A 55,155-nucleotide genomic window follows, 5' to 3' on the forward strand; every position below is an offset into this window, starting at 1 on the left:
AATTGAGCTACACCCCTGTGCGGCAATGCTCATCCCGCCCGGTCATGCACGACCGTGCAGGGGTTACTTGCCCCACGGCGGACCAGTGTACGGGTAGCGGCACCACTTTCCCAACCGGTCTGCCCCTCGCGCGTCGGATGCCTGGTCAGCGGGCCGTCCGGACGGTCGCGCGAGCCTGCGAGAGTACCTTCTCCCCCCGGCAGACGGCGGTCACGTCGAGCCTGGTCAGGCCGTCCTCGGTGACCTCCCGGACCACGGCCGTGACCTCGATCTCGGTGCCCTCGTCGTCGTCCGGGACGACCACCGGCCGGGTGAAGCGGACGTTGTAGTCGACGATCGCGTCGGGCGCCCCGGCCCACTCCGCCACCGCGCGGCCGACCAGCGCCATGGTGAACATGCCGTGGGCGATCACGCCGGGCAGACCCACCTTCGTGGCGGTCCGGTCGTTCCAGTGGATCGGGTTGAAGTCCCCCGAGGCGCCGGCGTAGCGGACCAGGTCCGCGCGCGTCACCCGGAACGTCCTGGCTGGCAGTTCCATCTCAGCCCTCCCCGCGTACGACGAGCTTCGACCAGACGGTCACGACCGGCTCACCGGCCGGGGTGGCGACCTCGGTGCGGGTGGTCAGGAAGCCGTGCCCGCCACGGCTGCTGACGTCGTCGATGACGCTGACGCAGACCAGCTCGTCCCCCGCCACCACCGGCCGGGCGTAGGCGAAGCGCTGGTCGCCGTGGACGACGCGGCTGTAGTCGACGCCGAGGGCCGGGTCGTCGATGATCTGCTGGTTGGCCGCCATGGTGAGCACGATGGGGAAGGTCGGCGGGGCGACCACGTCCGGGTGGCCGAGCGCGCGGGCGGCCTCCGGATCGTGGTGGGCCGGATCGGCGGCGCCGATCGCCGTGGCGAACTCGCGGATCTTTTCTCGGCCCACCTGGTAGGGGGCGGTCGGCGGATACGTCCGGCCGACGAAGGACGGGTCCAGGGACATGCCGCGAACCTACACGCAAACGCCGATCGCCGATCCGTACGGTCGGCGGCGGCCGGAGCCGCGCCGTCCCTACGGACCGGCGATCGGGAAGTGCCTGAGGACCGGGCCGGCGGTGCCGGCCGTGGGTCAGCGGGTCTCGCGGTGGACCGTGTGCTTGCCGTCCCGCGGGCAGAACTTCTTCAGCTCGATGCGGTCGGGGTCGTTACGACGGTTCTTGCGCGTGATGTAGTTGCGCTCCTTGCACTCCACACACGCCAAAGTGATCTTCGGCCGGACATCGGTCGCCTTCGCCACGGCGGAGTGCCTTCCTCGCTACGGGTAACAACTACGGCGCATCAGCCTACGCGCTGACGGCGCGGACATGCAAAGTGGGCGCCAGTGGCGCCCATCCCACCGACCGCCGGGAGCTGGCCCGGTGGACGAGAGTAGCGGTGGCCGGACTTGAACCGGCGACACAGCGATTATGAGCCGCTTGCTCTACCATCTGAGCTACACCGCCGTGGCGGGTCCAGCCGGACCCTCTGAGCCCCCTTACGGAATCGAACCGTAGACCTTCTCCTTACCATGGAGACGCTCTGCCGACTGAGCTAAGGGGGCCTGCGCGATCTCCCCGGGGGGTGACGCGCAGGGGATACATTACACGGCCGTGCGGCGGAGATGAAATCGGATCCCCCACAGGCGCGTCTCCGCAGTTCAGGGCACGGCCCGCAGCCGGGGCAGCTCCCCCGGGGAGATCGTCTCCGGGTCCACCTGGGCGCCGAACCAGGCCTCCAGCCGCTCGTACGGCAACGGGCGGCTGAACAGGAAGCCCTGGCCGATCTCGCAGCCGATGTCCTGGAGCAGCTCCAGGGTCAGCTCGCTCTCCACGCCCTCGGCGACCACGGCCAGGCCGAACTGCTGGGAGAGCGTGACCACCGCGTTGACGATCGCCAGGTCGCCCGGGTCCGTCGCCATGCCCTGCACGAAGGAGCGGTCGACCTTCACCTCGTGCACCGGCAGGCGGCGCAGGTGGGCCAGGGACGAGTCGCCGGTGCCGAAGTCGTCCACCGACAGCCGTACGCCGAGGTCCCGCAGTCGCCGCAGGGTCGGGATGGGCCGGTCGGTGCCGTCCAGCACCCCGGCCTCCTTGATCTCCAGCGTGAGCAGCTGCGGCGGCACGCCGTACTCGTCGAGCAGCTCCTTGACGCGGGCCGGGAAGTGCTGGTCGGTGAGCGTACGCGCGGAGAGGTTGACCGCGACGGCGAGCGGCTGGCCGGCGTGCGTCCAGTCCCGGCTGCGCCGCAGCCCCTCGCGGAGCACGAACTCGGTGAACCGGCCGAGCTGGCCGGTGTGCTCGGCCACCGCGACGAAGTCCTCCGGGGCGACCGTGCCGTGCGCCGGGTGCTCCCAGCGGGCCAGGCACTCCACGCCGACCAGCCGGCGGTCGCGCAGCGTCACCTTGGGCTGGAAGTAGACCTCCAGCTCGTCGGCGTCCAGCGCGCGCCGCAGGTCGCCGGCGAGGCCGAGCCGCCGCAGCGACCGCGACTCCAGCGTCGGGCTGAACAGCTGCACGCTGCCCGGCACGGACTTGGCCGCCGTCGCCGCCAGATCCACCCGTTGCAGCAGGGCGACGGCGTCGCTGCCGTGGTCGGGGTGCACGGCGACACCGACGGCCGTGTCCACGTCGAGGGTGAGCGCGTCGAAGACCATCTCGTCGCGGATCTGCTCGCGCAGCTGCGCGGCCAGCTCCATCGCCGCCTCGGCGCTCTCCAGGCGCAGCGTCACCAGGAACTCGTCCCCGCCGGCCCGCCCGACCAGGGCCGCCGAGGGTACGCAGGAGCGCAGCCGGTTGGCGACCTCCACCAGGACCTTGTCGCCGGCGGCGTGCCCGAGCGACTCGTTGACCTGGCGCAGCCGGTCGACGTCGAACAGCAGCAGGGCCACCACCTCGCCGGGCGCCCGGATCTTGACGGCCTCCTCCAGCGCGCCCGTGATCCGTCGCCGGTTCGGCAGCCTGGTCAGCGTGTCGTGGCTGGCGTCGTGCCGGAGCCGGTCGACCAGCCGCGAGTTTTCCAACGCCACCGCCGCGTGCGCCGCCACCGTCTCGAAGAGCGGCACGTCGGTGCGGACGAAGTAGTTGCTGTCCCCCAGCCGGTTGGCCACCTCCAGCGTCCCGATGACCGCCTGGCCGGACCGCAGTGGAAGGACGATCACGTCCTTGACCCGGTGCGTCGAGAGGGGGGCGCGCAGGTCGCCGTCGGTCGTCAGTCCTCGACCGACGGCCACGGTGCGGCCCTCGTCCCGGGCCCGTTCCCGCAGGGCGGCCGGGGTCTTGGCGAAGTCGAGCAGACCGGGGGCGTCGTTGCGCGCGGTCAGCAGCACCTCGGGGTGCCGGCCCTGGGCGGGCAGCCAGAGCGTCGCGTACTCGGCCTGCATGAGCGCCCGTACGCGGCCCAGGAGGGCGTCGGGCAGCGTGCCGTACTCACCGCTCTCGCTGACCGCGCGGCTCAGCTCGTACATGTCGGTGAGGGTGCGGTGCTGCCGGAAGAACTGCGCGTACGCCCGGTAGACGAAGGCCAGCGCGACGAGGAGCGCCCCCAGCAGCAGCAACGACCACCAGGTGGCCGCGATGAGGATGAGGACGATGATGCCGATGGCAATATTGATCATCGCTGCCAGGAGCCCCGGCATCGACTGCCGGAACGCGCCCCGGCCCGCCTGCCAGCCCTGCAACAGTGTGTGCACGCCGGCGACCGAGGCCATGCTCAGCAGGTTCACCATGCTGGCCGCAAAGAACAGCTTGAGCCAGGTGGCCGGGCCGACATCCTCGACGGGCGGCAGGGCCTGGAGCACGAGGACGGCCAGGGACGAACCCGCGGCCGCGCGGCCCACGTTGAACCAGAACTTCGTCGGGCCGAACCGGTGCCTGAGGTGCGACACGGCCGACGCGACCGTGTAGATCATGACAACCGTCAGCGGTTCGACGAGATAGAACGCCAGGACCAGTGGGATCTCGGTCAGGGTCACGCCGAGGGACTGCCGCCGAACGGTGAAGTTCAGTACCGGGATCCCGGCGGCCACCATGGCCACGAGAAGTGGCAGCGCGAGCGACCACCCGCCGAACGGCTGCGGCGCGACCAAGCCGACCGCCGTCGTGCAGACGATGGCGATCAGGGCCAACGGCCCGGTGATCAGCCACGCGTATTCAGTCGAGCGGGGGCCGGTGGGGCCACGACCCGCCATCCCGTGCCCCCTTACCGGCCCGCCGGTGTCACGTCATCGAGCGGTGGTCACTCAACGAGGCGCGGGCATGTTCCAGATGATGTCGGCGGTCTGGAGATCTCCGAATCCCTGGAGGTCACCGACCAGGACGCCGCTCGCGAGAACGGCGAGCGCGAAAAGCGAGCCAAGCAGCTGGCCGAGCTTTCGACGAGACATGGTTGCTCCTGCAGGGGAAGTGTCACGGGGATGGTGGAGGTTCCACGATCGTGCCACAAGGCAGGTACCCAGAAAAGCGGTGCGTGTACCGCCGGGCCGAGCGTCGGCGACGTTCCGCCGTTCGGCCCACGGGCCGCCCCGACCGAGCCCTGATCACGGGGGCTGAGTGGGCATCATGCACTTCGCACATTGCGGATTGCGACCTTCCGCGCAATTCGGGGAAGGTCCGGGAGTCCGGGCGTACCCACCTTCACCGTGGGTGACCCCCTGCCCGGGAGGAGGCCCGGCCGGACATCGACCACCATACTCGTTCTGCGCCAGCGCGCCAGGGCTGAGACGACGGACCGACAAAGCTCCGCCACGAACCCGGGTAGGAGCATTCAGGACGGCGGTCCCGTGGCTGCTATCTGCCGCAGGCTGGGCACCGCTCGCGCACCGGTACCGCCGGGGTGTCGGCCGTCGCGCCGGAACGTGCCCGGACTGCGAGCGCCCCGGTCAGAGCCGCCACGCCCGCGATGAGGACGGCGACGGCGGTTCCGGCGCCGACGCGGAAGTCCGCATGGCCGGCGCCGACCACGGGCGCTACGTTCTCGGTCAGGGGCCCCAGGGCGAGCAGTCCGACGGGGGTGAGCAGGACGAGAAGAGCCCAGATGCCCCGGGCGTCGCCGCGCAGGGACAGCACGGCCGCGGCGAGCATGGCGGCCAGCAGAAGGACCGCGCCGGTTTCCGGGAGGAACGCGCCCCCGTAGCTGAACCGGTAGAACCACGCGCCCTTCCCGGCCAGGACCCCCGCTGCGACGAGAGCCGCCCCCAGTGCGATCGGCAAGGGTGCGAGCCGGTGGCGTAGCACCGTGTGGGAGGGAAGTGCCAGTGCCAACACGCCCAAAGCCGCCTGAGGAAGCAGAACGAACAGGTACGGGCGGGGCAACTCGAACAGGGCGGCGACGGGCACCACGGCGACGGTGGACACCAACGCCAGTCCGATCGCGGCGCGGGCCCACCGGGCCGGCCCGAGAACATGAACGACGGCGGCCAGCAGCCAGCAGGCCCAGACGACGATGCCCGTGGTGGCGAACGGCCCGAAGGCCGGCGAGCCCCACACACCCGGCGTGGTGACCACTTCGGCGGCGGCCCAGAAGCCAGCGAGGGCGGTCGCGGTCAGGTGGCTCAGAACAGCGGCGAGGCGTACGCCGGGTATGAGGTCGGCAGCGCCGGCGGCGCGCAGGCGCTCACGCCCACCCCCGGCCAGCACGTCCCCCACGTCGAGGATCGACGGCCAGCGGCGGTCGGGCGCGGCCAGGTCGAGATACGTGCCGACGATCTCGCCGCCCCGTGCCTGGCGGTACGCGGCGGGATACGCCCGCAGCAGTTGCCGGTAACGGCGTTCCAGGTCCCTCACGCCGGCCCTCCGGGGGCAGGCCGGGCGGCGGTACGGGCCCAGAAGGTGGGTTCCCCCGGTGGTGTGTCCACGACTCGGAATGTATCGGCTACGAAGGCATTTGACGGCGGAACCGCCACAGCCACGCATTGGGGCGTGCGCCCGCACCCCTCAGACCGGCGCCGGGCCACAGGGAGCGCAGGGTCACCTGTTCCCGCCATGGTCCCGGGTGCTCAGCCGTGTTGCCCGATGCTGACCAGCAGCTGCGTAACCCGAGTCCTGATGTCGTCGCGGACCTGGCGGACGATGTCGAGGGGTTGGCCGGCGGGGTCGGTGAGCTTCCAGTCCTCGTAGCGCTTGCCGGGGAAGACGGGGCAGGCGTCGCCGCAGCCCATGGTGATGATGACGTCGCTGGCTTCGGCCGTGTCCCAGGTGAGTTGGGCCGGCGTCTGGTCGACGATGTCGATGCCGACCTCCCGCATGGCGTCGACGGCGACGGGGTTGATCTGGCCGGCGGGTGCGCTGCCAGCGGAGCGGACCTCGATGGTGTCTCCGGCGAGGTGGCGCAGCCAGGCGGCGGCCATCTGGGAGCGGCCGGCGTTGTGGACGCAGACGAACAGGACGCTGGGTTTGTGGCTCATCGGTGATGTCCTTCCCATCAGATGACGTTCGGGCTGCGGCGCTCGATGAGGGTGACGTCGCGCCAGGTTCCGTGGTGACGGCCGACGCGTTCGCGGGTGCCGACGGTGCGGAAGCCGCAGGCGGCATGCAGGGCGAGGCTGGCGGAGTTCTCGGGAAAGACGCCGGATTGGATGGTCCAGATGCCGGCCTGCTCGGTGGAGGCGATCAGGGCGTCGAGCAGGAGGCGGCCGATTCCCTGGCCGCGGGCGTCGGGATGGACGTAGACGGAGTGCTCGACGACCCCGGCGTAGACGCACCGGTCGGAGACGGCGGAGCAGGCGACCCAGCCGAGGACCCGGCCGGTGGGGTCGATGGCCACCCAGCGGTGACCAGGTAGCCGACTGGCGGTGAACTGCTCCCAGGTGGGCGGCTCGGTCTCGAAGGTGGCGTTGCCGGTGGCGATGCCGAGCCGGTAGATGTCCAGCACGGCGTCGGCGTGCTGATCGCCCATGGCGGCGATGGTGATGCCGGTGGCGCTGGCGAAGGCGGTCATCGGTTCTCCCGGGCGAGGTGCGGCACGACGACGGCGTCGGCGGAGTCTGCGGCGTGGGGATACCAGGCGGCGAGGGCCGCGACGGCGACCAGGCCGCCGACGAACTGGGCGGCGACGAAGCCGGGCACCGACGCCGGGGCGATGCCGGCGAAGGTGTCGGTGAACGCGCGACCGATGGTGACGGCGGGGTTGGCGAACGAGGTCGACGAGGTGAACCAGTAGGCCGCGCCGATGTAGGCGCCGACGGCGGCAGGGGCAGCGGAGGTGCGGCCGGTGTGGGCGAGGGCGAAGACCAGGACGACGAGACCGGCGGTGGCGACCACCTCGGCCAGCCACAGGTTCCCGCCGGTCCGCTCGGTACGCGACCAGGCCACGGCCGGCAGGTCGAACATCAGGCCAGCCAGCACCGCCCCGGTGATGGCTCCGCCGGTCTGGGCGGTGGTATAGGCGGCGAGGTCGCGGGCGGTCAGGCCGGTGCCGGCGCGGCGGCCGAGCCACCAGTCGACGGCGGAGACGACCGGGTTGAAGTGCGCCCCGGACACCGGCCCGAACATGAGGATCAGCGCGCCCAGGGCGAGGGCGGTGGCGATCGCGTTCTCCAGGAGCTGGAGCCCGACGTCGTCGGGAGAGAGCCGGGAGGCGGCGATCCCGGAGCCGACGACGGCGGCGACCAGCAGGGCCGTACCGGTGAACTCAGCCGATGCCCGGCGGGCCAGGGTGAGGGTCACGCGGTGGCCTGCGCGGACCCGGCGGGGAGGTCCAGCAGCGCGCCGAGCTGCCGAAATGCTTCCGGGCGGGCCCGGTACCACACCCAGGTGCCGCGACGGTCGGAGTCGACCAGGCCGGCCTCGCGCAGCACCTTGAGGTGGTGGGAGATGGTCGGCCCGGACAGGTCGAACGCCGGGGTCAGGTCGCAGACGCAGATCTCCGGCACGGAGGCGATCATCGACATCAGCCGCAGCCGGATCGGGTCGCCCAGCGCCTTGAACATCGGCGCGACCACCGCCGCCTGCTCGGCCTCCAGCGGACGGACCGCGATCGGGGAGCAGCAGGCCACGGCTTTGAGGTCCACCACCGGAAGCGCTTGTTTCGACATGCCTCTAGGTTGACAGATCTCGAAACAGGGTGCAACGTAGGTCCTGCTTCGAAGAACATCTAGGCAAGGGCGAAGTGATGCTCAAGCTGTTCACCCGTCGTCGCAACACCCGCGTTCGAGACGTGACGCTCTGCGAGTCGTGCGGGCAGGTCTGCACCGCGGACTGCCACGCCGACGCCCGTTACGAGCGCGCCCGCACCACCGCTCTCACCAGCCACCACATCCGCTGAATCCGTCAGGAGGGGAACCATGTCCCGCGTCCAGCTCGCCCTGCGTGTATCCGACCTCGAAGGCTCCATCGCCTTCTACTCGAAGCTGTTCGACACCGAGCCGGCCAAACGTCGCCCCGGCTACGCCAACTTCGCCATCGAAAACCCGCCGCTGAAGCTCGTGCTCCTGGAGGGCGAGGCCGGCCAGCCCACCGTGATGGACCACCTGGGCGTCGAGGTGTTCAGCACCGACGAGGTCAACGCCGCCACCAGGCGCCTCACCGACTCCGGCCTGATCACTCTGGAGGAGAACAGCACCGAATGCTGCTACGCCCTCCAGGACAAGGTCTGGGTACGCGGCCCCGGCAACGAGCCCTGGGAGGTCTACACCGTCAAGGCCGACTCCGACCAACTGGACAAGGTCAGCGAGAGCGCGTGCTGCACCCCCGCCACCGACAAGGAAACGGTCACCGCCGGAGCCCAGGCAAACTGCTGCTGACCGCTGCGAATCCGCGCCCGCCCTCGATTCAGAGGGTGGGCGCGATTGCTCGGGTGGGCACAACTCCACGGACAGCATCGGCCAGTGGTTGCGGGCGAGAGAGCGTCTATCGCAGCCCTCTCCCAAGATCACCTGTTCCCGCGGTCCCTGCGGAGAGACTGATCAAGTTGGACTCCGCCGGTCTGAACGAGAACGGCCCCGGAGTGCGTTTCGCGGTTCCCTGGGGCCGCCCGTGATTCTGCTTGGGCGGGTAGCGGATTCGAACCTCTGTAGCTTTCGCGACGCATTTACAGGGGTGTCCGTGATCCTGGCTCGGGCAATATTCACTGAGCTGCCGTTCCTGCCTTCCAATCGCCCGTCCGGGGGAGGGCCGCTCACCAAGTGCCCACGGATGGAACCTTGCCCCCAGGACGCCGCTCGTGGCTACAGCGTCATCCGAACCGACTCGATGAGATGCCAACTCGCGATGCTCGCTACCGTCGCCACCGCGGCGGCCATCAAGAAGACCCGCAGTGAGATCGGTGGCCGACGGAGCCGTAACGCAACGAGCGCGGCTGCTGCCGTAAGGAGAAGTTGCACCGCTGCCGTCCCCAGCCTCGTCCAGACGAAGGAATCCATGGGACCGACCCAGACGAACGCGATGAAGAGGACGGTGTAGGCCGCCTCCCCGGCAAGCAGCCCGAGCGCTACGCCGAGAGCAATGCCGGCGTTGCGGGTAGTGCCCGTCCTTAAGACGTGTGCGAGGTAGCCAAGCACCAATCCGCCAAACGACGAACCAACCAGCCAGAAGGCCGACGCGCGCATGATGGAGCCGAGCCCGTCCGGTGGTGGCGTCGAACCGCTGAGCCACTGCCGACTCAGCGAGGCAACGAGGCCGTAGTAGGTCAGAGTCGCCACGGCGAGTGTGCCGACCCCAGCGACCAGAGCTGATCTCAAAGTCGGGGCGTAGTAGGTCACGGCGAGGGCCACCACGCCCCAGGCGAATCCCGAGCTGAAGGCTGGCACGAGGACCCTGCCCACAGCTTCCGGCACGAGGTCGGCAGCGAACGCCCCCATCCCCAAGGCGACTCCCGCAAAGACCGGGGGAAGTACCTCTCGCCACGCCCTTCGTCTACCGAGGGTCTTCGAATCCGTCACCTGAACACCGCCGGGACAATCAAGGTTCACTGTTGCGCTCTCATCCGCGCTGCCACGGGCGGTCGATCGCGTACATCACCTGACGCGCGGCGAACTCCTCGAACGCGTCGACCCGGACCATGCCAAGGGCTTCCAAGAGGCGGACCGATCGGGTGTTCGCCTCCTGAGTGACAGCGATCAGCCGGGCGGCGTCCGCGAACCGGTCGAAGGCCAACCCGATGGCCGCCGCGCATGCCTCCCGGGCGTACCCCCTCCCCCACCACTCCGGTAGGAAGACGTACGACAACTCAAGATCACCTGTGCGGTACCGGCCCAGGTGGCACCTACCGACGGCCTCCCCGGAGTGCGTCGCCACCATCAGTCCGCCCGCCTGGTCATACCTCCGACGCTCGGCCAATTCCACATCAGACACCGGACCACCGAGGTATCGCCGCATCACCGGGTCACGCCACATCCGTTCAATGACAGCCATGTCGGACGAGTGAACCTCTCGCAGTACGAGCCTGCCCGTCACTGCCAGTGGCGAACCCACTTCACTAGTCATCGCCTCAGTCTGCACTTGTCCCGCGCCCATCCGGGGGCGTCGCCGATCTTGTCGTTCATGATCACGGCCGTGTGTGAGGTGGTGCCCCACCACGGCCCGCAGTGCGTGCTGGTCCCGACTTTCGGGTGCACCCACAGGACTCGCGCCCAGCTTCGAGCGACGAACGTCAACTACTCCGTAGCCGCCGTCGCGCTCATCGAGCCTTGACTCATACGTCGATCATCTGCTTATGTTGATGACATGACTGGTTCCTTCGCGGCGATGCGCGAACCCACCTACTTCATCTTGGCCGCGTTGCAGGACGAACCCTTGCACGGCTACGCGATCGTCAAGCGGGCGCAGGAGTTGTCCGACGGGCGGGTGCGCCTCACGACGGGCACCCTCTACGCCGCTCTGGACCGGCTCACCCGTGAAGAGATGGTGCGGGTGGCCGAGGAAGCGGTGGTCAACGGCCGCGCCCGCCGCACCTACGAGCTCACCCAGCTAGGTATGTCCGCACTGCGTGCGGAAGCAGAGCGGATGGCTGCGGCGGCCAGCGTCGTTCGTGACCGTTCCGTCCGCTCGACGTCTGCGGCTTGGGTGGTGCCGGCATGACTGAACTGGAGCGCCGCTACCGTTGGCTACTGCGGGCCTACCCCCGCGCCTACCAGCAGTATCGCGCCGACGAGATGCTCGAAACCCTGCTCGCCACGGCTGACGACGAGCGGCAGCGGCCGCACCTTCGAGAAGCGGCGGCGCTCGTGGTCGGAGGGCTACGCGCCCGCACCGGTGTCGACCGTCTCGGCTCGCGATCAGCGCTGGGATACTCCGCGCTGCGACTGTCCGCGCTGTCCCTGCTCGTGTACGGCATGACGCTCTGGGCCGGGGGTCCGATCTCATTCTTGGTGACGACGCTGTCGGATGGCCCATACAAACCCGACACGTGGTGGTTCATGCTCATCGTCATTCCGACGGTGCTGGCCATCGCGCTTTTCGCTACGGCGTGGGGCAGCTACCGACTGGCATTCGCTGCGACAATATTGACCGTGGCCGCGCAACTCTGGTCGGCAAATTGGTTTACCCAATCGCTTTGGTCGGTTGCTAGCCTCCAGGGTGCGATTGTTCCCAGGTTTTGGCCAGTGCTGCTGGCTTCGCTGGCCTTGCTGCCACTGCTCCGCGCACCCCGAACGCCCGTGACCAAACCATGGGCCTGGCCCGTCCTCGGGGCACTGGCAGTCGTCGCTTTGACGCCGAGCCCGATCAACGGCTGGTCGGACGCACCGCTTATGTCCCTGTACGCGTTCGCCGCACTGGCCGTCATCGCCGCGCCCATCGATGCACGGATGCCCATCGTCGCCTCGGTGCTCCTCCTGGCGCCAGCCTTGGCGCAAGCCACCTACCAGCTCTATTTCAAACAAGCAGGGTGGGAACTGGACATCTCCATCACCACGATCCTTATCCTCACGGCGGTCATGGTGATCACGCTTGCAGCCGGCACAATCGCGGGCCGCCGCCAAGCCCGCATGTAGACACGGAAGCTCCCCCGCCACCCACTTCTCGTGGATAGCCGGAAGCCGAGCCGGCTGCGCGACTGCTCGTCCAGATCGTGCAGCCAGTCGGTGATCGCGGCGAACGACGACGCGTCGCCAGGACCGCCCGACCGGTCACGTACGCCCTCAGCGCCATGATCGACCTGCCCGCGATCTGCCTACAACGAGTCGCAACGGGCTGGATTCAGCCGGACGACAACGGCCCCCGATCAGCATTCCTGCTGGTCGGGGGCCGTTGGTGCTCCTGGTGGCGGGTAGAGGATTCGAACCTCTGTAGCTTTCGCGACGGATTTACAGTCCGCTCCCATTGGCCGCTCGGGCAACCCGCCAGGGCACCCCACCGCGTCGTAACGCGGCAGCGGAAGCAAGGATAGCGGCTCACCCCGGCATCGGCGCAACCGGGTACCGTCAGGGGGTCGTACCGCTGGTCAGCGGGGGACGAAGGACCACAGACCGCCGGACAGCAGGAGCATGAGCATGGCAGCGAACCCGTCGTTCGACATCGTGAGCAAGGTCGACCGCCAGGAGGTCGACAACGCTCTCCGTCAGGCGGAGAAGGAGCTCGCGACGCGGTTCGACTTCCGGGGCACCGGCGCCGAGATCTCCTGGTCGGGCGAGGAGGCGATCAGCCTCCAGGCGGAGACCGAGGAGCGGGTGCGGGCGGCACTGGAGGTCTTCAAGGAGAAGGTGATCAAGCGGAACATCTCGCTGAAGTCGCTGGACGCCGGTGACCCGCGCTCGTCCGGCAAGATCTTCAAGATCGACTGCAAGGTGATCCAGGGCATCGACTCGGACAAGGCCAAGGCGATCAGCAAGAAGATCCGCGACGAGGGCCCGAAGGGCGTCCAGGCCCAGATCCAGGGCGACCAGCTCCGCGTCACCGGCAAGAAGAGGGACGACCTCCAGGCCGTCATCGCGCTGCTCAAGGGCGAGGACTTCGGCGTCGCCCTCCAGTTCACCAACTACCGCTGACGATGACCGGTCGGCCCCGCCGCGGTGGGGCCGACCGGGTCAGAACCCGTAGGCGTCAGGCCGGCAGCAGCTCCTCGGTGCGTACCGCCGTGGTCTCCGCGCGGGAGATGGGCCCGGCGGGCAGGGCCGCGACCCCGGCCCCGACGGCGACCGCGGCCCCGGCGAAGACGAACGCCCAGGGCACGCCGCCGCCGTGGTCGACGATCAGGCCAGCCCCCGCGCCGCCGGCGGCGCTGGCCCCCACCGACATGGTCACCACCCAGGTGTACGCCTCGTTCAGCATGCTGGTCGGGGAGATCCGGCCGACCAGGGTGTTCTCCAGGGTGAGCGCGGGCGCGATCATGGCGCCCCCGATCACCAGGGCGGTGCCCAGCGCCACCGGCGTGGGCATCACCGCGAAGACGGCGAAGCTGGCGGCCACGCCGCCGAGCAGCAGCGAGAACTGCCGGGTCATGTTCCGGGCCGGCTTGCGGACGCCGAACCAGAAACCGCCCACTGCGCTGCCGACGCCCCAGACGGCCAGCAGCACCCCGGCGAGGCTGTCGGGGTCGTCGGACGTGTAGGCGGTGGCGAACGCCGGCACGGTCACGCCGGCCGCGCCGAAGGCGATGCCCAGGCTGGCGACGCAGAGCAGCAGTGCCGGGAAGCCGGGCACGCGCAGCGGGCCGAGCCCTCTGGTCTGGTGCTCGCGCGGGTGCGGCTGCCAGCCGCGCATGACCCGGCCGAGGGCCACCGCCATGGTGCCGACCAGGGTCACCACGGCTGAGCCGACCAGGGCGGCACCGGCGTCGGCGAACAGGATGAAGCCGGCGACCAGCAGCGGACCGAGCACGAAGACGATCTCGAAGAGCGTGGTCTCGGCGGCGAGGGCGGTGTTGCGGAGGTGCCACCGGCCGGACGACGGCGAGGTCAGCTCGTTCCAGGCGCCCCGGATCGCTGCGGTCAGCGGCGGGTAGGTGGCGCCGGCGATTCCGGAGGCCACGAAGACCAGCGTCAGGCTGCCGGCGTCGGAGCGGGCGGACCAGAGCAGGCCGAGCAGGGCGAACGGGTGGGCGATCGCGGTGCCGACGAGCACCGGGGTGGGACCGATCCGATCGGCGATCCGGCCGGCCACGGGGCTGAGCGCGGCGCCGGAGAGGGCGTAGATGCCCCCGGCGACGGCCGCCAGCGAGTAGCGGCCGGTGACCTGCTCGACGACCAGCAGCAGCGCCAGCGGCGTCATGCCGATCCCGAGCCTGCCGACGATGCCGGTGAGCAGCAGCATCGGCGCTCCGGGGATCCGCCAGACGCCCAGGTACTGGCGCAGTGCGGCCACGGTCGACCTCCAGGGGATGTAACGAGCGGGGAACCTTTCGACCCTAACGCCGCCGGAGGCGTGGAAGGAACGGTTAACGCGCTCACACGGCGTTCCGCCCGTGTCCGGCTGACCGGACACGGGCGGAAAGGTGATCAGCGCCTCAGCGCTGGAACTGCACGGGGCCGCTGTTCGCGGCCATCCGCTCCAGCCGGGTGACCCGCTCCTCCATCTTGGGGTGGGTGGAGAAGAGCGCCGCCACGCCGCCGCCCTTGAACGGGTTGGCGATCATCAGGTGAGCGGTGCTGGTGAGCTGCCCCTGGGCCGGCAGCGGCCGACGCTGGGCACCCATGTGGATCTTCCGTAGGGCGCTGGCCAGGGCCAGCGGGTCCTTCGTGAGCCTGGCCCCGGAGGCGTCCGCCTGGAACTCCCGGCTGCGGCTGATCGCCAGCTGGATGACGGTGGCCGCGATCGGCCCCAGGATGATGGTGAGCAGCAGCACGGCCGGGTTCGGGGAGTCCTCGTCGTCGCCCCCGCCCAGCGGGATGAACCAGGCGATGTTCGCCAGCATGGTGATGATGCCGGCCAGACCTGCCGCCACGCTGGAGATGAGGATGTCCCGGTTGTATACGTGCGACAGCTCGTGCCCGATCACGCCCCGCAGCTCCCGGTAGTCGAGGATCTCGGTGATCCCCTGGGTGACGCAGACGGCCGCGTGCTGCGGGTTCCGCCCGGTGGCGAACGCGTTGGGCTGCGACGTCGGGCTCACGTAGAGGCGCGGCATCGGCTGCCCGGCCTCGGTGGCCAGTTCACGGACCATCCGGTACAGCTCGGGGAACTGTGCCTCGCTGACCGGTTGCGCCCGCATCGAGCGCAGCGCGAGCTTGTCGGAGTAGAAGTAGGTGACGCCGTTCATGAGCAACGAGACGACGACGGCGATGACCAGGCCGCCACTGCCGCCGAACCAGTAGCCCACCGCCAGGATCAGCGAGGTGAGCAGGCCGAGCAGCGCGGCGGTCTTCAGACGGTTGTGGTGCACGATCACTCCTTCGGTGCAGCACGGATCGCTCGGGATCCGCTGACCGGTTCAACAACCCGGTACCCGCCAACCATCCGTCTCATGGCTGTGAGTTGCCTGAGATGTCCGAAGTGCCCGTCGGGACTGAAGCCCCCGAAGACGGGAAGACCGTCCGACGCGAACCGCCGCGTCAGCGGGCGGCGACGTCGAGCACGAGCTGCGGGGCGAAGCCGAGCACCAGCGCCGCCGCCGTCGCCACGGCCAGCACCACGCCGACCGTCCGGGCCCGCACGGGGGCCACGTGGGCCACGGTCGAGATGCCGTCAGCGGCGGCGCCCACCGCAATGGCCGAGCCCTCGGCCGGCGCGGCCCACAGGGCGGCGGTGAGACGCAGGTAGTAGGCCAGGCCGATCACCGCGTTCACGGCCACCACCACGGCCAGCCAGCCCGCGCCGCCGTCCAGCAGCGAACGGACCACGGTCACCTTCGCGAAGAGACCGGCCAGGCCCGGCGGCAGGCCGGCGAGCCCGATCAGCGCCAGCCCGAGCGCCGCCGCCCGCCACGGGTGGCGCCGGGCCGCCCCGCGCAGGTCGTCGACCGTGCCGCCGTCCGCGCCCGCCGGGCGCAACGCCACCACGGCCGCGAAGGCCGCCAGTTCCAGCAGCACGAAGAAGACGGCGTACGCCACGGCGGCCGCGTACGCGGCGGTGCGGGCGTCGGCGGTGCGCCCGGCGGTCAGCGCCAGCGCGCCGAGCGGGGCGAGGATGTAGCCGGCCTGGGCGACCGAGGACCAGGCGAGCAGCCGGACCGTACGCCGCTGGCGCAGCGCCACCAGGTTGCCGACGGTCATCGTCAGCACCGCGAGCAGGGCGAGCACCGGACCGGTCACGTCGGCGGGCAGCGCGTGCTGCACCACGGCGAGCAGCGCCACCACGCCGCCCAGCTTGGAGGCGGTGGACAGGTACGCCGCCACCGGCAGCGGCGCGCCGTCGTAGGCGGCCGGCGCCCATGCGTGGAACGGCACCGCCGCCACCTTGAACGCCAGCCCCAGCACCACCAGCGCCACGGCGGCGGTGGTCAGGGGCAGGTCGAGCAGGTCCGTGCGGTCGGCGAGGATCGCGCCGATCCGGCCAAGGTGCAGCCCGCCGGTGGCCGCGTAGAGCAGCGCCGCCCCGAGCAGCGTCAGCGTGGTGGCGACCACGCTGACCACGAAGAAGGTGACGGCCGCCTCGGCGCTGGCCAGGCTGTCCCGGCGCAGCCCCACGAGGACGTAGAGCGGGAGGGTGAGCGTCTCCAGCGCCACGATCAGGGTGATCAGGTCGCCGGCCGCGCCGAGCACCACGCCGCCCGTCATCGAGCAGGCGAGCAGGAAGCAGTACTCCCCCGCCGGCGACTGCCCCGCCCGCAGCAGCGGGCCGGACAGCGCGAGCACGCCGAGGGTCAGCAGGGCGACGACGACGGCGACCAGGGCGGCCCGGCCGCCGAAGACGTACGAGCAGTCGGGGCCCACGCAGAACGTCCGCCGCTCGCTCCCGGCGCCGACCAGGGCCGCGCCGAGCGCCGTGGCCGCCGCGCCGACGGCGGCCGTGGCCAGCGTGACCCGGGCGCGGGCGACCAGCAGGTCGGCGAGCAGCACCAGCACGGCCGTGCCGGCGGCCAGGTAGGCCGGGAGCAGCGCCACGTTGTCGACGCTCTGCACCACGCTCATGCCGGCACTCCGCTCCGCTGCGTGCCGTCATGAGACATCAGCGCACAAAGCCCGATGATTCGCTCGCTCCGCTCGCTCATGCCGATATCCCGTCACGTCCGTACCGCCGACCCGGATCGCTCACCGCAGCACCTCCACGAGGGCGTCGACGGGGGCCTCGGCGACGCCGAGCACCAGGGTCGGGGCCAGGCCGACCGCGAGGGCGAGCAGCACCAGCGGCGCCCACGCGAGCAGTTCCGCGCCGGCCAGGCCGGGGGTCAGCCGCCCGACCGCCGGGCTGGGCCGCCCGTGCGTCACCCGCCGCAACAGCCGCAGCAGGTACGCGGCGGTGAGCGCCCCGCCGATCGCCGCCAGCACGCCCAGGGTGGTCCAGAGCGTCCCGCCGACCTCGACGGCGGCGACCACGGCGAACGCCTCGCCCCAGAAGCCGGCCAGCCCGGGCAGGCCGAGCGAGGCGACGGCGGCGAAGCCGAGCAGCCCGGCGAGCCGGGGGGCGGTCTCCCGCAGCCCGGACAGCTCGTCCAGCGACCCGGTGTGCGTACGGTCCTTGACCGCGCCGGCGAGGAAGAAGAGCAGGCCGGTGATCACCCCGTGCGCGACGTTGCCGATCAGGGCCGCCTGGATGCCGGTGGTGGTGAGCGTGGCGACCCCGAGCAGCACGAAGCCCATGTGCCCGACGCTGGAGTACGCGATCAGCCGCTTCAGCTCCCGCTGCGCCAGGCAGACCAGCGACCCGACGAGGATCGCCGCGACCGCCAGCACGCCGAGCACCGGGGCGGCCCAGCGGGCGCCCTCGGGGGCCACCCCGACCGCGATCCGGACCAGCCCGTACGTGCCCATCTTGAGCAGCACCCCGGCGAGGACGACGCTGCCGACGGTGGGCGCCTGCGTGTGCGCGTCGGGCAGCCAGGAGTGCAGCGGCCAGAGCGGGCTCTTCACCGCGAAGGCCAGCGCCAGCAGCGTGAACGCCGCGAGCTGGGTGCCCCGGGACAGGCCCGTGCCGCCCGTGAGCGCCACCACGTCAGCCGTCCCGGCGGCGGCCACCACCACGAACACGCCGACCAGCAGCAGCACCGAGCCGAACAGCGTGTAGAGGGCGAACTTGCGGGCCGCCCGCCGCCGGTCCGCGCCGCCCCAGCCGGCGATGATCGCGTACATGGGGAGCAGGACGACCTCGAAGAAGACGAAGAAGAGCACGAGGTCGAGGGCGAGGAAGGTGCCGAGGATGCCGACCTCGACGACCAGCAGCAGGGCCACCAGGGCCCGCCCGCTGCCGCCGTCGGGCACCTTCCACAGGGTGTAGGCGCAGCAGAGCAGGGTGAGCAGGGCGGTCAGCACGACCAGCGGCCAGGAGATGCCGTCCACGCCGAGGTGGAAGCGCAGGTCGAGGCCGGGCACCCAGGGCAGGTCGATCCGGTGCCAGGGGCGCACGGCGGGGGTGTCGGCCGCGTAGCTGGTCCAGCCGCGGTCGCCGAGGAAGAGCAGCGCGGCGGCCACCAGGGTCAGCGCGGCGACGACCGTGCCGACCGCCCGGGCCGCCCGGTCCCGGGGCGTCGCCGCCACCGCGAGCGCACCGAGCGCCGGCAGCGCCAGCACCGCCACCAGCAGGAACTCCCCCAACCTCATGCGGCCACTCCGATCACGACGGCCGCCAGGCCGATCAGCAGCGCCCCGGCGAGCACGCCGGCCGCCGCGCGCGGCAGCGCCGCGCGGTGCAGCGACGCCAGGCCGCCGCCGAGGCCGAGCGCGGCCCGGCCGCTGCCCTCGACCGCGCCGTCCACCACCACCTCGTCGGCGGTACGCGTGGCGCGGGCCAGCGCCTTCGCCGGGCGTACGACCAGGGCACGCTGGACGTCGTCGAGCCGGAACGCGGCGGCGAAGACCGGCCGCAGCGGACCCAGCGCGGTCGCCGGGTCGGCGGCCGGGTCCCGCCGCCAGCGCAGCCAGGCCAGCCCCGCCCCGACGACCAGCAGCGCCAGCGGCAGCAGCAACTCCGGGCCGACGTGGATCAGCAGATGCTCCGGCGCGCTGGCGGTGGGCGTGAGCAGCAGCCGGCGGGCGAATGCCCAGTCGAAGCCGGCGAGGCCGAGCAGGGCGGCCGGCACGGCGAGCAGCAGCACCGGCCAGCGCATCACCGCGGGCGGGTCGTGCGGGTGCGCCAGCGGCATCCGCGTCTCGCCGAAGAAGGTGCGCAGCAGCAGTCGGGTGGCGTACCAGGCGGTGACCGCGACGCCGACCAGCCCGGCCAGCCAGACCAGCCAGCCGACCCAGGCCGGGGCCGGACCGGTGCCGTGCAGGGCGGCGTCCTGGGCGACGGTGAGCACGCCGTCCTTGCTCCAGAAGCCCGACAGCGGCGGCACCCCGGCCAGCGCCCCGAGCCCGATCACCGTGCACCAGAAGGTGACCGGCATGCTGCGGCGCAGCCCGCCCATGCGGGACATCAGCGTGGTGCCGACGGCGTGGATCACCGCGCCGGCGGCGAGGAACAGCAGCGCCTTGAACGCGGCGTGGGTGAGCAGATGGAACAGGGCGGCCGGAGTGGAGCCGACCGCCAGCGCGCCCGTCATGTAGCCGATCTGCGAGACCGTCGACCAGGCCAGCACGCGCTTGAGGTCGTCCTGGGCGGTGGCGGCGAACGCGCCGAGCAGCAGGGTGACCGAGGCCATGACGCCGAGCACGGCCAGCGCGGTCGGCGTCACCTCGAACAGCGGGTAGAGCCGGGTGACGGCGTACACGCCGGCGGCGACCATGGTTGCGGCGTGGATCAGCGCCGAGATCGGCGTCGGACCGGCCATCGCGTCCGGCAGCCAGGTGTGCAGCGGGAACTGGGCGCTCTTGCCGGCCACCCCGGCGAGCAGCAGCAGGCAGGCGGCGGTCAGCGTACCGGTGGCGTGGTCGTGGGCGAGCACGTCGGCGATCCGGAAGCTGCCGGCCGAGACGCCGAGCAGCGCGATGCCGAGCAGGAAGCCGACGTCGCCGACCCGGGTCACCAGGAACGCCTTCATGGCGGCGGCCGGCGCCTCGGGCAGCCGGCGGTCGTGGGCGATGAGCAGGTAGGAGCAGATGCCCATCACCTCCCAGCCGACCAGCAGCAGGATCAGGTCCCCGGCGACCACCACCAGCAGCATGGCGGCGGTGAAGAGGCTGATCTGCGCCGCGTACGGCGGGTAGCGGTGGTCGGTGTCGACGTCGTCGTGCGGGCCCCGGCGCAGGTAGCCGACCGAGTAGACCTGCACGGCCAGGGCCACCGCGGCGACCGCGACGGCGACCAGCGCGGCGGCGGAGTCCAGCCGCACCCCGAGGCTCACGGTCAACCCGCCCAGGTCCACCCAGGTGGTGGACGCCTCGGCGGGCCGGTCGAGGGTGACCAGCAGGGCGACGGCGAGCGCCAGCGCACCGGCCGCCCCGGCCACGCCGAGCGCGATCGCCGCCCGCCGGGCCGGGCCCCCGGCCGTCCCCGCGTCGCGCGGCGCCGGCGGCAGCAGCAGGCCGAGCAGTCCCGCCACCAGCGGTACGGCCGGCAGCAGCGCGCCGAGCAGGGTGGTCGTGCTCACCGCTCCCCCTCCGGGCGCTCGGCGGACCCGGGCCGGGCATCCGTCCCGGCAGCGGCGCCCGGGTCGGCCCCGGCAGTGGCGCCGACCGTGACCGGCCCGGCCAGAGGCGCGCCGGGCAGAGGCTCGGTCAGCGGCACCTCGTCGACGGCGACGGTGGCCCGCAGCCGGTAGAGCTGGAGCACGATCGCCAGGCCCACCCCGATCTCGGCGGCGGCCAGCACGATCACGAAGAGCGCGAAGACCTGCCCGCCGTGCGGCAGTTGCGTGCGCACGGTGGTGTCGGCGGTGACCAGGATCAGGTTGACCGCGTTCAGCATCAGCTCGACGGCCATCAGCACCAGCACCGCGTTGCGCCGGCGCAGCACGCCGTAGACGCCGAGGCCGAACAGCAGCGCGGCGGTGACGTACGGGATGACGGGTCTCACCGCGACCGCCCGCCGTCGTCGTGCGGCTCCGCGCCTGCGACGGCCGTGCCCGACCGGTCGGCGCGGGACCTGTCCGCGGCGGGCCGGTCGGCGGGTGGGTCCCCGGCCCTCGGCCGGCCGATGTCGGGTCGGGAGATCACGATGGCGCCGACCAGGGCGGACAGCAGCAGCACCGAGAGCACCTCGAAGGGCAGCACCCAGCTACGGAAGATCTGGTCGCCCAGGCGTTCCGCGGTGCCCGCGTCGGGCAGCTCCACGGCCGTCCAGCGGTACGCGTCGACCAGCAGGGCGGCCAGCCCGAGCCCGGTGCCGCCGCCGATCAGCGCCGCCGCCCAGCCCGGCCGGTCCAGGTCGTCGGAGGCGCCGATCGGGGCGCGGGTGAGCATCACCGCGAAGAGCAGCAGCACGACCACCGCGCCGACGTAGATCAGCACCTGCACCCAGGCCACCAGCTCGGCGGTGAGCACCAGGTACATGCCGGCCAGCGCACCGAGGCAGAGCACCAGGTAGAGGCCGGCGCGCACCAGGTGCCGGGTCGCCACCACCAGCACCCCCGAACCGACCGCCAGCGCGCCGAGGGCGAGCAGCAGCACGTCCGCACCGGTCATGCGCCGGCCTCGGGCTCGGGGCGTACGGCCGGGGCGGCGGGACGGGCGGCGGGCGCGGCGGGGACCGCGGCCTTGCGCGCGGCGGCGGTCTCCTCCTTCGCCGGCTCACCGTTCGGGTCGTGCGCGGGCGGCGGCGGCACGGTGGCCATCCACTGCCCGAGGTGGTCCTTGTCGTGCAGCAGGTCCTTGATGTCGTACTCGGAGTATTCGAACTCCGGCGACCAGTAGAGGGCGTCGAAGGGGCAGACCTCCACGCAGATGCCGCAGTACATGCAGAGCGAGAAGTCGATGTCGAACTTGTCGAGCACGTTGCGCTGGCGGGGGCGGGCGGCGCCGGGCACCGCCACCTCCTCCTTGTGCGAGTCGATGTAGATGCACCAGTCCGGACACTCCCGGGCGCACAGCATGCAGACCGTGCAGTTCTCCTCCAGCAGCGCGATCACCCCGCGCGAGCGGGGCGGCAGCTCGGGGGCGACGTCCGGGTACTGCTGGGTGGTCGAGCGGCGGGTCATCGTCTTCAACGTGACCGCGAGCCCCTTCACCAGGCCCGCGCCGGGCAGGCCACGGTCTCCGCCGGCGCCGCCCGGCTCGCTGCGCTCGCTGCGGTCGGTCATGCCGACCATCCTGCCCTGTGGCCGCGGCGCGCGCGACCACCCCCCGAGGTCTGCCGGCGGTACGGTGAGGCGGGGAGAACGACGCATCGGAAAGGGCTCGCCATGACCGCCGCGCTGCACGACGAGTTTCCGCCGCCGGGCGAGTGGACGGCCGGCGACCTCGACCGCCTGCCCGACGACGGCCGCCGCCACGAACTCCTGGACGGAAACCTCATCATGTCGCTCTCCCCCACGCGACTCCACCAGTCGATCGCACTGATGCTCGGTGCGGCTCTTCAGGAGACCTGCCCGCCCGACCTCGACGTCACGCAGGGCGTCGAGGTGCGGCTCTCCCGCACCCGGGCGTTCATCCCCGACGTGCTGGTCACGGAGCTGGACTCGGCCTCGCGCAACGCGTCGCACTACCGGCCCCACGAGGTGATGCTGGTGGTCGAGATCGTCTCCGAGGGGTCGCGGAGCATCGACCGGGTGCTCAAGCCCGCGCTCTACGCCGAGGCCGACATCCCCTACTTCTGGCGAATCGAGACCGAGGCCGGGATCGTGGTGCACGCCCACAAGCTCGACCCGGCGAAGCGCGTCTACGTCGAGCAGGCCCGGATGACCGACGGGATCCTCGTCCCGGAGCCGTGGGAGATCGACATCCCGCTCGCCAGGATCACGCCCCGGTCCCGCTGATCCCACCCGCCGCCGGCGGCAGCATCTCGACGCCGAGCTGCTGGAGGAGCTGGAACAGCTCGTTGCAGCTCCACACGTCGATGATCCGGCCCGCGTCGTCGAAGCGCAGGAAGCTCGCCCCCGAGTAGCTGACCACCTGCCCGGTCGGCGGCACCGGCCCGAACGGCCCGGCCTGGGTGCCCGCCGCCCGCCAGTGCACCGCCACCCGGTCCCCGGCGGCCACCACGTCCACGAGCTTGTAGCGCAGGTCGGGGAAGGCCGCCCGGCGCTCCCGGTGCCACGCCAGCGTCGCCTCCGGCCCCTCGCCGCCCAGCCCCGGGCACTCCGGCGACACCAGTTCGTACGCCGACTCCTCCCGCGCGCCGTTCCACACGTCGGCGATGAAGCGTCGGGCCGCCGCCTCCACATCGGTCATCGCGGCAGCCTAACCGGCCACCGGGGCCGACCGACCGGTCCCGGCGCGCCACCTCCGGCCTCGACCCGCCGCCTTCGGACTCGGCGCGCCCGGCAGCGGAGGCCAGCACACCGCGCGGAGGTCGGCACTCGGCGCGCCCGGGAGCGGTGTAGCCGCCATGATGGGACGAGCGACGGACGACGGCGGAGGGGGCGGGCATGGGCGGGACGACCGAGGGCGGCGCGGCGACCAACGCGGACGAGGTGCTGATGCGGGCCGGCGGCCGGTACGTCGAGCCGGGCGGCGAGTTCACCCGGGACCAGCGCTACATCGCCACCCGGATCACCGCCGACGCCCGCGACGGCTGGCCCGTGGAGCCCGGCCGGTACCGGCTGGCGGTCAGTCGCGCCTGCCCCTGGGCGAACCGGTTGATCATCGTCCGGCGGCTGCTCGGGTTGGAGGACGCGATCTCGCTGGCGGTGGCCGGCCCGACCCACGACAAGCGGAGCTGGACGTTCGACCTCGATCCGGGCGGGCGCGACCCGGTGCTCGGCATCGAGCGGCTGGCCGAGGCGTACTTCGCCCGGTTCCCCGGCTACGAGCGGGGCATCACCGTGCCGGCGATCGTGGACGTGCCCACCGGGCAGGTGGTCACCAACGACTTCGGGCCGATGAGCCTCGACCTGTCCACCGAGTGGACGGCGTACCACCGCGAGGGGGCGCCCGACCTCTACCCGGAGCGGCTGCGCGACGAGATCGACGAGGTGAGCACGCTGCTCTTCCGGGACGTCAACAACGGCGTCTACCGGTGCGGCTTCGCCGGCGACCAAGCGGCGTACGAGAAGGCGTACCACCGGCTGTTCGACCGGCTGGACTGGCTGGGCGAGCGGCTGGCCGGGCAGCGCTACCTGGTGGGGGACACCATCACCGAGGCGGACGTGCGGCTGTTCACCACGCTGGTCCGCTTCGACCCGGTCTACCACGGGCACTTCAAGTGCAACCGGAGCAAGCTGACCGAGATGCCGGTGCTCTGGGCGTACGCCCGGGACCTGTTCCAGACGCCGGGCTTCGGCGACACGGTCGACTTCGACCACATCAAGCGGCACTACTACGAGGTACACCGCGACATCAACCCGACCGGGGTGGTGCCGCTCGGCCCCGACCTGGCGAACTGGCTGACCCCGCACGGCCGCGAGGCCCTCGGCGGCCGTCCCTTCGGCGACGGCACCCCGCCCCCGCCGCCCCCGCCCGCCGAGCGCGTCGACCCCGCCCACACCCCGCTGCCCTGACGGCGCGCCCCACCGCGCGACGCGCCCTACAGCGCGACGCGGACGGCACGCCTCACAGCGCGACGCGGACGGCGCACCTCACAGCGCGACGCGGACGGCGGCGGTGAGGACCAGTTGGCCCAGGGAGACGGGGACCAGGACGAGCCAGCAGAGGCGCTGGAGCTGGTCCTCACGCAGGCGGGGGTAGGACACCCGGATCCAGATGATCAGGAACGAGACGGCGAAGACCTTCAGCAGGGTCCACAGCCAGCCGAGCTGCGCGTCGGCGAACGGGCCCTGCCAACCCCCGAGGAAGAGCACGGTGGTGAGGGCGGCGATCACCACGATGCCGACGTACTCGGCGAGCAGGAAGAACGCGAACCGCAGGCCCGTGTACTCCGTCATGTAGCCGAAGACCAGCTCCGAGTCGGCGACCGGCATGTCGAACGGCGGGCGGCGGATCTCGGCGAGCCCGGCGAGGAAGAAGACGACCATGGCGGGGGCCTGCCAGAGCAGCCACCACGGCTGCCACGCCTCGACGATGCCGGAGAGGCTGAGCGTGCCGGCCGCCATGGCCACCGACGCGGCGGCCAGCACCAGCGGCAGCTCGTAGCCGAGCAGCTGGGCCGCGCCGCGCAGGCCGCCGAGGAGGCTGTACTTGTTTGCCGACGCCCACGCCGACATCAGCACCGCCACGACGCCCACGCCCACCACGGCCAGCACGAAGAACAGGCCGATGTCCAGCGGCTGCCCGACCAGGTCGTCCGGGCCGAGCGGGATCACCAGCAGGACCAGCAGGTAGGGCACGAGGGCGACCGCCGGGGCGAGCCGGAAGACCGCCCGGTCCGCCTCCCGGGGCGTGACGTCCTCCTTCTGCACGAACTTCACGCCGTCGGCGACCAGCTGGGCCCAGCCGTGGAAGCCGCCCGCGTACATCGGGCCGAGCCGGCCCTGCATGTGCGCCATCACCTTGTGCTCGGCCTGCCCGACCAGCAACGGCAGGGTGAGGAAGGCGACGAGCACGCCCCCCACCCGGATGACCAGCTCCAACCACAGTGGCATCAGGGCGTACCTCCGTCGTCGCCGGAACGCTCCGACGCTGCCGGGCCCTCGGGCGCGGGCCGATCCGCCGTTGGGCCGGAGCGGGCGGTCCGGCCGCCGGGCGCGCCGGGCGGCGGTCCGGCGTCGGCCCCCGGGTCGGCGGGACCGGTGACCGCCGGGCCGGCGGGTGCCGGGCCGTCGGCAGGTGCGGCGGGCGGCGGACCGGCGTCGCCCGCCGGGTCGGCGGGACGGGTGACCGCCGGGTCGGCGGGTGCCGGGCCGTCGGCAGGTGCCGGGCCGTCGGCGGTGGCGGCGGGCCGGGCGGTACGGGGTGGACGGGCCCCCGGGGCCGGTCGGGCGGGCCGCTCCCGGGCCGGGCGGGCCGGGGTGCCGCCGCGCGGCCCCTCGCCGACCCCGCCCGCGCCGGCAGGTGTCGGTGTCGTTCCCCACTCCCCCGGCGCGGGCACGCCCGGCGGGCGGATCGGGCGACGCCCGCCGCCGGCCTCGGACTCGCCCGGTTCCTTCGCGCCCGGCCAGGGCTTCGCCACCCGGGAGGCGAGCACGAACTCCTTGCGCAGCGGATGCCCCTCGAACTCGGGCGGCAGCAGCAGCGGCGCCAGCCCGGTATGGCCGGGAAAGTCGATGCCGAACATCTCGTGCGTCTCCCGCTCGTGCCATGCGGCACCCGGGTAGACGTCGACGACCGAGGCGACCGCCGGGGCGTCCCGGGGCACCCGGGTCCGCAGCAGGATCCCGTGCCGGCGGGTGGTGGACCAGAGGTGCGCCACCACGTCGAAGCCGCCGGCGAGTTCGTCGACGGCGGAGAGCCAGTCGAAGTAGTCGCAGGCCAGCTCGGCGTCGTCGCGGGCCGCGCGGAGCGCGTCCGGCCAGTTCGCCGGCGGTACGTCGACGGTGGCGCGGGCGTGCGCCTGGCCGCCGGAGACCGACGGGGTCACCTCGGCGGGCGCGAGCAGCGCCACCATCCGCTGGCCGACCTCTTCCGGAGTCATGCCGCTGATCCTAGGTCCTCCCCCGCACCCCCCACCCAACCGAACGCCCCACGCCCCACGCCCACCCCGCCCCCGATCCCCCGCCCCTCCTCAGCCCCTCCGCCGCCCCTCCGCCGCCCCTCCGCCGAGACGATCATGCAGTTGTGGTGCCCGGTTCGGCAGGGAAAGCGACCTTCATCCCCCACCACAACTGCATGATCGAGCGGGGTCCGGGCGGGCGCGGGGCGCGGAGGTGCGGGCGCAGGGCGCGGACGTGCGGGATGCGGGGCGCGGGGCGCGGGGGCGGGCGCGGGTGCGGGGTGCGGGCGCGAAGTGCGGGGCGCGGGAGTGCGGGATGCGGGGTGGATGTCGGGCTTTGGCGGCGGGCGGGCGGGGGGCGGGGAAGGATGAGGGCGTGCGCGCTGTGACTGTCAACCCGGGTGTCGCCGACTCGCTGCGGCTGGTCGACGATCATCCGGAGCCGCCGCCCGAGGAGGGCGCGATCCTGGTCGAGGCACTGGCGGTGGGGATCTGCGGCACCGACCACGAGATCATCGCCGGCGACTACGGCGAGGCGCCGCCCGGCGCGGACCGGCTTGTGCTGGGGCACGAGTCGCTGGGCCGGGTGCTGGAGGACCCGTCGGGAACGCTGCAACCCGGCGACCTGGTGGCGGGCGTCGTCCGGCACCCCGACCCGGTGCCCTGCCCGAACTGCGCGGTCGGCGAGTGGGACATGTGCCGCAACGGTCGGTTCACCGAGCACGGCATCAAGGCCCTGCCCGGCTTCGCCCGGGACCGCTGGCGGCTGCAACCCCGGTTCGCCGTGGGGCTGGATCGGGCCCTCGCCTCGGTCGGCATGCTGCTGGAGCCGACCAGCGTGGTGGCGAAGGCGTGGGAGCACATCGAGCGCATCGGTGCCCGCGCCGAGTGGCAGCCGCAGACCGTACTGGTCACCGGGGCCGGGCCGATCGGCCTGCTGGCCGCGCTGCTCGCCACGCAGCGCGGGCTCGCCGTGCACGTGCTGGACCGCAACACCACCGGGCCGAAGCCGGATCTGGTCCGGGCGCTCGGGGCGACCTACCACACCGTGCCCGTCAGCGAGCTGGACTTCGAGCCGGACGTGGTGCTGGAGTGCACCGGGGCGCCGGTCGTCGTCCTCGACGTGATGTACAAGGCCGCGCCGACCGGCATCGTCTGCCTGACCGGCGTCTCCAGCGGCGGGCGGACCATCGACCTCGACGCTGGGGCGCTCAACCGCGCGCTCGTGCTGGAGAACAACGTGGTGTTCGGCTCGGTGAACGCCAACCGCCGGCACTGGGACCTCGCCGCCGCGGCGCTGGCCCGCGCCGACCGGTCGTGGCTCGACGCGCTGATCACCCGCCGGGTGCCGGTGGAGGCGTACACCGGGGCGTACACCTCCGAGCCGGACGACATCAAGGTGGTGCTGGAGTTCGGTTCCTGACGCCGCTCAGAGGCCTGGCAGCCGGCCGTTGCGGAACAGGTCGACGAAGAGCTGGTGGTCCTGCCGGGCGCGGACGCCGTACGCGTGGGCGAAGTCGACCAGGTGCGTCACGAAGCCCGCCTCGTCGGCGTCCACCGCCGCCACGATCGCCTCCTCCGTGGAGTAGTCGACCAGGTCGTGACTGGATTCGTCGTCGGCCACCGAGTGCATCCGGGCGACCGCCCGGCCCAGGTCGGTCAGCACGCCGGCCAGGTCCTCCGGCTCGTTCACGTCCGCCCAGTCGAGGTCGGCCGCGTACGGGGACACCTCGGCGACGAGCTGCCCGGCCCCGTCCAGCTCGGTGAAGCCCAGCCACGGGTCGGCGTGCGCCTGAAGTGCCCGCTGCGACTCGGCGGTGCGGTGCCCCTGGTGCTGGAAGTAGCCCGCGACCGCCTCGTCGGCGATGTGCCGGGCCACCGCCGGCACCTGGGCCTGCTTCATGTAGATGACGACGTCGTTCTCCAGCGCCTGGGTGTGCCCCTCCAGCAGCAGGTTGTACGACGGCAGCCCGGCCGAGCCGATACCCACCCCCTTGCGCAGCACCACGTCCTTGATCTGGGTGGCCACGGGACGGAGCTGGGCGGAGGAGGCGGGCAGCGTGCCGAGGTAGTCCTCGAACGCGGCGCAGACCCGCTCCCGGGTCTCGGCGTCGATCTCGAAGACGCCGTCGCCCAGCGAGAACCGGCGCTCGTAGTTGTCGATGGTGGTCTGCGTGGCGAGCAGGTCGACCCGGGTGTTGAGCCGCGCCTGCTGGAGCACCCGGCGGAGCACCCCGTCGGCGTTGTCCAGGGTGATCGAGCCGATCGCGTCGTCGCCCCCCTCGGCGATGGCGCGCAGCTCGGTCAGGTACGACCGCGCGAAGCCGGTGACCAGGTCGCTGATCGCCCGATCGGAGAGCGCCTTGGCGTAGCCGATCAGCGCCACGCTGGCCGCCAGCCGCTTCAGGTCCCAGCTGAACGGCCCCACGTACGCCTCGTCGAAGTCGTTGACGTTGAACACGAGCTGCCCGGACGCGTTCATGTACGTGCCGAAGTTCTCCGCGTGCAGGTCGCCGTGGATCCACACCCGGCTGGTCCGGTCGTCGAGGAACCGGTCGTCGGCGAAGTCGCCGACCTGGTCGGCGTAGAAGAGCGAGGCGCTGCCCCGGTAGAAGGCGAACGGGGACGCGGCCATCTTGCGGAACTTGCGCCGGAAGGCTGCCGGGTCGAGAGCCATCGACGCGCCGAACTCCTCGGTGAGCACGTCGACGATGTGGGCGGAACGCTGGTCGGCGGAGTGGTTCATGGTGCGCAGGCTAGCCCCCGCCGGCCAGCCGGGGCCCTCGTCCGACCGGACGGTACGGCTCAGGGGGTGGGCGGGCGGACCGGCGGGGCGGTCAGCGACTCCGCCGAGCGTGGGAGCACCCCGGTCGAGCCGGCGTCGGCGGGCGGGGCGTCGACCGGCGGGGCGAGCGCGTCCGGCCGGGGCACGCCGCCGATCCCGGACTGTTCGGCGGCGATCTTCTCCTGGAGGCGCAGGATGCCGTGCAGCAGCGCCTCGGGCCGGGGCGGGCAGCCGGGCACGTAGACGTCGACGGGGATGAGCTGGTCGACGCCCTTGGTCACCGAGTACGAATCCCAGTAGGGGCCGCCGCAGTTGGAGCACGCGCCGAACGAGATGACGTACTTCGGCTCGGGCATCTGGTCGTAGAGCCGCTTGATCGCGGGGGCCATCTTGTCGGTGACCGTCCCGGAGACGACCATGAGGTCGGCCTGCCGGGGCCCGTGCGCGAACGGGATCACGCCGAGGCGCATGAAGTCGTGCCGGCCCATGCTGGTGGCGATGAACTCGATCGCGCAGCAGGCCAGGCCGAAGTTGAAGACCCAGAGCGAGTAGCGGCGGCCCCAGTTCAGCACGAACCGGATCGGCTCACCGAGCACTCCCGGTACCTGCACGACCGCCCCCTTCCCGAGCACCGCCACCAGTCAACCACAGCCGCCGTCGACGCCGACCGGTCGCTCGGTCCGCGCCGTCCCGGGCGCAGCGCTGTCGGGTGAGCGACACCGGTTCATGTTCATCGGTCGCAACCGCTCCCGGCGATGAGGGGTGTCCTACCCGTGACACCGCCCGCCGGCGCGAAGGCTGCGGGCGGAACCACGGGGATCTGGAGGACACGCACAATGGCACGTACCATCGCCCGCCGGCTCGCTGCCGGCGTCCTGGGCGCGGGGCTCGCCCTGCTCGGCATGGCGGCGCCCGCCGCGCAGGCCGCCGCTCCGGCCGACACGTCGGTGTCCGTCGGCCGGCTGGTGCTCAACCCGACCGACCGGGGGTACGTCGGCAGCCTGCCGGTGACCGTCGACTACCGAGGGGAGCAGCCGGCGTACCTCAACCTGACCGTGACCGAGCCGGTGCCGGGTTCCAACACGGGCATGACCCCGTCGGCACCCTGCGCGTACGGTCGCGAGCAGCCGCTGCGGAACGTCTACTGCGCGGTCCCGGGTGACGCCCTGCAACCGGGTGAGCGGCGTCGGTTCACGATCGAATTCCAGGTGCTGACCACTCCGCAGGCCCACGCTATGTCCACCCCCGGCGGCCGGGTGACGGTCGAGACCGGGGACGCGAACCCGGCCAACGACAGCCGGGCGTTCGACACCCTGTTCCGTTCCACCTCCGGCTCGCTGCGCCACCCACGGTCGTACGTCTGGGACACGCGGACCGACGCGTCGCTGACGGTCGGGCCGGCGGCCGTCCTCGCCAGACAGGGGGACGGAAGCTGGCTGGGCCGGCTGCCGGTGACCGTGCGGGTCGCGGGCGACGCCGCGCACGACGGGTACTCGCTGGACCCGACGCTGCCGGCCGGGGTGCACGTCGCCGGCATCGAGCCGGTGGACGTCTGCACCGGCACCTGCTCGGTGCCGGGCGGGCGGTTCATGCCGGGTGAGGAGCGCTCGGTCTCGCTGCTGCTCCGCGCGCCCGCCGAGGTCACCCCGGGCGACCTGGGCGCGGGCTCGTTGCGGCTGTCCGCGATGTTCGGCTGGAACAACGAACTGGTCGACGTCGACCCGGCCGACAACACCGCCGCGTTCACCGTCAGCGCCGCCGGCTGACGACGGTGGACTAGGCAGGCGCGCGGCCGTGGGCGACCCCCACGGCCGCGCGCCGTTTCCCGCTCGACCCGTCGGCGGCCGTCGGATCCACGACCGCGCCAGCCCGCAACCGGCCGCAGCCCGGCGGAGTGTTACCGCCGCCAGACACCCACGGCGGCCCGAACGGGGAGGGACAGTGACAGTGACGATGGGGGCCCGCGCCAACGAACCACCTCCGACGGTCGACGCGCGGGCCGGCGAGGGCGCGGCGACGATCACCTTCGACGACTTCTACCACGCGCACTTCCGCAGCGTGACCGCGCAGCTCTGCGCGTACACCGGAGACCTGGGCCAGGCCCAGGACCTGGCGCAGGAGGCGTTCTGCCGGGCGCTCGCCCGGTGGGACCGGCTGGCCCGCTACGACGACCCGGTGGCCTGGATCCGGCGGGTGGCCTGGAACCTCGCCCGCAGCCGGTGGCGTCGGCTGCGTACCGCCCGCGGCCACCTGCTGCGGCAGCGGCGGGTGGAGACGCAGGTGCCGGGCCCGACGCCGGACCGGGTGGACATCGACAGGGCGCTCGCGGCGCTGCCCGAGAAACACCGGCGGGCCGTGGTCCTGCACTACCTCGCCGACATGTCCGTCGCCCAGATCGCCGTCCAGGAGGGGGTGGCCGAGGGGACGGTCAAGTCGTGGCTGCACCGGGGCCGAGCCGTCCTGGCCACCCTGCTCGACGAGAACCCGGAGGGAGTCGGTCATGCCTGAGCAGGACCCGCTGCGGGCGCGCTTCGCCGCGTACCGCGGAGACCTGACGGACCGGATCGACGGTCCGGGCCCGGACGCGGCCCGGCGCACGCTGCGGCGTCGCCGCCGCGCCGCCGTCGCGACCGGGGCGGTCGCCGTCGCGCTGGTGGTGGCCCCGATCGCCGCCGTCGCGGCGCTGCGGGACGCCCCGTCGCCGGCACCGCCAGCGGCGACGCCGACGGCCGACCCCACCTGGTCCCCGTCGCCCCGGCCCTCACCCGACGCGTCGCGGTCGCCGTCGTCGTCGCCGTCGTCACCGGCCGCGCCGGACGGCCGGATCACCGAGCGGCAGCTGCGCGCCGCCCGACCCGACCTGCCGGCCTGGGCCGGCCGCAACTGCGCCGACACCACGCGGGTCACCCTGCTGCCGGCCACCACACCGGAGGTGGACCGGCCGTACCTGATCAGCGTCACGCACGGCGACGTCGACGCCGACGGCGCCACCGAGACGCTGGCCCTGCTCGGCTGCCGCATCGGCGAGGCGTCGGCGAAGCAGGTGGTCGCCTTCGACCGGGACGCCGCCGGGCGGATCGTCACGCTGGGGCGGGTGACCCGGACCCACGAGGAGGGTGACGGCGGCTTCGAGGACGTCCGCGCCGTCGCCGTGGCCGACGGGAAGGTCCGCGTCCAGGTCGCCGACATCCAGCCCTGTTGCAGCATTCCGGCGTACTGGGCGCGCCAGCAGTGGCGGACGTACGGCTGGGACGGCGAACGGTTCGCCCAGACCGGCGGTCCGACCACCTTCGGCCGGGACTCCCGCCTCACCGACCTCGCGATCTCTGCCGGGCCGTTCGTCCTCGGACCGGCGGACGAGCACGGCCGGTTCCAGGGCACGGTGACGGTGACCGTGACCAACCGGGGACCCCTCGACGCGAACCGCGTCGCCTTCCGGCACCTGGAGGCCTTCGGCACGCCCGACGGCGGCGACTGGGACCGGTGCGAGCCGGCCCGCGAACAGCCGGAGTGGCCGTCGTGCCTGACCGAGGGGGTGCCGGCCGGGGAGCGCCGGAGCTGGACCTTCCGCTTCCGCCTCGGGCCGGAGCGCCTTGAGGCGGGCCCGTCAATCTGGCTGGTCCACTACGGCGCCGACCACCGCTACTGGCCGGACCTGACCCCCGGCGACAACCACGTCGTCGTCCGGGTGGACAGGTGATCCGGCGGCGGCGTCCACCCGGCGGGGTGGGCGCCGCCGCTCACCACGTGGGGCGTTGCAGCAGACCGACGAACTCCACCAGCAGCCGTTCCCGCAGCGCCGGCGGCGCGGCGTCGAGCAGGGTGTTCACCACCGCCATCCGCCCCGCCAACGAACCGCCGGTGCCGGCGGCGTCTGCGGAACCGGCGGCGTCGTCGGGACCAGCGGCGGCGTCGGGACCAGCGGCGGCGTCGGAACCGGCGGCGGCGTCGGGACCAGCGTCGTCGGGACCGGCGGAGCGGCCTGGACCGGCCGCGTCGGCGGGGGCGGTCAGGCCCAGGCCGGCGGCCAGGCCCGCGACCAGGTCGGGGGTGAGCGCGTCGGGGGTGAGCGTGGTCGCGAGGGCGAGCAGCTCGGCGGGGAGCGTCACCGGTCCGGCGGCCCGGGCGGCGGCCACGGCGTCGGCCAGGTCCGGGCCGAACTCCGCCACCCGGGGCGCCACCGCGGCGGTCACCGTCAGGTGCACGCTCGGCGGCAGGTCGGCGTACGACAGCTGGGGCTGGGTGTGCCAGCCGCGGGCGGCCAGCTCGTCGACCAGGACGAAGAGGTCGAGGCCCGCATCGGTGGCGGTGAAGCAGACGACTGTCGACTCCGGCTCGGCCATCAGCCGCAGCCCGTCGACCGCGCGGACGGCGTCGGCCAGGCCGGCGACGGCGTCCCGGGTGGCCGCCGCGAGCCGCAGGTACCCGTCGTCGCCGAGGTGCCGCAGGGTGGCGTACGCGGCGGCGATCGGTCCGCCGGAGCGGGTGGAGGCGATGACCGGGTTGACCATCGTGTAGCCGGGCCAGTCCGCGTACGCGAAGTACTGCGGGGCACGCAGCGCCGGATCACGGTGCAGCAGGACCGACACGCCCTTCGGGGCGTACGCGTACTTGTGCAGGTCCACCGAGATCGAGGTGACCCCCGCGAGCGCGAAGTCGAACGGCGGCACGTCCGCCCCGAGCCGACGCAGGTACGGCAGGGTCCAGCCCCCGAAGCAGGCGTCCACGTGGCAGCGCACCCCGGCGGCGGCAGCAGCTTCGGCGATCGGGGCGACGGGATCGACGACGCCGTGCGCGTACGAGGGGGCGGAGCAGGCCACCAGCACGGTCTCCGGGCCGATGGCGGCGGCCATGTCGGCGGCGGCGGGCCGCAGCGTGGACGCCGACACGGGCACCGTGTCCACGGCGACCCGCAGGTAGTGCGCCGCCTTGGCGAACGCGGCGTGCGCGCTGGCCGGCACCACGATCCGGGGTGCCGCGATCTCCGGGTGGGCGTCCCGGGCGGCCTTGACGGCGAGGATCAGCGACTCGGTGCCGCCGCTGGTGACGCTGCCGACGACGTCCGGCGCGGCGCTGCCGGGGCCCCCGCCGAGCAGCCGGGCGGCAGCGCCGACCAGCGCGTTCTCCATCGCCAGCAGCGACGGGAAGGCGGTCGGGTCGAGCCCGTTGACGTGGGCGCTGCCGGCGTACGCGGCGGCGGCCAGCTCGTCCAGCCCCGGCACGGCCGGGTCGTAGACGTACGCGAACAGCCGCCCCCCGTGCGTCGGCCGGTCGGCGCTGCGCAGCGCCGACACTTCCGCCAGCACCCGCTCGGCGGGCAGCCCGTTCCCGGGCAGCGCCCGCCGCTCGGTTCCCTCGTCGATCATGGAGTCGTGGTGCCCTTTCCGTGGGGGTCAGCGGCTTTCCTCCCCCACCACAACCGCATGATCGGCGGGGTGGGTGCGGGGGTGCGGGGTGGGGGTGGCGGCGGCCAGGCGGGCCGGGGTCAGGTCGTAGGGGCGGAGGGCCAGGACGGCCAGGCCGACCAGGAGGGCGGGGAGGACCGTGAAGCCGAGCAGGATGCCGAGGCGGGCGGTGCCGGACTGGGTGGCCGCCGTGCCGGTGTCGGAGGAGACGTAGCCGCTGAGCTGGAGCACCAGGCCGAAGATGCCCGGCCCGAGGGCCAGCCCGAAGGTCTCCCCGGCCGTCCAGAGCCCGGTGAAGACACCGGCCTGCCGCCGGCCGGTGCGCGCCGTGTCGTACGCGATGCAGTCCGGGAGCATGGCGAGGGCGAACACCTGCTGCCCGGCGTAGCCGACGCCGATCAGCGCGACCAGCAGGTAGACCACGAGCGGAGGCAGCACCGGGGCGGCGACCAGGGCCAGCGCGCCCACCGCGAAGATCAACGAGGCGGCGACCAGCGCGGCGAGCTTGCCGACCCGCGCCCCGACCCGGGTCCAGAGCGGCATCACCAGCAGCGCCGGCCCGACGAAGCAGGCGAACAGGACCGTCGGCCCGCCCTTGGGATCGCGCAGGATCTGGTCGGCGAAGTAGTTGACCCCGGCGAGGACGGTGGCCACCCCGGCGGACTGCACCACGAAGCAGACCAGCAGCGCCCGGAACGGTCGGTTGCGGGCGGCGACGGCGAGCTGCGCGCGCAGCGTCGGCTCGCTCTCCCCCACCGTGCCGCCGGGCGCGGAGCGGGTGCCGAGGAACGCGCCGACCGCCCCGAGCACGATCAGGCCGGCGACGAAGAGCCCCATCCAGCGGTGCCCGGGCACGCCTCCGCCACCGGCGTCGCGCACCAGCGGGGCCACCGCGCCGGAGACCAGGATGGCCAGCGCCAGCACCGCGATCCGCCAGGTCATCAGCCGGGTACGTTCGGCGTAGTCGCCGGTCAGCTCCGCCGGCATCGCCACGTACGGCACCTGGAAGAAGGCAAACGCGGTGGCGGTGGCGAGGAAGGCGAACGCCACGTACGCCCCGGCGGCCGGCCCGGCCCCGAACGGCGCGGCGAAGATGGCGGCGAAGAGCACGCCGAGGGCGAGCCCGGCGACCAGCAGGTACGGCCGGCGGGCGCCCCAGCGCGACCGGGTGCGGTCGGAGATCCGGCCGGCGACTGGGTTGACCAGCACGTCCCACGCCTTCGGCAGGAGCACCAGCAGGGCCGCCGCGCCCGCCGCGACGCCGAGGGTGTCAGTCAGGTACGGCAGCAGGAGCAGGCCGGGCACGGTGCCGAACGCGCCGGTCGCCAGCGAACCGAGCGCATAGCCGGCGTGCACCCGGCGCGGCAGCACGCCCGAGGCGGACGTCGGGCCGGCGCCGGCCGGTGCGGTGGGCGTTGGGCCGGCGGGCGGCGGCGCGGCGGGCGGGGAGCCGGCTCCACCCGGCGGCGCGTCCATGACGCCGAATGTTACTCACGTTATGGCACGGGTCACATCCCCTCCTCGGGCGACCAGCTCGCCCTCATGTCCACCCCGTCGCCGCGTAGCGGCGTTCCCTCGGCGCGCAGCCGGGCCCGCGCCTCCCGCTCGTGCCCGGGTGGCAGGCGGCCGGCCGCGTTCACGACCCGGTGCCAGGGCACTCCCCCGCCGTGCCGGGCCATGATCGAGCCGACCAGCCTGGCCGACGCCCGCCCCGAACGTTCGGCCAGCGCGTCGGCCACCGCCCCGTACGACATCACCCGGCCCGGCGGGATCCGCTCGACGAGCTCCAGCACCGCCTCGACGTACTCGTCAGGTCTCACGACCGGCCACGATATGAGAACGCGCCGGGGCGTGCCGGGACCGACCACGCAGAATGGGCGGGTGCGTGACATGGTCACGGCGGCCCGGCGGGTCGTCGTCAAGATCGGATCCTCCTCGTTGACCACCGCCGAAGGCGGGCTGGACGACGGGCGGGTCGGCGCGCTCGTCGGCACCCTGGGCGCGCTCGCCGCCGAGGGCCGGGAGGTCGTGCTGGTCAGCTCCGGCGCGATCGCCGCCGGCCTCGCGCCGCTGGGGCTGTCCCGGCGCCCGCGCGACCTGGCCACCCAGCAGGCCGCCGCCAGCGTCGGGCAGGGCCTGCTGATCGGCCGGTACGCGGCCGCCTTCGCCCGGCACGGGCTGACCGTCGGGCAGGTGCTGCTCACCGTCGACGACGTGACCCGGCGGGCGCACTACCGCAACGCGTACCGCACGCTGCGCAAGCTGCTCGACCTGCGGGCGGTGCCGATCGTCAACGAGAACGACACGGTCGCCACCGAGGAGATCCGCTTCGGCGACAACGACCGGTTGGCCGCCCTCGTCGCCGCCCTGGTCCACGCCGACCTGCTGGTGCTCCTCTCCGACGTGGACGCCCTCTGGACCGGCGACCCCACCCGCCCGGGCTCCAGCCGGATCAGCGAGGTGCACGACGAGCGGGACCTCACCGGGGTCGACATCGGCGGCGCCGGCCGGGCCGGCGTGGGCACCGGCGGCATGGTGACGAAGGTGGAGGCGGCCCGGATCGCGACCGGGTTCGGCATCCCGGTGGTGCTGACCGCCGCGCCGCTGGCCGCCCCCGTGCTGGCCGGCGAGCCCGTCGGCACCCTGTTCCACCCGAGCCGCCGACGCCCGACGGCCCGGCTCTTCTGGCTGGCCCACGCCACCACTCCCCGGGGGCGGCTGCACCTCGACCCGGGCGCGGTCGCGGCGGTGGTGGGCCGCCGCAAGTCGCTGCTGCCCGCCGGGATCACGGCCGTGGACGGGGCGTTCACCGCCGGCGACCCGGTCGACCTGGTGGACGTCGAGGGCGCGCCGGTCGCCCGGGGACTGGTCAACTACGACGCGGTCGAGCTGCCCGGGCTGCTCGGCCGCTCCACCACGGAACTCGCCGCGGCGCTCGGCCCGGCGTACGAACGGGAGGTCGTCCACCGCGACGACCTCGTACTGCTGTGAGGAGTGCGGCGATGAGCGTGAGCGAACAGGCCCGGCGGGCGCGTACGGCGGCGGAGGCGCTGGCCGTCGCCACGCGTACGGCCAAGGACACCGCGCTGGTGGCGATGGCCGACGCGCTGGTGGCGCGTACGCCGGAGATCCTGGCCGCGAACGCGACGGACCTGGCGGCCGGGCGCGGGGCCGGGCTGAGCGCGGCCGTGCTGGACCGGCTCGCCCTCGACGCGGGGCGGGTGGCCGGCATCGCCGACGCGCTGCGGCAGATGGCCGCCCTGCCGGACCCGGTGGGCGAGGTGGTCCGGGGCTCGACCCTGCCCAACGGGCTGGAGCTGCGCCAGATCCGGGTGCCGTTCGGCGTGGTGGGCATCATCTACGAGGCCCGGCCGAACGTGACGGTCGACGCCGCCGGCATCTGCCTGAAGTCCGGCAACGCGGCGCTGCTGCGCGGCTCCTCGTCGGCGGCCCACTCCAACGCCGCCCTGGTCGCCGTGCTGCGGGACGCGGTGACCGACGCCGGCCTGCCGGCGGACGCGGTACAGCTCCTCGACGCCGGCAGCCGCGACTCGGTCAAGGAGCTGATGCGCGCCCGGGGCCTGGTCGACGTGCTGATCCCGCGCGGCGGCGCGTCCCTGATCCGCACGGTGGTGGAGGAGTCCACCGTGCCGGTCATCGAGACCGGCGTGGGCAACTGCCACGTCTACGTCGACGCCACCGCCGACCTGGCCAAGGCCGTCGCGATCGCGCTGAACGCGAAGACCCAGCGGCTCTCCACCTGCAACACCGCCGAGTCGCTGCTCGTGCACGCGGCGGTCGCCGACGCCTTCCTGCCGCCGGTGCTGGCCGCCTTCGCCGAGGCCGGCGTCACCGTGCACGGCGACGAGCGGGTCGCCGCCCACTCGGCCGCCGTGCGGCCGGCCACCGACGAGGACTTCGCCACCGAGTACCTCTCCGCCGACATCGCGGTCGCCGTCGTCGACTCGCTCGACGCGGCGGTCGCGCACATCCGGCGGTACGGCACCGGGCACACCGAGGCGATCGTCACCGACTCGACCACCGCCGCCCGGGAGTTCGTGGCCCGGGTGGACGCGGCGGCGGTGATGGTCAACGCCTCGACCCGGTTCACCGACGGCGGCGAGTTCGGCTTCGGCGCCGAGATCGGCATCTCCACCCAGAAGCTGCACGCGCGCGGCCCGATGGGCCTGCCCGAGCTGACCTCCACCAAGTACGTGGTGACCGGGGACGGCCACCTGCGCGGCTGAACCATCGCCGACGCTCGCGAGTGCCCGGACGGCCGTGGGCGGGGCCACCGTCGGATTGCGGGTGACCGCTAGTCTGGGTCGGGTTCGGCACGGCTTGTCTTGGGGAGGCGGCATGCTGGGCGAGAGTGCCCTGGAACAGCAACTGGCGCAGGCGCGGGCCGCGCTGCGCGAGGTGGGCGGCGGCGCCGCGCCCCGGGAGCGGGTGGAGTCGGTGGCCGAGGCCGCCGAGGGCCGCATCCGGGTCACGCTCGGCACCGACGGCCGGGTGAGCGCCGTCGACATCGACCCCCGGGTGCTCCGGGAGGGCTCGGAATACCTCGCCGCCGAGCTGCGCCAGGCGGTCAACGCCGCGCTCGACGGCCAGGACGACGGGGTCGCCGCCACCGAGCCGATGCCCGACCTCGCCGCGATGACCGCCACCATCGAACGCCTCCAGGACCAGGGCCTGCGGCAGATGCGGGAGATCAGCCAGGCCGTCAGCGAGACAATGCGGAAACTGCACGGGAGCTGAGCGTGGAGAGCCTCGACGTCGACCTCGACGCGCTGGGTCGCGGCGCGGACGAGTTGGAACGAGCCAAGGAGTCCGTCCGCCAGGTCTTCGAGGGCTTCCAGGCGGCGGCCGGCGGCTACGCCGCGGCCTTCGGCGGCGACGACATCGGCTCGCTGCTCGGCGTCGCCCACCAGGCGTGCGTGGACGCGCTGGCCGAGTGCCTCGGCACCAACATCACCGAGCTGGAGAGCTACGTCGACGGCCTGCGCGGGATGGCCGACGGCTACCGCGCCGCCGAGGAGAACGCGGCCGCGTCCTTCCGCTCGATCCTCGGCTCGCTGGGTGCCTGAACCGCCGGGCCTCGGCTCGCCCCGGGTGGCTGAGCCGCCCGCCCTCGGCTCGCCCCGGTGGCTGAGTCGCCCGATCTAGGAAAGGAGTCGCGGTGGGACTGACGCTCCCGGGTGAGCTCGCCTCCCTGCTCTCGATGCTCGGCTACGAGTGGCCACAGTCGGACGAGACGGCGATCTTCCAGCTCGCCGGGGAGTGGACCGGCATGGCCGGTCAGATCTCCGGATCGGTCGCGCAGCTGGAGGCGGCGGCGCGGACGGTGCTCGACAACAACCGGGGCCAGAGCTTCACCGCCTTCGCGGGCGAGTGGAACGACGGCGAGTCGGCCGCGCGCAACATCGCCGACGTCGCCCGCCCGGCCACCGTCATCGGCGTCGGGCTGATGGTCGCGGCGGGCGTGGTGCTGGCCCTGAAGATCCAGGTGATCATCCAACTGGTCCTGCTGGCGATCCAGATCGCGCAGGCCATCGTGACGGCGGCGGTCACCTTCGGGGCGTCCCTCCTCCAGATCCCGATCTTCAAGATGATCACCGGTTTCATCATCGACCAGCTCATCGGCATGGCCGTGGAGACGGTGCTCAATGGCTAGGAAGCGGACCAGCCCGCCCCGGCAGACGCAGGCCAAGGGCGCCCGCGTCGTCTCGGCCTACCTGGAGAACGCCGACGTCTTCCGCACCGCCAAGTCGGCCGGCACGAAGCCGAAGGGCCCGGCGGTGCTGGTGCTGAAGAACCGGCCGGACTTCGACCGGCGGGACTTCGACCGCAAGGCCCGCGACCTGCAACGGCTCGGCCAGGACGGGGCGCTGAAGAAGGCGCCGTCGGACCGGGACAGCAACAAGGTCTACGACCCCTCGACCGGCAAGCGCCGCACCCGTACGAACATCTACCGGGACCGGATGATCCGCAGCCTCACCAAGGACGGCCGCCTCACCCAGGACATGGGCACCCCGGAGACGAACAAATACCTGGCCAACAAGAACGTGGTCGAGCGCCTCTACGCGGGCAAGGGGCCGATCACCGCCCGGGGCCAGGGCTACGACCCCGACCACATCCAGGAGCTGCAACTGGACGGAACGGACACGTACGATAACCTCAGGCCGATGGACGCCTGGACGAATCGCCAGCTCGGCAGCGACATCTCCGTCGCGCTGCGGGACGTTCCCGAGGGCACCCCGGTCATCGTGAAGGTGATCCCGTGACCGCCCCCCAGGACCCGGCGCGCCTGGACCGGATCCGGGAGAAGCTCACGCTGCTGCGGCGCCTGGAGGCCGAGCACGGCTTCGGCGTGGTCATCGGCGAGCCGAGCCCGCTGGAGCCGATCCCCGACCTGCCCGGCGTGGCCGAGGTCTACGGTCTCTTCGGCCGGCTGGCCGGCGACAACTTCCGGTTCGACCCGCCCGAGGAGATCCGCAGCCCGGCGGCCTGGGCGGCCCGCACGGTGGACGAGGACGACCCGATGGGCAGCCCGCTCGCGGTCGGCCACGAGGTGCACAGCATCCCGCCCCGGCTGCGCGGCGAGATCGGGGCGGGGGCGCCGATCCGCCTCGACACCGAGGATCTCGACGTCTACTGGATGGAGCCCGACGACTACGTCTTCCAGTACGAGCACCCCGACGAGGACGTGGAGTTCACCGTCCTCGCGCCCGACGTGGCCACGTTCTTCGACGAGCACGTGCTCGGCCCCGGCTACCCGGAGCTGGTCGCCGTCGTTCTCGGGCCCGGCGTCCGGGACCAGCGGCTCCGCAAGGGCCGGCACGCCGGCGAGTACGCCGACAACTGGCGGCGCCTGCTGATCGCCGCCGACCTGGCGTCCTGACGCCGCTGCGCACCCGGCGTCCCGGCCCCGCCACGTGCGGCGCCCGCACCCCCTCCACATCCGAGACGCAAAGGACCACCGATGGCCGCTGACCCCCGGTTCCGCTCACTGTGGAACGAGGACGAGCTCATCCCGTACCCGCGCGAGGCGTGGCTGGAGGGGGGATTCGACCCCGACCTGCTGCCCGCCGGCGACGAGATCCCGCTCGACGTGGCGGTCGTCTACACCGCGTTCCTCGAAGGCGACATCGAGCTGTTCGACACGATCCAGCTGAGCACCGAGGACGGCTCCCTGGACATCCGGTTGATCGTGGTCGGCGCGGTCGCCGACCACCCGGAGCTGCTCTACGTGCTCGACCCGCGGACGGGCGAGATCCTCCAGTTCGACCTGGAGCAGCAGGACATCCAGGCCGTCAACAGCACCTTCCGCACCTTCGTCGAGTTCCTCTACCAGTTCGCGCTCTTCGTGGAGGCCGACGAGGGCAAGCCGGGCCGGGCCGAGCGGGCGGAGACGCTGCGTACCGTCCTGGAGAGCATCGACCGCGCCGCCTTCGCCCCGGACGCCTGGTGGCCACTGGTGATCAGCCAGCTCAAGTGAGGCCGGCAGGTGGAGCTCAGCGGCAGGCTCGGATCGCGCTCAGCGTGGTGTGCACGTCGAACTGGGGCCCGTCGTCGCTCTCCCACCCGCCGTCGCTGCGCTGGGTCTCGGCCAGCCGCCGCCGCGCCCGCCCCAGCAGCCAGTCCTGCCCGTCGATGCCGACGCGGCGCAGCGTCGCGGCCAGCCAGGCCACGTCGCCCGGGGACAGCTCCGGCACCCGCTCGGCGAGGATCACCTGGATCCGCGCCGCCTCGTGGAACATCTCCTGCCGGTGCAGGACCGCCGCGCTCAGCCAGCCGGCGGGCAGGAAGGACGGCCAGCCGCCGTCCGGGCGCAGCCGGGCGACGAGCGACTGGGCGGCGGCCTGCACGACGCCCGCGTACGCGCCGCCGACCCGGTGGTCGAGCGGCCCCGCCGCCCGCGCGTCCAGGCCGGCGACGGTCAGCCAGAACCCGGCGTTCGCGGTCAGGTGGAACGCCGCCTCGGGGTCGCCCGGCCGGGCCCACTCGGGGGCCACGTCGGCCAGCGCCGGGTCCTCCTCCCAGCCGCCGTCGGGCGACTGCCGCGCGGCCAGCCAGTCCAGGGCCCGGCGGGCGGCCGGACGACCGAGCGCGCCGAGGTCGTCCAACTCGGACAGGCGGAAACAGGTGGCGTCCACGGAGGAGACTGCCCCGCCCAGCGTCGCCGGCCAGCCGCCGTCGGGCGCCTGGCCGACCTCGGCGGCGTCGAGCAGTCCGGGAGGTGGCGGCACGCCGGTGCGCAGCCGGGACAGCCGGGCCCGGTCCACCGCGTCCCCGTGTGCCACGACGAACCCGACCGCCGCATCGATGTCGACCACGGCGGCAACGCTACCTGCGCAAACGTGATCACGCCTCGGCGAATCGGCCGAGGGCGCAGGGGTCGGGACGGCCCCCGCGACCTCGGCCGACGGCGCGGGTCAGTACGCCGGCAGCGACGGGTCGATCTGCTTGATCCAGGAGAGCACGCCGCCCTGCACGTGCACCGCGTCGCGGAAGCCGGCCGACTTGAGTGCGGCGAGCGCCTCCGCCGAGCGGACCCCGGACTTGCAGTGCAGCACGATCTGCCGGTCCTGCGGCAGCTTGGCGAGCGCCTCGCCCGAGATGATCTCGCCCTTGGGGATCAGCGTCGCGCCGGGGATCCGGACGATCTCGTACTCGGCCGGCTCGCGGACGTCGACGAGGAAGATGTCCTTGCCCGCGTCCTGCCACTCCTTGAGCTCCAGCGCGGTGATGGTCGCGTCGACCACCGCCTCCTGGGCCTCCTCCGACACCGCGCCGCAGAAGTCCTCGTAGTCCTCCAGCAGGTCGGTGACCGTGGGGTTCTCGCCGCAGAGCACGCAGTTCGGGTCCTTGCGGACCTTGATCTTGCGGTAGCTCATCTCCAGGGCGTCGTAGACCATCAGCCGGCCGACCAGCGGCTCCCCGATGCCGGCGAGCAGCTTGATCGCCTCGTTGACCTGGATGGAGCCGATCGACGCGCAGAGCACGCCGAGCACGCCACCCTCGGCGCAGGAGGGGACCATGCCGGGCGGCGGGGGCTCCGGGTAGAGGCAGCGGTAGCAGGGGCCGTGCTCGGCCCAGAACACCGACGCCTGGCCGTCGAAGCGGTAGATCGACCCCCAGACGTACGGCTTGCCGAGCAGCACCGCCGCGTCGTTGACCATGTAGCGGGTGGCGAAGTTGTCGGTGCCGTCGACGATCAGGTCGTAGCGGGAGAAGATGTCCCGCACGTTCTCCCGGTCCAGCGCAGTGTTGTGGATCTCCACGTTCACCAGGGGGTTGATCTCGCGGATCGAGGCCGCGGCCGACTCGGCCTTGGAGCGGCCCACGTCCGAGACGCCGTGGATGATCTGGCGCTGGAGGTTGGACTCGTCGACGGTGTCGAAGTCGATGATGCCGAGCGTGCCGACCCCGGCGGCGGCGAGGTACATCAGGGCCGGCGAGCCGAGGCCGCCGGCGCCGACACAGAGCACCCTGGCGTTCTTCAGCCGCTTCTGCCCCTCGACCCCGACGTCCGGGATGATCAGGTGGCGCGAGTAGCGGCGGATCTCGTCAACGGTCAGCTCGGCGGCGGGCTCGACGAGCGGGGGCAACGACACGGTGGACTCCCCGGGATCGGCTGAAGGCGAACCGGCCCATTGTCGCTCGCACCGGCCTCGATCGGCCATGAGGAGCGACACGTCGCCCGAACTGCGGGAAGGGGAATAACTCAGGTGCCGGGAACGAGCTCGCCGTCGTAGCGCGAGCCGTCGACGTACGGCCAGGCGTTGGCGACGCAGCCGTCCAGGCCGTACGTCTGCTGCTGCATCACCGGTGCCGGCTCGCCGGGCGCCGGGCAGGCCTGGTGTTCCTCGCCGAGTTCGTGGCCCACCTCGTGGTTGACCACGTAGGCGCGGTAGATCTCCAGCGGCGCCCCGTAGTCGGGGACCGCCTCCAGCCAGCGCGCCAGGTTGATGATCACCTGCCCGGGGAGCCGGCAGGAGGTGTAGCCCTCGGTGCTGAGCCCGCCCTCGGCGCACATCCGCTCCGAGGTCTCCGGGGTGGCAAGGTAGATGGTGAAGTCGGCGTCGTCCGCCTCCGCCACCCGCCGCAGCCGCAGCTCCTCAGAGGCGATCCAGCTGCGGGGGTCGCCCAGCACCTCGTCCACGATGGCGGCGAAGGCGGCGACGTTCTGGTCGGTGCCCTGCTCCACGGCCACCCGGTAGTGCCGGAGCGGCCCGTCGGTGCCCCACACCGGGGAGTCGCCGGGCGCGGTGGTGAAGTCGCCCGTACCCGTGCGGGGGTAGGCGGAGGGCCGTGCCCGCTCGTCCGCCCCCGCCGCGTACGACGTGCGGTTCCCGTCGCCCGTGGTCGGCACGGGCGCGCGGTCGCCGGCCCGGGCCAGCGTCACGGCGGCGGTCGCCGCGAGCAGGAGGGTGACGCCGAGCCCCACCACCCGACGGCCCCGGATCGGGGCCGACGGTCGCCACCAGCGCGTCGGCCGAGGTGACGACGGTCGGGTCGGCGTCGGGCGGCGTGCCGGGCCGGGCGGGTCGGAAGGGGACGACGACGTCATGGACCGAGCGTCCCACACTAATCGGGCGTTACGCCCCGAAAAACGCGAACCTCGCTCATCCCCCCAGGGGTGAATTCGGCCGGTCCCCCGGCTGGCGCCCGACGCCCGATCGCCGCCGGGTCAGAGCCGCGGGCCCGCGTACCGGCGACCGTCCCGGTACGGCCAGGGGTTGGCGACACAGCCGTTCAGGAAGAGCGTCTGCTGCATCATCACCGGCGCCACCCGGCCCCTGCCGGGACAGCGCTCGTGCCGGTGCCCCAACTGGTGCCCGACCTCGTGGTTCACCACGTACGTCCGGTAGACCGACAGCGGCACCTTCGCGCTCACGAAGTGCGGCACCGAGAGCCGCCAGCGGTCCAGGTTGATGATCACCTTGCCGGGCGCCCGGCACGACGTGTAGGGCTTCCCGCCCACCCGGATGTTCACCCCTCCGGCGGCACACAGCCGGCCCGCCGTCCTGGCCGTGGCGAGGTAGACCGTGAAGTCGTGCCGGGAGGCGGCGCGTACCTGCTGCAACCGCAGCTCGCCGTCGACCCAGCTCCCCGGCCCGGCGAGCGCCCGCTCGACGGCGGCGGCGAACTCGCCCGCGTCCTCGCCGGCGCCCGACTCCACGGCGACCCGGTAGCGGCGCAGCGTGCCCGCGTCACCCAGCACCGGGCCCACCCGGTCGTCGTAGCCGAAGCTGCCCCGGCCCGCGGACGGCACCGGCCCGGGCAGCCGGAGCACGGCCGGCGGTGGCTCGACGGCCGAGGGCGCCGCGGCGGGCGCGGACGGCAGCGGCGAGGCCGCCCCCGGCGCGAGCATCGGCGCGGGAGCCAGTTCCCCGGCGGTGAGCGCCTCCGCCCCGACGTCGGCGCCCCGCCGGTCGGCGATCACCGCCACCGCTCCACCGACGGCGAGCACCAGCGCGACCAGACCCACGAGACCCCGCCGACGCTCCGGACGGCGGTGCCGCGGGCGGGTCAGGTCCACGCCGCCGTCCCGTGGGGGCGACGTGGCCTGGGCACGACGGCGGCCCTCGACGGGAGCCGGGGCACGGCGGGTCGGGGCGGGGTGACGGGCAGGGGACATCCCGGTCAGCCTGCCACGTCGGACCGCCTGAGGGTGTCCCCCGTTTCGGTGAGCAGGCCCAACACGGCCCGGGCCACCAGGCGCGGCACCTCCAGTTGCGCCACGTGGCCGACCCCGTCGAGCATCAGCAGCCGGCTGTCCGGGACGACGCGGGCCGTCTGCGGGGCCACCCGCACGTCCACCAGCCGGTCGGCCCGCCCGCCGACGACCAGGGTGGGCGCCTCGACCGTCGCGGCGAGCCGCCACAGCGACCCCGACCCCGGCAGGTACGACCGCAGGAAGCTGGAGACCAGTCCCCGGAACGTCCGGACGTACGCGGCGGCGTAGTGCGCGGCCTCGTGCCGCACCCGGATCTCCTCCAGCGCCTCCTCCCGGCGCTGGTCGCAGATCCGGGTGAGGTCGGCCACGCAGGACTCCATCACCTGCTGGGCCATCACCTCGGGCGCGATCTGGGCCAGCCGCCAGGCGGCCAGGCGCTCGCCCCGGGGGATCGCCAGCAGCGGCAGCATCCGGCCCTGCAACGAGCGCCGGAAGTCCAGGAACGGCAGCGCCGGCGAGATCAGGGTCAGGCTCCGGACCAGGTCCGGCCGTACCGCCGCCACCTGCACCGAAACCGCCCCGCCCAGCGAGTTGCCGAACAGGTGCACCGGCCCCCGGCCGGAGTGCTCGATCCAGCGGATCACCCGGTCGGCGAAGGACGGGACGGTGTACCGGCGGCCCGGCTCACTGCGGCCGAACCCCGGCAGGTCGATGGCCTGCCCGTCGAGGTGGTCGGCGAGCAGGTACGCCAGGTCGGTCCAGTTCTGCGACGAACCGCCGAGCCCGTGCACGTAGAGCGCCGGCTCCGCGCCGGGTGCGGTGGCCGGCGTGTCCCGGACGTACGTCACCGTGCCGTCGAGGCGTACCTCCCGCCCCGGCCAGGGCGGTGGGACGGAGTGCTCGGGAAGGAGGTGGTCCGGCCGGAGGGTGGCGCGCTTCATGACTCCAGTCTGCCCGGGGCCGCAACGACCGGCAGCGCTCAGGCCAGCAGCGCCTCGATCCGGCGGTTGACCGCGGCCAGGGTGGCCCGGACGACCGCCTGCCGGGGGTCACCGGCGACCAGCGCGGAGCCGACGAGCTGCTCCACCCAGCCGTCACAGACGAGCAGCACCACGACCGTGGCCACGTCGCAGTTGCCGAAGGGCACCACGGCCGCGTGCTCGACGAAGCAGCGCCCACGGTCGGGGCCGGCGTCGGAGCCGGGCTCGCCGCCGCGCAGCAGCTCGTCCACCGCCGCCGCCGCGGCCACCGCGCAGAGCCGCAGCACGTACCCGTCGACGGCCGGCCCGGTCGAGTAGCCGGCGGCGCTCTCCCCGCCGGCCAGCAGGCGTACCTCCACGGTGGCGTCGAGCCCGAAGGTGCTCACCTGGACGTGGTCGATCACCACCCGGGGGCCCACCGCGCCGCCGGTGTCCAGCGGCCGGGACGGCGCGGTCTCCGTCGTCGTCACCTGCCCACCGGAGTACGACGTACCGACGGTCGCCGGGGCACCGGCCGGAGTCCCGGAAGGGGCGGCGGAGACCGAGCCGGGCTCCTCCACCGTGGCCCGGCCCCGGTGCGGGGCGACGGGCTGCCGCCGCCGGCGCGGGGTCTCGGGCGCCGCCTCGGGACGCTGTTCGGCCCGGGGCGACGCGGCCTCCGACGGGCCGCCGGTCACCCTGGCGCCGGGCACCCGGGGCTCTGCGGAGGACGGCTCGGCGGGGCGTGCCGCGACGCCCGCCGACCTGGGGTCGGCACCGCGCGGCTCCGCCGACCGGCGGCGCACCGGCGGGGCGGGTGCCGCTGGCATGCCGGGCAGGTTCTGCGGCGCGGCGGCCAGCCCCATCCGGTCCTGGAGCAGGCGGGCGACCTGCCGGCTCACCTCGGCCGGGTCGGCCCCGTCGGCGAGGTCGAGCCGCAGGCTGTGCGCGCCGGCCGGGGTACGGCGCAGCGCCGCGTCGCGGACACCGGCCACGCCACGGACGGCGTCGAGGATGGCGTTGACGTCGAAGCCCTCCGGGCGCTCCCGCGGCGGGGCAGGCTCGTCCTCGCGGCGCAGATGGGTGGCGATGCGGGCGAGTTCGGGGGTCTCGGCAGGTGGCTCCACGGCTGGCGGCTCCGGCACGACGGGCACGTCCGGCTCGGCGGGGACGCGCTGCGGCAACACCGCCGATGCGGACTCCGGCGCCGGGTCGGCGGCGGCCGGCGGGGCCGGCTCGGGCGCGGACCGGCGGGCCGCGTAGGGGGGTGCGCTCGTCGGGGCGGGCCCGGACGGGGTGCGCTCACGCCGCTCGAACCCGCTGGTGGCGGCCTCGGCGGCGGGCTGCGGGCCGCCCGGCGGCCTCGGGGCCGGCTCCGCGCTCTCCGGCCGGAGCCGGAACGGCCGGGTGACCCGGTCCGGGGTGTCCTCGGCGCGGGCCGCCGCGGCGGCGGTTTCCGGGGCGTACGCGAGCGGGGGCGCGCCCGCCGGCGCGGGGACCGACCCGCCCGACGCCCAGGCCGGTCGCTCGGTCGGGGCCGGCGGTTCGGCCTCGGGCCCCGTGAGCCGGTCGGCGGGGGCGGACGGTCGCTCGTACGCCGGCCGGGGCACCGGCGCGGTCTGGGCGACGTCGTAGGGGCGGCCGGGCTCGCGGGGCGGATCGTAGGGGCGGGGAGACTCGGCGCGCGACGGCTCGTGCGGTCGTTGCGGCTCACCGGCCCAGGCCGGCGGCTGTTCCTCGCGGGACCGGCGACCGACGGGCTCGGGCTCCTCGCGGGCTCGGCGCCCCGCCGGCTCGGCGTCCTCCCGGGAGCGACGGCCCACCGGCTCGGCCTCCTCCCGGGACCAGGGCGGCGCCCACGCGGCACCCCAGCTCGGGCGGTTCCAGTTCGGGCCGGTCCAGTCCGGTTCGGTGCTCGGCGGCCACTCGGCGGCCGACTGTCGGGAACCGCCCGGTTCCGACCGGGACGACGGTTCCCGGTCGCCGCCCGGAACGTGCTGCGCACCGGCCGCCGGTTCGGCGACCGGGGACCGGTCGGCACCCGGGTCCGCGCCGAAGCCACGCCCCACCCGCTCGTGCCCCGCGGCGTGCGGCGCGCGGTCCCGGTCGAACCCGCCCGGCGCGCGCTCCTGGCCGGGGGCGCCCAGCGTCCGCTCCGCGTGGGGGCCGTCCGGGGCGCGGCCCTGGCCCGGCCCACCGGCGGCGCGGTCCTGGCCGAACTCCCCCGGTGCGCCGTCCGTGCCGGTGGCGACCGGATCGGCGTCCCGGTCGTCGCGGAAGGCGCGGTCCGCGCCCAACGCGCGGTCGACGCCGGCGAGCCGGTCGCCAACGGCCGCGCGGTCGCCGGCCGTCGCGCGGTCGCCGGTGGCGGGCGCGGTATCAACCGGGCGTTCGGTGGGCGGGCGTTCGGTGGGCGGCGGGAGGTGGCGCGGGTCGGGGGCCGACGGCTCCGGTGCGTAGTGGTCGCTCCAGCCGCGCGGCGGGCCGGCGGCCGACGGGGGCTCGTCGGCGGCGACACGGTCGGCCGTCGGCGCGTGGAAGCCGGGCGGCACCTCGAAGCCGCTGGCGGCGGTGCCCACCGGCGGGACCTGGACGGCGGGGGGCGCCGACGTCGGCAGCCCCGGCTCCGACCAGCGGTTCTGGCGGCCGGTCGACGGGTCCTCGGCGGAGCGCCGGGCCGGACGGGACTCGGGGTCGGTGAACCCGTGCTGCGTCCCGGGCGGCTGCTCGGCCGTCGGCGCTGGGCGCTGCGCGGGCACCACCAGCCGGTCGTTGCCCGGGTCGCGGCGCTGGTCGCCGGGGATGCCGGGCGGGGCGCTCACCGGGACCTGGCGGTTGACCGGCGCGTCGTCGGCGGCGTGGTCGACGCCGTTGGCGTGGTGGCCGTTGACCCGGGCCGGCGGCTCGGTCGCGGCCGGGCCGGGCAGCGGTGGCGGCAGGTCGCCGTGCCGCGGGGACGAGGCGGCCCAACCGGGGGACGGCTCGGGCGGACCCCATGGAGAGGCCGGCTCGCGGGGGCCGGAGATCTCCCCGCCCCGGGACCAACTGGCCGCCGGGGGCGCCCACCCGCTGCCGGAACGGGCCAGGTCGTCCTGCGGACCCGTGCCGTCGCCGTGCTCCCCCGGGTTGGCGGCACCGGGTTGCCCTGTTTCACTCACCGCGCGCTCCTTGGTCGCCCCCGCTGAGGCTACCGTGTGGTGACAGTGGCGATAAGTTACAGCGGCGGGCCAATTCCGCGACGGGTCCCCGGGCCCCGACCGGTTCGGGTGAATTGCCGGCTCGTACGAAGAGACTCGGAGGTTCCCATGACCGCTGTGGGGAACGGTGCCCAGACCGCCGGCCGGCCCACCCGCCTGCCCCGTTCCGCGCGCCGCAAGCAACTGCTCGCCGCGGCCCAGGAGGTGTTCGTCGCCCAGGGCTACCACGCGGCCGCGATGGACGACATCGCCGAGCGGGCGGGAGTCTCCAAGCCCGTGCTCTACCAGCACTTCCCCGGCAAGATGGACCTTTACCTCGCCCTGCTGGACACGCACTGCGACGCGATCCTCGCGAAGGTCGACGACGCCATGCGCGGCACCAACGACAACAAGGAGCGCGTCGGCGCGTCGGTGCGGGCGTACTTCGACTTCGTCGACCACGAGAGCGAGGCGTTCCGCCTCGTCTTCGAGTCGGACCTGCGCAACGACCCGGCGGTGCGCCAGCGCGTCGAGCGGGTGGAGCAGGGCTGCATCGCGGCGATCACCGACACCATCATCTCCGACACCGGGATCAGCCGGGCGCACGCCGAACTGCTCGCCTCCGGCCTGGTCGGCGCGGCCGAGACCGCCGCGCAGTTCTGGCTGGCCCGTGGCCGGCAACTGCCCAAGGCAGAGGCGGAGGCACTGGTCGCGGCGCTCTCCTGGCGGGGCATCGCCAGCTTCCCGCTGCAAGGTGAGTCAGCCTGAACATCCGGCCCCGAGATCGGATAGCCTTCCCAACGGCGGCTCTTTCGCCCGAATGAGGAGGCACAGTGGAGGTCAAGATCGGCGTGCAGTACGCGCCCCGCGAGCTGGTCCTGGAGAGCGCGCAGTCGCCGGCCGAGATCGAGCAGATCGTGACCGAGGCCTTCGGCAAGGACGAGGGCACCCTCTCCCTGACCGACGAGAAGGGCCGGCGGGTGATCGTGCCGGTCAACAAGGTCGCCTACGTCGAGATCGCCGAGGCGTCGCCGCGCGCGGTCGGGTTCACCGTCCGCTGAGTGGTCCGGCCGGCCGCGACGGGTGACCCGACGATCGCCCGTCGCGGACGCCGGTCGCGGTCAGTTGTTCAGCCCGGCGGCGGCCATCCGCGTGGCGTGTGCCGCGGTCAGCCGCCCGAACAGCCCCGGCACGTCCACCCGCCCGCTCTGTGCGACGAGCGCGGTGAGCGCCCCCCGCTCGGCGGCGGCCACCCGGCCGGCCTGTGACAGCGCTTCGCCGACCAGTCGCCGCGCCCACATCGAGAGCCGGCCGGCCACCCTCGGATCGGCCTCGACGGCCGCCCGGATCTCGGCGACGGCGAAGTCGGCGTACGACGAGTCATGCAGCACGTCGAGGACGAGCTGACGGTCCGGCTCGGCCAGGGCCGCGGCGATCTCCCGGATGAAGTCGTCGGTGATGGCGTCGCCCACGTATGCCTTCGTCACCGCCTCCGCCCAGTCCTTCGGCTCGGTCGAGTCGTGGTACGCCTGGAGCGGCTCGACGTACGGCGCCATGGCGTCGTCGGGCAGCACGCCGAGCGCGGCGAGCCGGTCGGCCAGCCGCCGGTAGTTGCCGATCTCGGCGGCGGCCATCTCGCCCAGGGCCGCCCGCCGGCGCAGGTCGGGGGCGAGCCGGGCGTCGACGGCCATCCGTTCGAAGGCGAGCAGCTCACCGAAGGCCACCAGGCCGAGCAGGTCGACGACGGCGCGGTCGGGCAGATCGGTCGCGGGCACGAGCGCAGGCTACCGCCCGCCGGCAAACCGGCAAGAAGTGACACAGGTCACATGGGTGGCCCCCGGCGTGGCGCGCGCGGATGGAATCGGGACGCCCTCGGGTCGGTTCAGGTAGCATGGAGCAGTTGCCGCGGGCGCCGACCTGACCCAGGCTGATCTGAGCGATCAGCCGGCCCGGTCGAAGTGTGAGGCCTGCGGCGCGCGTGCGGCCCGGTCCGGCAGAGGCATTCAGCCGCCGACCGTGTGGCCCGCGCCACACCGAACGCGCCCTGACGGACATGCCGGGGCGCACCCACGAGAGGGCACCCCCAAATCCATATGAGCGAGCTGACTCAAGACCTGATGGACGGCCAGGAACTGGCCGCCACCGCTCCGGTGCGTCCGGAGGCTCCCACCTTCGCCGAGCTGGGCGCGCGTCAGGAGACCGTCGACGCGCTGGCCGCGGCCGGCATCACCCGCGCCTTCGCCATCCAGGAGTACGCGATCCCGATCGCGATGCGCGGCATCGACATGATCGGCCAGGCGCCCACCGGCACCGGCAAGACCCTCGGCTTCGGCGTACCGCTGCTGGAGCGGGTCTTCGCGCCGGGCGAGGGCAGCGACGGCGTGCCGCAGGCGCTGGTCGTCGTACCCACCCGTGAGCTGGGCATCCAGGTGGCCAAGGACCTCGCCGCCGCGGGCCGGACCCGGGGCGTGCGCGTGCTGCCGATCTACGGCGGTGTCGCGTACGAGCCGCAGATCGACGCGCTGCGCAAGGGCGTGGAGATCCTGGTCGGCACCCCCGGCCGCCTGATGGACCTGCAGAAGCAGAAGCACCTGCGGCTGGACCGGGTCCGCGCGCTGGTGCTGGACGAGGCCGACCGGATGCTCGACCTGGGCTTCCTCGACGATGTCGAGAAGATCCTGGCGATGCTGCCGGAGGACCGGCAGACCATGCTCTTCTCGGCGACCATGCCGGACCCGATCGTCACCCTCTCCCGGCGCTTCCTGCGCCAGCCGATGACGATCCACGCCGGGCACACCGCCGAGACCGGCCCGTCGCCGCAGACCGAGCAGCTGGCCTACCGCACCCACTCGATGAACAAGGTCGAGATCGTGGCCCGGATCCTCCAGGCCGAGGGGCGCGGGCTGACCATGATCTTCACCCGCACCAAGCGGGCCGCCGACCGGGTCGCCGAGGACCTCGACTTCCGTGGCTTCGCGGTCGCCGCCGTGCACGGTGACCTCGGGCAGGGCGCGCGCGAGCGGGCACTGCGGGCGTTCCGCGCCGGCAAGATCGACACTCTGGTCGCCACCGACGTGGCCGCCCGGGGCATCGACGTCAGCGGCGTCACCCACGTCATCAACTACGACTGCCCCGAGGACCAGGACACCTACACCCACCGGATCGGTCGTACCGGCCGGGCCGGGGCGACGGGCGTCGCGGTGACCTTCGTCGACTGGGACGACATGCCCCGCTGGCGGATCATCGACAAGACGCTGGGCCTGGACATGCCGGAGCCCGCGGAGACGTACCACACGTCCCCGCACCTCTACACCGACCTGCACATCCCCACCGACGTCAGCGGCACCCTGCCGACCGCCGAGCGCACCCGCGCCGGGCTGTCGGCCGAGGTCGAGGAGGACCTCGGCGGCGGACGGCCCCGCCGGGGCGAGGGCGGCCGGGGCTCCCGGCGCGGCGAGCGTGGTGAACGCGGCGAGGGCCGTGGTCGCGGCGAGCGCCGCTCGGGCCGCGCCGGCGGTGCGACCGACGCGCCGCAGGCCGACGCGCCGGCTGACACCGCCGAGGAGGGCACCCGCGTCCCGCGTCGCCGTCGGCGTCGCCGCGCCGGCGAGACCGTCGCGGGCGAGCCGACCACGGTGATCACCGCCGAGGCCACCGAGGCCCCGGCCGCCGCCGAGGGCGAGGCCGCGAAGCCCCGCCGCCGCCGGCGCCGTCGTGGTGGTGGCTCCGCCGCCGGTACGCCGGCCGAGGCGACCGCCGACTGACCGACGTACGTCACCCAAGATCCCCCGGACCGGTGCACCCGGTGCCGGGGGATCTCCTCGTCCGGGCCGTGATCCGCGGGCTGGGCGGACGCGACACCACCGGCGAGAACCCCCGCCGGACACCGCCGCCGGGACGCGTGCCGGGCAGACCGCCGGTCGACGAGGAAGATGGAGCAATGCCCGAACCACTGGACGCCGCCCTGACCGAGGTCCGGGCACTGCTGCTCGACCCGACGCTCACCCGTGCGGTGGCCGCCGGGCGCCGGCGTGGACACCGCCCCTCGATGGTCCGCGCCGAACTGCGGCCGGTCGCGCTGAAGGCGGGCCCCCGGTTGCAGATCTCCACCTCCGACGGCTCCCGCCCGTACACCCGCAACGTGGCCCCCGGCCCGGAGGCGGACGCGGCGGTGGACGCGCTGCTGGCCGAGCCGTTCGGCAACTGGCACGTGGAGACGGCCGACGCGACGCTCCAGCTGCGGGTCACCAAGTCCGGCGAGGCGCAGGTGCACCGGGCCGCCGCGGCCCGGCCCGCCGCCGAGCCGGGTGGGCACGACCGGGCGAAGGAGTACCTCCTCGATCCCGGTGACCCGATCTTCGCCGAGATCGGCGGCTCGGCGGCGAAGCGGCGCCAGGTCGACGCGTTCCTGCGGGCGCTGGCGGCGACCCTCCCGGACGACCTGACCGGCCCGCTGCGGGTGGTCGACCTGGGCTGCGGCAACGCGTACCTGACCTTCGCCGCGTACCGGTGGCTGGCGCAGCGGGGGGTCGACGTCGAGCTGGTCGGCGTGGACGTCCGGGAGGACCAGCGGCGACGC

The 55,155-nt window shown here is 73.5% G+C and carries 56 protein-coding genes, 4 tRNA genes and 2 pseudogenes (2 of these 62 only partly in view); 23 read left to right on the plus strand and 39 right to left on the minus strand.

Going from position 1 to position 55,155, the window contains the following annotated elements:
- The 13 genes and pseudogenes from OG989_RS03105 to OG989_RS03165 all read right to left on the minus strand — a co-directional run.
- Positions 1-17, minus strand: a tRNA-Trp gene (locus OG989_RS03105); it reaches 56 nt to the left of the window's first position.
- Positions 18-145: 128 nt separating this feature from the next.
- Positions 146-538, minus strand: a complete 393-nt coding sequence (locus tag OG989_RS03110) for a MaoC family dehydratase (protein WP_132230891.1) — start codon at positions 536-538, stop codon at positions 146-148.
- A 1-nt stretch (position 539) separates the two neighbouring features.
- Positions 540-986, minus strand: coding sequence for a MaoC family dehydratase N-terminal domain-containing protein (locus OG989_RS03115; protein WP_151453320.1), 447 nt, complete (start codon positions 984-986; stop codon positions 540-542).
- Positions 987-1,112: 126 nt separating this feature from the next.
- Complete coding sequence (gene rpmG, locus OG989_RS03120) at positions 1,113-1,280, minus strand: 50S ribosomal protein L33 (RefSeq protein ID WP_013288652.1); 168 nt, start codon at positions 1,278-1,280, stop codon at positions 1,113-1,115.
- A gap of 132 nt (positions 1,281-1,412) precedes the next feature.
- Positions 1,413-1,485 (minus strand) — tRNA-Met (locus tag OG989_RS03125).
- Between the two features lie 25 nt (positions 1,486-1,510).
- A tRNA-Thr gene (locus OG989_RS03130) sits at positions 1,511-1,583 on the minus strand.
- 96 nt (positions 1,584-1,679) lie between these two features.
- The gene (locus OG989_RS03135; protein WP_151453319.1) at positions 1,680-4,208 is read right to left on the minus strand and encodes a putative bifunctional diguanylate cyclase/phosphodiesterase; all 2,529 of its coding nucleotides are present in this window, start codon (positions 4,206-4,208) and stop codon (positions 1,680-1,682) included.
- Positions 4,209-4,259: 51 nt separating this feature from the next.
- Positions 4,260-4,403 carry a hypothetical protein gene (locus tag OG989_RS03140; RefSeq protein WP_165947696.1) on the minus strand — a complete coding sequence of 48 codons (144 nt, stop codon included), beginning with the start codon at positions 4,401-4,403 and terminating at the stop codon, positions 4,260-4,262.
- Between the two features lie 403 nt (positions 4,404-4,806).
- Positions 4,807-5,802 (minus strand): hypothetical protein, encoded by a 996-nt coding sequence (locus tag OG989_RS03145; RefSeq protein WP_327029607.1) that lies wholly within the window; start codon positions 5,800-5,802, stop codon positions 4,807-4,809.
- A 212-nt stretch (positions 5,803-6,014) separates the two neighbouring features.
- A complete protein-coding gene (locus OG989_RS03150) occupies positions 6,015-6,422 on the minus strand; it encodes an arsenate reductase ArsC (RefSeq protein WP_327029608.1) in 408 nt (135 codons plus the stop codon).
- Positions 6,423-6,439: 17 nt separating this feature from the next.
- Positions 6,440-6,955 (minus strand): GNAT family N-acetyltransferase, encoded by a 516-nt coding sequence (locus OG989_RS03155; protein ID WP_442791906.1) that lies wholly within the window; start codon positions 6,953-6,955, stop codon positions 6,440-6,442.
- A 20-nt stretch (positions 6,956-6,975) separates the two neighbouring features.
- Positions 6,976-7,683, minus strand: a pseudogene (locus OG989_RS03160) (aquaporin); the annotation flags it as partial.
- Complete coding sequence (locus OG989_RS03165; protein ID WP_327029609.1) at positions 7,680-8,051, minus strand: ArsR/SmtB family transcription factor; 372 nt, start codon at positions 8,049-8,051, stop codon at positions 7,680-7,682. The gene OG989_RS03165 and the pseudogene OG989_RS03160, both read right to left, overlap by 4 nt.
- Positions 8,052-8,128: 77 nt before the next feature.
- On the opposite strand from OG989_RS03165, the gene OG989_RS03170 reads away from it, so the two are divergent.
- A complete protein-coding gene (locus tag OG989_RS03170) occupies positions 8,129-8,281 on the plus strand; it encodes a hypothetical protein (protein ID WP_327029610.1) in 153 nt (50 codons plus the stop codon).
- A 19-nt stretch (positions 8,282-8,300) separates the two neighbouring features.
- Positions 8,301-8,759 (plus strand): ArsI/CadI family heavy metal resistance metalloenzyme, encoded by a 459-nt coding sequence (locus OG989_RS03175; protein ID WP_327029611.1) that lies wholly within the window; start codon positions 8,301-8,303, stop codon positions 8,757-8,759.
- 423 nt (positions 8,760-9,182) lie between these two features.
- On the opposite strand, the gene OG989_RS03180 is transcribed toward OG989_RS03175, so the two are convergent.
- Both OG989_RS03180 and OG989_RS03185 read right to left on the minus strand, forming a co-directional pair.
- Positions 9,183-9,896, minus strand: a complete 714-nt coding sequence (locus OG989_RS03180) for a DUF6518 family protein (protein ID WP_327029612.1) — start codon at positions 9,894-9,896, stop codon at positions 9,183-9,185.
- 40 nt (positions 9,897-9,936) lie between these two features.
- On the minus strand, positions 9,937-10,470 hold the full coding sequence (locus tag OG989_RS03185; RefSeq protein ID WP_327029613.1) for a GNAT family N-acetyltransferase: 534 nt from the start codon (positions 10,468-10,470) through the stop codon (positions 9,937-9,939).
- 210 nt (positions 10,471-10,680) lie between these two features.
- Between OG989_RS03185 and OG989_RS03190 the strand changes: the two genes are divergently transcribed.
- Together OG989_RS03190 and OG989_RS03195 are read left to right on the plus strand one after the other, a co-directional pair.
- Positions 10,681-11,034: a PadR family transcriptional regulator gene (locus tag OG989_RS03190; protein ID WP_327029614.1), complete on the plus strand. Its 354-nt coding sequence runs from the start codon at positions 10,681-10,683 to the stop codon at positions 11,032-11,034.
- Positions 11,031-11,948, plus strand: a complete 918-nt coding sequence (locus tag OG989_RS03195) for a hypothetical protein (RefSeq protein ID WP_327029615.1) — start codon at positions 11,031-11,033, stop codon at positions 11,946-11,948. The genes OG989_RS03190 and OG989_RS03195 overlap by 4 nt, the downstream gene beginning before the upstream one ends.
- A 266-nt stretch (positions 11,949-12,214) precedes the next feature.
- Here OG989_RS03195 and OG989_RS03200 read toward each other — a convergent pair.
- Positions 12,215-12,298: transfer RNA gene (locus OG989_RS03200), tRNA-Tyr, on the minus strand.
- 148 nt (positions 12,299-12,446) lie between these two features.
- On the opposite strand from OG989_RS03200, the gene OG989_RS03205 reads away from it, so the two are divergent.
- On the plus strand, positions 12,447-12,941 hold the full coding sequence (locus OG989_RS03205) for a YajQ family cyclic di-GMP-binding protein (RefSeq protein ID WP_089003198.1): 495 nt from the start codon (positions 12,447-12,449) through the stop codon (positions 12,939-12,941).
- A 55-nt stretch (positions 12,942-12,996) separates the two neighbouring features.
- Here OG989_RS03205 and OG989_RS03210 read toward each other — a convergent pair whose 3' ends face one another.
- The 8 genes from OG989_RS03210 to OG989_RS03245 all read right to left on the minus strand — a co-directional run bounded on the left by OG989_RS03210 (position 12,997) and on the right by OG989_RS03245 (position 22,171).
- Positions 12,997-14,256, minus strand: coding sequence for an MFS transporter (locus tag OG989_RS03210; RefSeq protein ID WP_327029616.1), 1,260 nt, complete (start codon positions 14,254-14,256; stop codon positions 12,997-12,999).
- A 142-nt stretch (positions 14,257-14,398) separates the two neighbouring features.
- Entirely contained in the window at positions 14,399-15,274 is an 876-nt protein-coding gene (gene htpX, locus OG989_RS03215) for a zinc metalloprotease HtpX (RefSeq protein ID WP_151453805.1), read from the minus strand.
- A 169-nt stretch (positions 15,275-15,443) separates the two neighbouring features.
- Positions 15,444-16,961: an NADH-quinone oxidoreductase subunit N gene (locus OG989_RS03220; protein WP_327029617.1), complete on the minus strand. Its 1,518-nt coding sequence runs from the start codon at positions 16,959-16,961 to the stop codon at positions 15,444-15,446.
- A gap of 120 nt (positions 16,962-17,081) precedes the next feature.
- Positions 17,082-18,587 carry a complex I subunit 4 family protein gene (locus OG989_RS03225; RefSeq protein ID WP_327029618.1) on the minus strand — a complete coding sequence of 502 codons (1,506 nt, stop codon included), beginning with the start codon at positions 18,585-18,587 and terminating at the stop codon, positions 17,082-17,084.
- The gene (locus tag OG989_RS03230) at positions 18,584-20,515 is read right to left on the minus strand and encodes an NADH-quinone oxidoreductase subunit 5 family protein (protein ID WP_327029619.1); all 1,932 of its coding nucleotides are present in this window, start codon (positions 20,513-20,515) and stop codon (positions 18,584-18,586) included. Before OG989_RS03230 ends, OG989_RS03225 begins: the two co-directional genes overlap by 4 nt.
- The gene (gene nuoK, locus OG989_RS03235) at positions 20,512-20,940 is read right to left on the minus strand and encodes an NADH-quinone oxidoreductase subunit NuoK (protein WP_327029620.1); all 429 of its coding nucleotides are present in this window, start codon (positions 20,938-20,940) and stop codon (positions 20,512-20,514) included. Before nuoK ends, OG989_RS03230 begins: the two co-directional genes overlap by 4 nt.
- The gene (locus OG989_RS03240; protein ID WP_327029621.1) at positions 20,937-21,548 is read right to left on the minus strand and encodes an NADH-quinone oxidoreductase subunit J family protein; all 612 of its coding nucleotides are present in this window, start codon (positions 21,546-21,548) and stop codon (positions 20,937-20,939) included. Before OG989_RS03240 ends, nuoK begins: the two co-directional genes overlap by 4 nt.
- A complete protein-coding gene (locus OG989_RS03245) occupies positions 21,545-22,171 on the minus strand; it encodes a NuoI/complex I 23 kDa subunit family protein (protein ID WP_327029622.1) in 627 nt (208 codons plus the stop codon). The genes OG989_RS03240 and OG989_RS03245 overlap by 4 nt, the downstream gene beginning before the upstream one ends.
- A gap of 93 nt (positions 22,172-22,264) precedes the next feature.
- On the opposite strand from OG989_RS03245, the gene OG989_RS03250 reads away from it, so the two are divergent.
- The gene (locus OG989_RS03250) at positions 22,265-22,837 is read left to right on the plus strand and encodes a Uma2 family endonuclease (protein WP_151457805.1); all 573 of its coding nucleotides are present in this window, start codon (positions 22,265-22,267) and stop codon (positions 22,835-22,837) included.
- On the opposite strand, the gene OG989_RS03255 is transcribed toward OG989_RS03250, so the two are convergent.
- Positions 22,818-23,252 (minus strand): ester cyclase, encoded by a 435-nt coding sequence (locus OG989_RS03255; RefSeq protein WP_327029623.1) that lies wholly within the window; start codon positions 23,250-23,252, stop codon positions 22,818-22,820. The two genes, OG989_RS03250 and OG989_RS03255, sit on opposite strands and share 20 nt — an antisense overlap.
- Before the next feature lie 197 nt (positions 23,253-23,449).
- Between OG989_RS03255 and OG989_RS03260 the strand changes: the two genes are divergently transcribed.
- A complete protein-coding gene (locus OG989_RS03260) occupies positions 23,450-24,520 on the plus strand; it encodes a glutathione S-transferase family protein (protein WP_327029624.1) in 1,071 nt (356 codons plus the stop codon).
- Positions 24,521-24,598: 78 nt separating this feature from the next.
- Here the strand turns inward: OG989_RS03260 and OG989_RS03265 are convergent, their stop codons facing one another.
- On the minus strand, positions 24,599-25,561 hold the full coding sequence (locus OG989_RS03265; protein WP_088998320.1) for a complex I subunit 1/NuoH family protein: 963 nt from the start codon (positions 25,559-25,561) through the stop codon (positions 24,599-24,601).
- A 392-nt stretch (positions 25,562-25,953) separates the two neighbouring features.
- Positions 25,954-26,550 (minus strand): annotated as a pseudogene (locus OG989_RS03270) (NADH-quinone oxidoreductase subunit C); the annotation flags it as partial.
- Positions 26,551-26,944: 394 nt separating this feature from the next.
- On the opposite strand from OG989_RS03270, the gene OG989_RS03275 reads away from it, so the two are divergent.
- Entirely contained in the window at positions 26,945-27,991 is a 1,047-nt protein-coding gene (locus tag OG989_RS03275; protein ID WP_151457763.1) for a glucose 1-dehydrogenase, read from the plus strand.
- 6 nt (positions 27,992-27,997) lie between these two features.
- Here OG989_RS03275 and OG989_RS03280 read toward each other — a convergent pair whose 3' ends face one another.
- Together OG989_RS03280 and OG989_RS03285 are read right to left on the minus strand one after the other, a co-directional pair.
- Complete coding sequence (locus OG989_RS03280; protein WP_151457764.1) at positions 27,998-29,314, minus strand: DUF2252 domain-containing protein; 1,317 nt, start codon at positions 29,312-29,314, stop codon at positions 27,998-28,000.
- Between the two features lie 59 nt (positions 29,315-29,373).
- Entirely contained in the window at positions 29,374-29,964 is a 591-nt protein-coding gene (locus tag OG989_RS03285) for an NADH-quinone oxidoreductase subunit B (protein WP_132231313.1), read from the minus strand.
- 225 nt (positions 29,965-30,189) lie between these two features.
- Between OG989_RS03285 and OG989_RS03290 the strand changes: the two genes are divergently transcribed.
- The 3 genes from OG989_RS03290 (at position 30,190) to OG989_RS03300 (ending at position 33,053) form a co-directional block, all read left to right on the plus strand.
- Positions 30,190-31,119 carry a hypothetical protein gene (locus OG989_RS03290; protein WP_151457476.1) on the plus strand — a complete coding sequence of 310 codons (930 nt, stop codon included), beginning with the start codon at positions 30,190-30,192 and terminating at the stop codon, positions 31,117-31,119.
- A gap of 175 nt (positions 31,120-31,294) precedes the next feature.
- Positions 31,295-31,861, plus strand: coding sequence for a SigE family RNA polymerase sigma factor (locus OG989_RS03295; RefSeq protein WP_225852526.1), 567 nt, complete (start codon positions 31,295-31,297; stop codon positions 31,859-31,861).
- The gene (locus OG989_RS03300) at positions 31,854-33,053 is read left to right on the plus strand and encodes a hypothetical protein (RefSeq protein ID WP_327029625.1); all 1,200 of its coding nucleotides are present in this window, start codon (positions 31,854-31,856) and stop codon (positions 33,051-33,053) included. Before OG989_RS03295 ends, OG989_RS03300 begins: the two co-directional genes overlap by 8 nt.
- Before the next feature lie 40 nt (positions 33,054-33,093).
- Here OG989_RS03300 and OG989_RS03305 read toward each other — a convergent pair whose 3' ends face one another.
- Genes OG989_RS03305 through OG989_RS03315 form a run of 3 tightly spaced genes read right to left on the minus strand, consistent with a single transcriptional unit; the run spans position 33,094 to position 36,578 of the window.
- The gene (locus OG989_RS03305) at positions 33,094-34,719 is read right to left on the minus strand and encodes a pyridoxal phosphate-dependent decarboxylase family protein (protein WP_327029626.1); all 1,626 of its coding nucleotides are present in this window, start codon (positions 34,717-34,719) and stop codon (positions 33,094-33,096) included.
- Between the two features lie 27 nt (positions 34,720-34,746).
- On the minus strand, positions 34,747-36,234 hold the full coding sequence (locus tag OG989_RS03310; protein ID WP_327029627.1) for an MFS transporter: 1,488 nt from the start codon (positions 36,232-36,234) through the stop codon (positions 34,747-34,749).
- 32 nt (positions 36,235-36,266) lie between these two features.
- A complete protein-coding gene (locus OG989_RS03315; RefSeq protein WP_132230864.1) occupies positions 36,267-36,578 on the minus strand; it encodes an MGMT family protein in 312 nt (103 codons plus the stop codon).
- Between the two features lie 13 nt (positions 36,579-36,591).
- On the opposite strand from OG989_RS03315, the gene proB reads away from it, so the two are divergent.
- The 8 genes from proB (at position 36,592) to OG989_RS03355 (ending at position 42,256) form a co-directional block, all read left to right on the plus strand.
- Entirely contained in the window at positions 36,592-37,749 is a 1,158-nt protein-coding gene (gene proB / locus OG989_RS03320) for a glutamate 5-kinase (RefSeq protein ID WP_151456506.1), read from the plus strand.
- Positions 37,750-37,760: 11 nt separating this feature from the next.
- Complete coding sequence (locus OG989_RS03325; RefSeq protein ID WP_327029628.1) at positions 37,761-39,005, plus strand: glutamate-5-semialdehyde dehydrogenase; 1,245 nt, start codon at positions 37,761-37,763, stop codon at positions 39,003-39,005.
- 112 nt (positions 39,006-39,117) lie between these two features.
- Entirely contained in the window at positions 39,118-39,516 is a 399-nt protein-coding gene (locus OG989_RS03330; RefSeq protein ID WP_327029629.1) for a YbaB/EbfC family nucleoid-associated protein, read from the plus strand.
- A 2-nt stretch (positions 39,517-39,518) separates the two neighbouring features.
- Positions 39,519-39,845 carry a hypothetical protein gene (locus OG989_RS03335; protein ID WP_132230860.1) on the plus strand — a complete coding sequence of 109 codons (327 nt, stop codon included), beginning with the start codon at positions 39,519-39,521 and terminating at the stop codon, positions 39,843-39,845.
- 92 nt (positions 39,846-39,937) lie between these two features.
- Positions 39,938-40,432, plus strand: a complete 495-nt coding sequence (locus OG989_RS03340) for a WXG100-like domain-containing protein (protein WP_327029630.1) — start codon at positions 39,938-39,940, stop codon at positions 40,430-40,432.
- Entirely contained in the window at positions 40,425-41,042 is a 618-nt protein-coding gene (locus OG989_RS03345; RefSeq protein WP_151456502.1) for a hypothetical protein, read from the plus strand. The genes OG989_RS03340 and OG989_RS03345 overlap by 8 nt, the downstream gene beginning before the upstream one ends.
- Complete coding sequence (locus tag OG989_RS03350) at positions 41,039-41,659, plus strand: hypothetical protein (protein ID WP_151456501.1); 621 nt, start codon at positions 41,039-41,041, stop codon at positions 41,657-41,659. The genes OG989_RS03345 and OG989_RS03350 overlap by 4 nt, the downstream gene beginning before the upstream one ends.
- A gap of 81 nt (positions 41,660-41,740) precedes the next feature.
- A complete protein-coding gene (locus tag OG989_RS03355; RefSeq protein WP_327029631.1) occupies positions 41,741-42,256 on the plus strand; it encodes an SUKH-4 family immunity protein in 516 nt (171 codons plus the stop codon).
- A 16-nt stretch (positions 42,257-42,272) separates the two neighbouring features.
- Here OG989_RS03355 and OG989_RS03360 read toward each other — a convergent pair whose 3' ends face one another.
- The 6 genes from OG989_RS03360 to OG989_RS03385 all read right to left on the minus strand — a co-directional run bounded on the left by OG989_RS03360 (position 42,273) and on the right by OG989_RS03385 (position 49,469).
- Positions 42,273-43,094 (minus strand): prenyltransferase/squalene oxidase repeat-containing protein, encoded by an 822-nt coding sequence (locus OG989_RS03360; protein ID WP_327029632.1) that lies wholly within the window; start codon positions 43,092-43,094, stop codon positions 42,273-42,275.
- A gap of 99 nt (positions 43,095-43,193) precedes the next feature.
- Entirely contained in the window at positions 43,194-44,444 is a 1,251-nt protein-coding gene (moeZ, locus tag OG989_RS03365) for an adenylyltransferase/sulfurtransferase MoeZ (RefSeq protein WP_327029633.1), read from the minus strand.
- 41 nt (positions 44,445-44,485) lie between these two features.
- Entirely contained in the window at positions 44,486-45,211 is a 726-nt protein-coding gene (locus tag OG989_RS03370) for a DUF3152 domain-containing protein (RefSeq protein ID WP_327029634.1), read from the minus strand.
- Positions 45,212-45,451: 240 nt separating this feature from the next.
- Positions 45,452-46,303, minus strand: coding sequence for a DUF3152 domain-containing protein (locus tag OG989_RS03375; protein ID WP_327029635.1), 852 nt, complete (start codon positions 46,301-46,303; stop codon positions 45,452-45,454).
- A gap of 104 nt (positions 46,304-46,407) precedes the next feature.
- Positions 46,408-47,382 carry an alpha/beta fold hydrolase gene (locus OG989_RS03380; RefSeq protein ID WP_151457774.1) on the minus strand — a complete coding sequence of 325 codons (975 nt, stop codon included), beginning with the start codon at positions 47,380-47,382 and terminating at the stop codon, positions 46,408-46,410.
- 38 nt (positions 47,383-47,420) lie between these two features.
- The gene (locus tag OG989_RS03385; RefSeq protein WP_442791939.1) at positions 47,421-49,469 is read right to left on the minus strand and encodes a hypothetical protein; all 2,049 of its coding nucleotides are present in this window, start codon (positions 49,467-49,469) and stop codon (positions 47,421-47,423) included.
- Between the two features lie 1,236 nt (positions 49,470-50,705).
- On the opposite strand from OG989_RS03385, the gene OG989_RS03390 reads away from it, so the two are divergent.
- Positions 50,706-51,344 (plus strand): TetR/AcrR family transcriptional regulator, encoded by a 639-nt coding sequence (locus OG989_RS03390; protein ID WP_132230849.1) that lies wholly within the window; start codon positions 50,706-50,708, stop codon positions 51,342-51,344.
- Between the two features lie 65 nt (positions 51,345-51,409).
- Complete coding sequence (locus OG989_RS03395; RefSeq protein ID WP_151456946.1) at positions 51,410-51,637, plus strand: DUF3107 domain-containing protein; 228 nt, start codon at positions 51,410-51,412, stop codon at positions 51,635-51,637.
- 60 nt (positions 51,638-51,697) lie between these two features.
- On the opposite strand, the gene OG989_RS03400 is transcribed toward OG989_RS03395, so the two are convergent.
- Positions 51,698-52,351: a ferritin-like fold-containing protein gene (locus OG989_RS03400; protein WP_151456945.1), complete on the minus strand. Its 654-nt coding sequence runs from the start codon at positions 52,349-52,351 to the stop codon at positions 51,698-51,700.
- Between the two features lie 318 nt (positions 52,352-52,669).
- On the opposite strand from OG989_RS03400, the gene OG989_RS03405 reads away from it, so the two are divergent.
- Complete coding sequence (locus OG989_RS03405; RefSeq protein WP_151456944.1) at positions 52,670-54,340, plus strand: DEAD/DEAH box helicase; 1,671 nt, start codon at positions 52,670-52,672, stop codon at positions 54,338-54,340.
- 176 nt (positions 54,341-54,516) lie between these two features.
- Positions 54,517-55,155 carry the 5' portion of a class I SAM-dependent methyltransferase gene (locus tag OG989_RS03410; protein ID WP_327029637.1) on the plus strand. The gene runs 558 nt beyond the window's last position, so only the first 639 of its 1,197 coding nucleotides appear in the window; its start codon is at positions 54,517-54,519; the stop codon falls past the right edge of the window.

The sequence above is a fragment of the Micromonospora sp. NBC_01740 genome, assembly GCF_035920365.1.
GTDB classification, from domain to species: Bacteria; Actinomycetota; Actinomycetes; order Mycobacteriales; family Micromonosporaceae; genus Micromonospora; species Micromonospora reichwaldensis.

Coding starts and splice junctions, on each gene's coding strand:
- OG989_RS03255 (WP_327029623.1), bottom strand. CDS start 23,252: ATGACCGATGTGGAGGCGGCGGCCCGACGCTTCATCGCCGACGTGTGG.
- OG989_RS03165 (WP_327029609.1), bottom strand. CDS start 8,051: ATGTCGAAACAAGCGCTTCCGGTGGTGGACCTCAAAGCCGTGGCCTGC.
- OG989_RS03250 (WP_151457805.1), top strand. CDS start 22,265: ATGACCGCCGCGCTGCACGACGAGTTTCCGCCGCCGGGCGAGTGGACG.
- OG989_RS03185 (WP_327029613.1), bottom strand. CDS start 10,470: ATGGGCGCGGGACAAGTGCAGACTGAGGCGATGACTAGTGAAGTGGGT.
- OG989_RS03175 (WP_327029611.1), top strand. CDS start 8,301: ATGTCCCGCGTCCAGCTCGCCCTGCGTGTATCCGACCTCGAAGGCTCC.
- OG989_RS03135 (WP_151453319.1), bottom strand. CDS start 4,208: ATGGCGGGTCGTGGCCCCACCGGCCCCCGCTCGACTGAATACGCGTGG.
- OG989_RS03220 (WP_327029617.1), bottom strand. CDS start 16,961: ATGAGCGTGGTGCAGAGCGTCGACAACGTGGCGCTGCTCCCGGCCTAC.
- OG989_RS03405 (WP_151456944.1), top strand. CDS start 52,670: ATGAGCGAGCTGACTCAAGACCTGATGGACGGCCAGGAACTGGCCGCC.
- OG989_RS03355 (WP_327029631.1), top strand. CDS start 41,741: ATGGCCGCTGACCCCCGGTTCCGCTCACTGTGGAACGAGGACGAGCTC.
- OG989_RS03150 (WP_327029608.1), bottom strand. CDS start 6,422: ATGAGCCACAAACCCAGCGTCCTGTTCGTCTGCGTCCACAACGCCGGC.
- OG989_RS03280 (WP_151457764.1), bottom strand. CDS start 29,314: ATGAACCACTCCGCCGACCAGCGTTCCGCCCACATCGTCGACGTGCTC.
- OG989_RS03110 (WP_132230891.1), bottom strand. CDS start 538: ATGGAACTGCCAGCCAGGACGTTCCGGGTGACGCGCGCGGACCTGGTC.
- OG989_RS03300 (WP_327029625.1), top strand. CDS start 31,854: ATGCCTGAGCAGGACCCGCTGCGGGCGCGCTTCGCCGCGTACCGCGGA.
- OG989_RS03260 (WP_327029624.1), top strand. CDS start 23,450: ATGGGCGGGACGACCGAGGGCGGCGCGGCGACCAACGCGGACGAGGTG.
- OG989_RS03205 (WP_089003198.1), top strand. CDS start 12,447: ATGGCAGCGAACCCGTCGTTCGACATCGTGAGCAAGGTCGACCGCCAG.
- OG989_RS03345 (WP_151456502.1), top strand. CDS start 40,425: ATGGCTAGGAAGCGGACCAGCCCGCCCCGGCAGACGCAGGCCAAGGGC.
- OG989_RS03310 (WP_327029627.1), bottom strand. CDS start 36,234: ATGGACGCGCCGCCGGGTGGAGCCGGCTCCCCGCCCGCCGCGCCGCCG.
- OG989_RS03225 (WP_327029618.1), bottom strand. CDS start 18,587: ATGAGGTTGGGGGAGTTCCTGCTGGTGGCGGTGCTGGCGCTGCCGGCG.
- OG989_RS03240 (WP_327029621.1), bottom strand. CDS start 21,548: ATGACCGGTGCGGACGTGCTGCTGCTCGCCCTCGGCGCGCTGGCGGTC.
- proB (WP_151456506.1), top strand. CDS start 36,592: ATGAGAACGCGCCGGGGCGTGCCGGGACCGACCACGCAGAATGGGCGG.
- OG989_RS03195 (WP_327029615.1), top strand. CDS start 11,031: ATGACTGAACTGGAGCGCCGCTACCGTTGGCTACTGCGGGCCTACCCC.
- OG989_RS03305 (WP_327029626.1), bottom strand. CDS start 34,719: ATGATCGACGAGGGAACCGAGCGGCGGGCGCTGCCCGGGAACGGGCTG.
- OG989_RS03190 (WP_327029614.1), top strand. CDS start 10,681: ATGACTGGTTCCTTCGCGGCGATGCGCGAACCCACCTACTTCATCTTG.
- OG989_RS03140 (WP_165947696.1), bottom strand. CDS start 4,403: ATGTCTCGTCGAAAGCTCGGCCAGCTGCTTGGCTCGCTTTTCGCGCTC.
- OG989_RS03265 (WP_088998320.1), bottom strand. CDS start 25,561: ATGCCACTGTGGTTGGAGCTGGTCATCCGGGTGGGGGGCGTGCTCGTC.
- OG989_RS03170 (WP_327029610.1), top strand. CDS start 8,129: ATGCTCAAGCTGTTCACCCGTCGTCGCAACACCCGCGTTCGAGACGTG.
- OG989_RS03245 (WP_327029622.1), bottom strand. CDS start 22,171: ATGGTCGGCATGACCGACCGCAGCGAGCGCAGCGAGCCGGGCGGCGCC.
- OG989_RS03325 (WP_327029628.1), top strand. CDS start 37,761: ATGAGCGTGAGCGAACAGGCCCGGCGGGCGCGTACGGCGGCGGAGGCG.
- OG989_RS03115 (WP_151453320.1), bottom strand. CDS start 986: ATGTCCCTGGACCCGTCCTTCGTCGGCCGGACGTATCCGCCGACCGCC.
- OG989_RS03330 (WP_327029629.1), top strand. CDS start 39,118: ATGCTGGGCGAGAGTGCCCTGGAACAGCAACTGGCGCAGGCGCGGGCC.
- moeZ (WP_327029633.1), bottom strand. CDS start 44,444: ATGGCCGATCGAGGCCGGTGCGAGCGACAATGGGCCGGTTCGCCTTCA.
- OG989_RS03380 (WP_151457774.1), bottom strand. CDS start 47,382: ATGAAGCGCGCCACCCTCCGGCCGGACCACCTCCTTCCCGAGCACTCC.
- OG989_RS03390 (WP_132230849.1), top strand. CDS start 50,706: ATGACCGCTGTGGGGAACGGTGCCCAGACCGCCGGCCGGCCCACCCGC.
- OG989_RS03155 (WP_442791906.1), bottom strand. CDS start 6,955: ATGACCGCCTTCGCCAGCGCCACCGGCATCACCATCGCCGCCATGGGC.
- OG989_RS03290 (WP_151457476.1), top strand. CDS start 30,190: ATGGCACGTACCATCGCCCGCCGGCTCGCTGCCGGCGTCCTGGGCGCG.